The following is a 56,387-nucleotide window of genomic DNA, read 5'->3' as shown; positions in this document are numbered from 1 at the left end:
GCGGCGGTGGGCGAGATGGGCGACCTCGGCGGCGTACGCCCGGGAAAGCCGGGCCGCTTCGGCGCGGGCGCCCTCCCCCTGGGAGCGCAGCTCGGCGATCTCCTCCTGCTGCCGGGCTCCCCGGCGCCGGGCGCGCAGCAGTCCGCCCCCGAGCACGAACGCGGACAGGGTCCCGGCCGCCAGGCCTCCGGCGGCCAGGTCCGGTATCTCTATCATCTGATGGACCTTCAGGGGAGATCGGGAGAAGGGCATGTGGACGGCCGCCCCGGAAGGCGAACGTGGCCAGTACACACTGTCATTGACCGGTCCCGCACTGTTTTACACGAAGATCCTTTCGAACCTGAACGCGGGAGTCCGAATCTGCCCGAAAGGTCAGTTAAGAAGTTACGGACCCAGGAGCGCCCCGCACGGAACCACGGAGGAAGCAGAGACCTTGGACATCCGCACCGCACAGCAGCAGGCGTGGCAGAACAAGCTCGACAAGGGGTTCAACGTCACCGATGTGCCGCTGGAGTTCGGGCTGCTCAACGCCGAGGTGGGCGAGGCGTTCACGGCCTGGCGCAAGCGGCTGCCCGACTTCGGCGAGGAGCTCGCTGACGTCCTCCTGTACCTGGTGGCCCTCGCCGAGATGAACGGCATCGACCTCGACGACGAGGTGGCTCGCAAGCTGGAGAAGAACCGCCGCCGCGTCTACACCCGCGACGAGCGGGGCGTGCTGCACCGGGTCTCGGAGGGCTGAGGCCTTACGGGTGGGCCGCCGCCCAGGCCGCGAGTTCGGCGCGGGCGGCGCTCAGCAGCTCGGCGGACGGGTCGGTGGCCCCGTCGGTGACCAGCGCGAAGTGGACGCCGCCCGGCTCGGGCGCGGTGAGCAGCACCCGGCGGCTTCCGGTCCCGCCGGGTTCGGGCGCGACGGCCACCGGAGTGTGCGCCGTGTAGCCGGGCGGGCCGGCCACGGCGCCGAGGTCGGAGACGACGGTGGTGGTGGCGAACGAGGCGGGCAGATGGAGTTCGGTGGGCGCGGCCCCGCCGTTCGAGCGCCACAGCAGCACCCCGTAGCGACCGGCGCCGACGAGCCGGGCCACGTGCGGGAGCGCGGCCGGAACGGGGTTCCAGGTCAGCGTGGTGGAGCCGTCGCGGGAGCGGTCCTCGTAGCTGAAGGCGAGGACGCGGCCCGCCGTGGCCGAGGGGTAGAGCCGGTCGAGCAGCCGGGCATCCTGGCGCAGCGCCGGTGTGCCCGAGTCGTCCTGGCGTACGGCCGAGAGGTCCTCGTCGTTCCAGGCGTCGCCTGAGGTCAGGACCTTGCCGGGGTTGCCGTTCATGAGCTCGTGGTGGCGGCCGCTGTACAGGTCCCACTGCCACTGGGTGCCCGACAGGACCGGCCCGGACGCCGACGGGTCCGACCACCAAGTGGCCCCCGGCAGCCGGGAGTCCAGGCCCTGGTACATCGCCTTGAGGACGCTCGGCGCCTTGTCGGAGACGGTGCCTCTGAGCGGATGGCCGAACTCGCTGACGACGGCGGCCGTGCTCGCGGCGGCGGCCCGGTCGCGCACGGCGCCGAGGTCGCGCGCGTACTGGCCGTCGCCCGACTTGCCCCACATGAAGACGCCGGAGATCGCCTTCTGGTCGTAGAAGTGGGTGTTGAGGACATAGCGCGGCCCGAGGGCGCCGGCGTCGAGGAGCCCGCCCTCCTGCCGCTGGAAGTCGAGGTTGGCGTTCCAGAAGAGGTTGGGCTCCACGTACGCGGGCTTGGCCTGCCAGCCCGCCGCGTCCATGCGGGCCCGGAAGCGGGTGTAGAACGGCCAGAGCACCTCCCGCTCCCAGGTGCGGCTGGTCTGCCCGGTGTCGTAGCTGCCCGCGTACGGTTCGTTGTAAGGGTCGAATCCGGCGACGGCCGCGAACTCCTCGGCCGTGAGGTGCTCGGCGAGGTAGGCCAGGGTGGTCCGGGCGGTGGCGAGGAAGGCGTCCTGGACGCCGCGCACGTTGTGCCAGAAGTCGTAGGACGCGCGCTTGACGGCCTCGTTCTGGGTGATGTTCTGGCCCCAGAACAGGCAGATCCCGCAGGACTCGCGCGGATAGCCGCCGGCTGCGACGGCCCAGGCGGGGGCGCCGTCGCCGGAGTACCAGCTGCCGCTGTCGAAGAGGTACCGGGAGAACAGGTCCTGGTGGAAGTCGGGCAGCACCCGGATCCCGGCGTCCAGGAAGGCCCGCATCTGCTCGGTGACGGCCGCGAGATACCCCTGGTCCACCTGGCCGCGTACGGGTTCGGCGGACGCCCAGGAGAGCAGGAACCGTACGGTGTTGGCGCCACCCAGGGCGCGTACAGCGGTCGCGGAGGCGCGCGCGTCGGCGACCGAGGCGAACGGCAGTCCCCCGTGCTCGGCCAGCTTGGTCTCGCCCGAGACGTTGTACCCCCGCAGCACGACCTCGCGCCCGAGCCCGTCGACGAGACGCCCCTCCTCGACGGTGAGCGCGGCCGCGCCCGCCCCGTCGAACCACTGGGCGCCGGGGAGCCCGTCGGCCGAGGGCGGGGTGCCTCCCGCCGCGAGGAGCGCGGCGAGGAGGGTGGGAACACCGAGCAGACGCGTCCAGCGATTCGGCATGCCCACAACAATCAGGGCGGCCCGGAGCACAGTCAATGCTCCGGGCCGCCCGCAGTCGCCTTGCCGACTCCCCGTACCCCTCAGCGGCGGCTGAACACCGCGACCGTCCGGGCCGGGACGGTGAACGTGCCCGAACCAGCCTCGTACGAGGCCGACTTGACACTGGCGTCAGCGCCGGACGCCTGCACCGGGTGCAGCGCGTACCCGTGGCCCACCGCGTCCGGCACCCGCTGGACCTGCCGGTCCGGGGTCGCGTTGAAGACGACGACCAGAGAGCCGAGCCGCATCGTGATCACACCCGGCGTCTCGTCCTTGCCGGAGAGCGGGAAGGAGAGCGCGGATTGCACCTCGGCCGCGGTGGCCAGCCGGAACGCCGGATCCGTCGTACGGATCTTCAGCAGATCCCGGTAGGCGGCCGAGACCGCGGTGATCTCCGGACAGCCGACCTTGAGGGTAGCGGCCGTCAACAGGGGCTTGGCATAGGGCCACTTGGACTCGTTGTCGGCCGCCGGAGGAAGTCCGCGCCCGAACCCGTTGCCGTCCCGGCAGTCCCAGTGGATCGCGTTGAACCAGTCGCCGCTGTCGAACGAGTTGCGGTCCAGCGACTTGGAGCGCAGCAGATCCGTACCGGCCTGGGAGAGCGCCGGGCCCTGCGAGAGCGTGGCGGTCGCCAGCGCGAGCACCTGCATCCTGGCCCGGTCGGCCGCCGGGGTGGAGCGCGGCAGCTTGAACGCGAGCGCGTCGTACAGCGACTCGTTGTCGTGCGCGTCGGTGTACGCGAGCGCGTCACCCGGGGCGTCGGCGTACCCGGCGGGGGCGCCGTTGTAGTCGACGTCCGCGCCCTTGACCGTACGGCCGGAGGTGTCGGTGAAGGTGTACCCGGCCAGGCTGCCGGAGAGGCCGACCTTGATCAGGTCCTGGTAGTGCAGCAGACGGGCGCGCTGCTCGGCCGGAGTTCCGTTGGCGGACGACGCGTTGGGGTCGGTGTAGAGGCCGGAGGCGAAGCCCTGGATGCCGGGGTCCTGGTCGAAGGGGCCGCCGCCGCGCACCGCGTCGCGCGCCCGGTCCGAGAAGGTCGCGATCCCGGTGCCCGCCATGTTCTTCTGGGTCGCCTGGACGAACCGGGCGTCGTCGGCGGCCTCGCCGAAGTTCCAGCCCTCCCCATACAGGACGATCTTCTTGCCGTCGACGCCGTCCCTTTCGGGCGTCAGCGCGTCGAGCGCCTTGCGGACCGCGAGGATGTTCGCCCTGGGGTGGTGGCCCATCAGGTCGAAGCGGAAGCCGTCGACCTTGTACTGCTTGGCCCAGGTGACCACCGAGTCCACCACCAGCTTGCCCATCATGGCGTTCTCGGGCGCGGTGTTGGCGCAGCAGGTGGAGGTGGCCACCGTGCCGTCGGCGAGGAGCCGCTGGTAGTAGCCGGGCACGATCTTGTCGAGGACCGACTTGTCCGCCTGTCCGCTCGCCACGGTGTGGTTGTAGACGACGTCCATCACCGTGCGCAGCCCGGCGCCGTTCAGCCCCTGGACCATCTGCCGGAACTCGACCGTGCGCCGGGTCCCCTCGGGGTCGCTGGCGTAGGAGCCCTCGGGCACGGTGTAGTGCAGCGGATCGTAACCCCAGTTGTAGGCGTCCTTGGCGGCGGCCTTCGCCACGCACGCCTGCTGCTCGGAGGAGTCCGGCGCGTACACCTTGAGGTCACAGGCGGGGACGGCCTGGTCGGACTTCTTCTCCGGGATGGTGCCGATGTCGAACGCCGGGAGGAGGTGGACGTACGAAGCCCCGGAGGCGGCGAGCTTCTTGAGGTGCTTCATGCCGTCCGAGCCGGTGTCCGTGAACGCCAGGTACTGGCCGGGGTGGCGGGAGGTCGGGTCCGCGATCGAGAAGTCGCGGATGTGCAGCTCCTGGATCTGCGCGGCGCGCAGCGGCACGGCCGCGGGCTTGCGCAGGGTGGCCCAGCCCTTGGGGGCGAGCTTCGGGTCGGCGAGGTCGACGACGAGGCTGCGGGCCGAGTCGGTGGTCAGGGCGGTGGCGTACGGGTCGGTGACCAGGTTGGTGACCATCTTCTGGACGCTGGGGGCCCACACCGTCACGACGTACCGGTACGGCTTGCCGGTCCAGCTCCTGGGGCCCGTCACCGACCAGACGCCGGACGCGTCGTCGCGGCGCATCGCGACCGTACGGCCGTCGAGTTGGAGGGCGACGCGCTGGGCGGTCGGGGCCCAGAGCGAGAGCGTGGGACGCCCGCCGGTGAAGACCGGGCCGAGCGCGGCCCTGGTGGCCCGCGCGCTGTAGAGGTCGTCGAGGACGCCCTGGGTCTGGACGCCGGTGGCGGCGAGCAGGGCGCCGTTGGCGAGGCGCTGGGTGGCGACGATCTGCCCGGTGAGTGCCTGGCCGGCCCGGGCGCGGTCGCGCGGGTCGACGGTGAACGCCGCGTACTTCTTCAGGTGCGGGAACCTGCCCTTCTGCGCGTCGGTGAGGCCGCCCGGCACGGGGGTGAGCCGCAGCCAGTGGCCCTCGCCGGTGAGGACGCCGTCCTTGACGGCGAGGCCGCCGCCGGGCGCGTACACCAGCTGGTAGCTCGCGGCCGTGGAGCCCGTGTCCCAGGCCACGGTGTCGCGGTCGATCCACTGCGCCCGCGACTTCGACAGGTCGAGGTCGGCGGCGGAACCGGACGTCATGGGCAGAAGGTACTTCTCGACCCCGCCCAGAAGCCACACCTCGTGCGAGTACGTCGAGAACTCCAGCGAGCGGTCCGAGCCGAACTCCTTGGTGTCGCCCTTGTGGAGGATGTAACTCAGGCTCGACGCACCCTCCTTGAGGGGTACCTCGAAGACCGCGCCGAAGGCGTCCGTGCGCACCGGCGGAAGCGGGTTCGACCAGTCGGTGGGCGTGGCGGCCCCCGTCCAGGTGTGGATGCCCCAGCCGCTGTAGTCGCCGTCGGCGCGCTGGTAGTGGATGACGGCCTTGGTGGTGTCCTGCGGCGGGTAGGCGCCGGCGGGCGGGGCGGTCAGGACCGCGTCCTTGCCCTGTTCGACCCAGATCTCGCCGGTCCGGCCGACGTCGATGGTGCGGTCGGCCGCGACGTCCTTGTTGCCGTCCTTGTCGATGACGAGGAACCCGACACTCGACGCGCCCGGCTTGAGCTTGACGTACGCGAAGCCGCCGTAGGCGTCGCGGCCCGCGAAGGCGTGGCCCGCGGGCCAGGTGGTGGACTCGCCGTCGGCGAGGTCGCCCCAGGCGTAGAGCCGCCAGTCGGTGTAGTCGCCCGCCGGGCGCTTGTAGTGGACCACCGCGTAGTCGCGTCGGGTGGCGGTGGGCACGGGGTCGGGGACGGGCGCGCCGCTGGTGGTGCCGGCGGTGGCGCTCGCGGTGTGCCCGGCCGAGTCGACGACAACGGCCTTGTAGCGCAGGGGCGTTCCGGCCGCGAGGGTCGCGGGCAGGTGCTGGACGACCTTGTACGGGGCGTGGTCGGCGGAGCCGAGGACCTGCCACGTGCCGGTACCGGTCTGGGCGGCGAACACCACGCGGTTCAGCTGACCGCCGTCGGTGTCCGCCGCGATCTCGACGTCACCGGTCGCGCCCGCCGCCGGGGCCTTCAGGGTGAGTGTGGGCCGCGCCGCGGGGGCGCCCAGCGGCTTGGCCGCCTTGTAGACGACGGCGGAGAGGGCGGGCACCCGCACCGAGACGCGGCGGTCGGCGCCGCTGGTGATCGTGCCGGTCGCGCCGTGGATGCCCGTGAAGGCGGTGTTCGCGGAGCCGGTGGCGAACTCGGCGGTCTTCTCCTCGGTCGCGTTGTTGACGGCGACGACGTACTCGGTCCCGGTCTTCGCGTCGGTGCGGGAGAAGGCGTAGACGCCCTTGCCCTGCGCCGCGTACCTCTCGGTCTGCACACCGTCCGCGAGCGCCGGGTTCTGCCTGCGGAGCTTGGAGAGAGCAGCGATCTCCTTGTAGAGAGGGTGCTCCGGATCGAAAGCACTGCTCGCGTGCGTACGGGCCGTCCCGATCTGGGGGTCGTCCAGATAGTCGGCGACCTTGGACGGGAACATCGTCTGCCGGGCGTCCTTGTCGCCGCCCGCGCCGGTGAAGCCCTGCTCGTCGCCGTAGTAGATGACGGGGTTGCCCCGGCTGAGGAACATCAGCGCGTGGGCGAGCTCGTCGCGCCGCAGCAGCTCGGCGGCGTCGGCCCGGGGGTTGTCCTGGACCAGGAAGCTGCCGATGCGGCCCATGTCGTGGTTGCCGAGGAAGGTCACCTGCTCGTAGGCGTTGGCCTTGTCGGTGGTGTAGCGGTAGTCCTGGCCGAGGGCCGCGGCGAGATCGCCCGCCGAGCCGCCCTGCGAGACATAGCCGCGCATCGCCTGCTGATACGGGAAGTCCAGGGTCGCGTCGAGCCTGCCCCGGGTGACGTACGGGGAGGTCACCGCCGGGTCCGCGGAATACACCTCGCCGTAGATGAAGAAGTCCTTGCGTCCGTGCTTGGCCGCGTAGGCGTCAAGGGCGGTCGCCCACTGCGTCCAGAAGTCCATGTCGACGTGTTTGACGGTGTCGACGCGGAAGCCGTCCACGTCGAAGTCCTTCACCCACCTCTCGTAGATCTTCTCCATGCCCCGCACGACCTCGGGCCGCTCGGTCCACAGGTCGTCGAGCCCCGAGAAGTCCCCGTACTCCGCGCTCTCACCGGCGAAGGTCGAGTCGCCCCGGTTGTGGTACAGCGTGGGGTCGTTGAGCCACGCCGGGACCTTGGCGTCCTTCTCGGCGGCGGGCACGGTCGGCGTGTACGGGAAGGAGCCGGGGCCGACGGCCGGGAAGCCCTTGCCGCCCGCCGCGTAGGCGCTGTCGTCGAACGGCACGCCGTCCTTCGTCAGATACGGGAACGCGCCCTTGGAGAGGTACGCCGAGCTCTGCTCCCGGTGGCCGATGACGTCGGCGGTGTGGTTGGTGATGACGTCGAAGAAGACCTTCATGCCCTTGGCGTGGGCCTTGTCGATCAGCCGCGCCAGGTCCGCGTTGGTGCCGAAGTGCGGGTCGACCTTGGTGAAGTCGGTGATCCAGTAGCCGTGGTATCCGGCGCTCTGGTCGGCGCCGGTGCCCTGGACCGGCTTGTTCTTGAAGATCGGCGCCAGCCAGATCGCGGTGCTGCCGAGCCCCTTGATGTAGTCCAGCTTCTGGGTGAGGCCCTTGAGGTCGCCGCCCTGGTAGAAGCCCTTGTCGGTCGGGTCGTAGCCGGTCACCGAGCGGCTGCCGGTCAGGCCGCCCCTGTTGTTGGCGCCGTCGCCGTCGGCGAACCGGTCCGGCAGGACGAAGTAGGGCTGCTCCCGGGTGAGTTCGTGGCGGGCGGGCTCGGCGGCGAGCCGGGCGTCGGACGGCGGGGCCGGGGGCGCGGCGGGCGCCGGATGCGCCGCGGGCGCGGCCGACGCGAGCAGCGCGAGGGCCACGGCGGCGGTCACGGCGGTTCGGCGCGGAGAGCCGATCACGGGACGTACTCCTTCTACAGGGGGACTACGGGGTACGGGCGCGGGGCACGAGGTGAGCGTCGGGCCCGCCGGTCAGTCGCGCCAGGGGGCGTTCGCGTCAGATGCCGCCGGATGTCACGTGCCGCACGTCCTGGCGTCGACGTGCAGGGCGAGGGCGGTGTCCGGGGCGAGGGTGGCGGTGAACCGCCCGCTGCCGTCGACGGTGACGTTCCTGCCGCTCTGCACGTCGCAGTAGCCGCCTGCGGGAAGCGACGTCTGGAAGGTGCGGGTGAGCGGGGAGCCCTCGTGGTTGAGGGCCATGTACGCCTTGGCGCCACGGCCGAACGCGATGGCGTTGCCGCCGTTGTCCCACCAGTCGGCGACCGGCGCGGTGCCCGCCGTGTTGCGGAACTTGACCATGGAGCGGATCTCGGGCCAGGCATGCTGGCACTTCCACCCGTCGCTGTAACAGGCGTTCACGCGCCCGGCGTTGGGCGGTCCGGCGTCCTTGTTGCTGAACACATAGCCGGAGTGGACGTCCGGGGAGCCGTAGGGCCAGGCCAGCATGAAGACGTGGGCCAGGGTGTACCGGGCGCCGTCGTTGTAGGTGAGCGTCTGGCCGCCGCGCTCGGTGTCGTGGTTGTCCACGAAGACCGAGGCCTTGCCCGAGCTCATGTACCCCCAGCCCTCGCCGAAGTTCTTCAGGTACGCGAGCTTCTCGTTGTTGAACACCCGCTTGAGGTCCCAGGCGTAGCGGAACTCCTGGGCGTCGCCCGTGTTGACATACTCGGTGGGCTGGACGGCCTCGCCCGCGCCGTAGATCGTCTCCTGCTTCCAGTAGACGCCCGGGTTGGTCAGCCGGGACTTGATGGCGGCGAGGTCGTCCTCGGGGATGTGCTTGGCCGCGTCGACGCGGAAGCCGTCGACACCGAGCGAGAGCAGGTCGTTGAGGTACCCGGCGACGGTGTTGCGGACGTACTCCTCGCCGGTGTCGAGGTCGGCAAGCCCGACGAGCTCGCAGTGCTGGACGTTCCAGCGGTCCTGGTAGTTGCTGATCTCGGCCTTGCAGTCGTCGAGGTCGGCGGCGGAGTAGGTGCCGGGGTAGTCGTACTTGGTGTAGGACGTGCCCGCGGAGCCGGTGCCGGAGCCGCTCGTCATGTGGTTGACCACCGCGTCGGCGACGACCTTGACGCCCGCCGCGTGACAGGTGTCCACCATGGAGCGGAAGGCGGCGCGGTCGCCGAGCCGGCTGCCGATCTTGTAGCTGACGGGCTGGTACGCGGTCCACCAGGCGTCGCCCTGTATACGCTCCTGGGGCGGAGACACCTGGACGTATCCGTAGCCGTCGGGGCCGAGCTCCTCGGTGCAGGCCTTGGCGACCGACGCGAAGTTCCATTCGAAGAGGACGGCGGTCACGTCCTTGGGTCCGGGCGCGGCGGCGCCCGCCTGCGGGGCGCCCAGGACGGCGGCGCCCGCGGCGAGGGCGACGGCGGCGGCCAGTGATCTGCGCGTACGGCGGGGGCTGGGCGTGCTGGCGGTACGACCGTCCATGGGGGGGACCTCCGTGCGGGGATGCGGGGAACGGAGCTTCCTCCCGGGCGGCGCGGCCCGGCCGCTTCAGGAGGACTCTGAATGTTCTTGCTGAAACAACCGGAAAGCTGTTGCGGTCGAGACCGTAGGCGGCCCGGACGGCCTGGTCAACCCTTTGGACACACCCTCGCCATGCCGTGGAAATCTCACCGCTTCCTCCGCGCTTTCTCTCCGCAAAGCCTTTCGCAAGAGATTGCAGTGGTGTTACGTTCAACCATGTCTCGGCGCCGGGCAGTCGGCTCCGAATTGTGGTGGCGGACCGCACGCGCGCGCCTCCCGTTCGAGCCCGGCCGACTCGGGCAACTGCGGCGCCCGGGCCATCGCATAGGCTCGGCCACGACATGAAGAGCAACCTCTCCCCGCTGGCGCCCAAGGCCGACCAGGACACCGTCCGGCGGCACAACCTCAGCCTGGTGCTCCGGGCCGTCCACGACGAGGGCGAGTCCACCCGGGCGGGCGTCGCGGCGCGCGTCGGGCTGACCCGGGCGGCCGTGTCCTCGCTGGTGGAGCAGCTCCTGGAGGGCGGCTTCCTGACGGAGTCGGGCAAGACGTTCAGCGGGCAGGCGGGGCGGCCAGGCACCGTCCTCAAGCCGTCCAGGACCGGCGCCGCCGGAGTCGGCGTCGAGATCAACGTCGACTACGTGACCGTATGCGTGGTGGACCTGACCGGAACCGACCGGGTCCGGCTCACCGAGCGCCTGGACAACCGGGGCGCGGCGCCCGCCGAGGTGCTGGCCCGGGCGGCCCGGATCGCCTCGCACGCGCTGGACTCCGCCCGGCAGCAGGAGCTGCGGCCCGCCGGGGTGACGCTCGCGCTGCCCGGCCTGGTCGCGGGTGGCACGGTCCGCCAGGCGCCGAATCTGGGCTGGAACGGCGTCGCGGCCGACACCCTGTTCGCGCAGGCGCTGGCGGAGTACCCCAACACCCCTTCGCTGCCGGTGAGTTCGGAGAACGAGGCCAACCTCGCGGCGCTCGCCGAGCTCTGGTTCGGCGGCCCGGGCGAGGCCCGGACGTTCCTCTACCTCTCCGGCGAGATCGGCGTGGGCGGCGCCCTGGTCCTCAACGGCGAACTCCTGCGCGGCGCGCACGGCTTCGCCGGGGAGATCGGCCACGTCCCGCTGGACCCGGCCGGCCCCGCCTGCCGCTGCGGGGCGCGGGGCTGTCTGGAGCAGTACGCGGGCCAGTTGGCGCTGCTGCGCGGCGCGGGCATCGACGAGGACGCCGGCGCGGCGGGCGTGGCCGAGCTGGAGCGCCGGGCGGGGGCGGGCGACGAACGGGCCCTGGCGGCGCTCGGTACGGCCGGGGTAATGCTGGGCCGGGTGCTCGCGGGCGCGGTGAACCTCCTCGACCCGGAGGCCGTGGTCCTCGGCGGCGTCTACCGCGCACTGGCGCCGTGGCTGTCACCCCCGGCCGAGGCCGAACTCGCCGCCCGGGTGGTGTCGGGCCTGTGGCCGCACGACAGCGGCCGCCTGCGCGCCTCGTCCCTGGCGGGGGACGCGGCGCGGGGGGCGGCGGCGCTGGTGGTCGAGGCGGTACTCGACGATCCGGCGAGGTGGGCGACGCAGGGGGCGGGAGCCGAGTGAGGGGCGCCCCCCTCAGCCCCCTCCCATAAGCGCACCCCCCTCAGCGCGCCCTTCTCAGCGTCCCCCCTCACCGCATCCCCCTCAGCGCACCCCCATCAAATGCTCCATCGCGAGCTGGTCCAGCTGCTCGAACGCCATGCCGCGCGCCCCCGCCGCCTCCACGTCGAAGTCCTCGAAGGACGAGCGGTCACCCAGCAGCCCGTCCAGGCCGTCCGCCGCCGTCGGGCGGGCGAGGTCGTCCAGGCGTGAGGCCCGCAGCGCCTCCTGTACCGCCGGGTCGGCGCGGAACGCCGCCGAACGCTCCCGCAGGATCAGGTAGTTGCGCATGTTGCCGGCCGCCGAGACCCACACCCCGTCGGCGTCCTCCGTGCGCGGCGGCTTGAAGTCGAAGTGGCGCGGGCCCTGGTAGCCCGCCGTCTCCAGGAGGTCGACCAGCCAGAACGCGTCGCGCAGGTTCCCCGCGCCGAACCGCAGGTCCTGGTCGTACTTGATGCCGGACTGGCCGTTGAGGTCGATGTGGAAGAGCTTTCCGGCCCAGAGCGCCTGAGCGATGCCGTGGGTGAAGTTGAGTCCGGCCATCTGCTCGTGCCCGGTCTCCGGGTTGACCCCGACCAGCTCGGGCCGCTCCAGGCGCTCGATGAAGGCGAGCGCGTGCCCGACCGTGGGCAGCAGGATGTCCCCGCGCGGCTCGTTCGGCTTGGGCTCCACCGCGAACCGCAGGTCGTAGCCCTGCCCCACGACGTACTCCCCCAGCAGGTCGAAGGCCTCCTTCATCCGGTCGAGCGCCACCCGTACGTCCTTGGCGGCCCCGGACTCCGCACCCTCACGACCGCCCCACGCCACGTACACCTTGGCGCCGAGCTCCACCGCCAGGTCGATGTTGCGGATCGTCTTGCGCAGCGCGTACCGGCGTACGTCCCGGTCGTTGGCGGTGAAGGCGCCGTCCTTGAAGACGGGGTGGTTGAAGAGGTTGGTGGTGGCCATCGGCACCGCGAGGCCGGTGGCGTCCAGGGCGGCACGGAACCGCTTGATGTGGGCGTCGCGGTCGGCGTCGGACGAACCGAAGGGGATCAGGTCGTCGTCGTGGAAGGTCACCCCGTACGCCCCGAGCTCCGCGAGCCGGTGGACGGTCGCGACCGGGTCGAGGGGCGGGCGGGTCGCGTCGCCGAACGGGTCGCGCCCCTGCCAGCCCACGGTCCACAGACCGAAGGTGAACTTGTCCTCGGGGGTGGGAGTGAAGCGTTCCGTCATCGTCGTGTCCACCTCGGTGCGGGGCACCCCGACGGGCCCCTGCTGCTATTTGTTTACTGACATGATTAATATGCCACGACCACTCCGGCTTCCGTAACCCCGGAGCTTCACCTAATTTGTTTCGCGCACGCTCAAATACTCGCTCGCAGCAGAAGGGATGCCCTCGTGCCGCAGGCCCCGGTCGTCATCGGCGTCGACAGCTCCACCCAGTCCACCAAGGCGCTGGTCGCCGACGCGGAGACCGGGCGGCCGCTCGCCCTCGGCCGCGCCCCGCACCGGGTCGACGGCTCCGCCGGGGCCCGCGAGAGCGACCCCGAGCAGTGGTGGCAAGCGCTGTGCGAGGCGGTCGCGGCCGGGCTGAAGGAGGCGGGGGTCGACACGTCCGCCGTCACCGGCATCGCGGTCGCCGGACAGCAGCACGGCCTGGTCGTCCTGGACCGCGCCGGACGGCCCGTGCGCCCCGCCCTGCTCTGGAACGACACCCGCTCGGCCCCGCAGGCCGCCGCCCTCACCGAGGCGCTCGGCGGCCCGGACGCGTGGACCGCGCGCACCGGCTCGGTGCCCGTCGCCGCCGTGACCGCCGCCAAGTGGCGCTGGCTGTACGAGCACGAGCCCGTCCACGCCGAGGCCGCCGCCGGGATCCGCCTCCCCCACGACTTCCTCACCGAACGCCTTTCGGGCGCCGCCGCGACCGACCCCGGGGACGCCTCGGGCACCGGCTGGTACTCGACGGCGACCGGCTCCTACGACCCCGAGCTCCTCGAACTCCTCGGCCTGGACGCCCGCTTGCTGCCCGAGGTCGCCCCCACCGGCGCCACCCGGGTGGGATCGCTGACCGCCCGGGCCGCCGAGGCGCTCGGACTGCCCGCCGGGATCGCGGTCGCCGCCGGGACGGGCGACAACATGGCCGCCGCCGTGGGGCTCGGGCTCGGCGGCGCGGGCCTGCTCGACCACCCCGTCCTCAGCCTCGGCACCTCCGGGACGGTCTTCGCCGCCACCCGCACCCGGCCCGCCTCGCCCGCGCTCTCCGGGTTCGCCGCCACCGACGGCACCTTCCTCCCGCTCGCCTGCACCCTCAACTGCACGCTCGCCGTGGACAAGGTGGCGGCCCTGCTCGGGCTCGGCCGCGACGACGCCGAGCCCGGCGGCGAGGCGGTGCTCCTGCCGTACCTCGACGGCGAGCGCACCCCGGACCTGCCGACCGCCGCCGGACTGCTCACGGGCGTGCGCCACGCCACCACCGGACCCCAGCTCCTGGGCGCGGCCTACGAAGGCGCGGCGTTCACCGCCCTGCGCGCCCTCGACGACCTGTTGCGCACCTGTGGCCTCGACCCCGCCGGCCCGGAGGCCGCGGCCCGTCCGCTGCGGTTGATCGGTGGCGGCGCCCGGGGCCGTACCTGGGTCGAGACCGTACGACGGCTCTCCGGGCGGCCGCTGATCGTCCCCCGGGCGACCGAGCTGGTCGCGCTCGGCGCCGCCGCGCTCGCCGCGGCGGCCGTCAGCGGCGCGGACCCGGTGGCGACGGCTGCCGCGTGGGGCACGGGCGAGGGCGCCGCGCTGGAGCCGGCAGCCCGGGACAGCGCGACGTGGGAGCGCATCGCCTCCGTCCTCGACCGGGCGGCGCCGGTCCTGAGGTGAACCGATCGCTCACGTGACCCCGCACATCGAGGCCTCCGCGGCGATCGGATCACTGGCCGACTCCGGCCGCCACTTCACCTTCCTGGGCGCGCCGGGGCGGGTGCCGGACCCGAGCGCGGGCTGACGGGCCGGGTACTCACGCTCACCGGCTCTCGCGCAGCAGCTCGGCCAGGGCGCTGTCCATGTCGAGGTCCTGGTTCTCGGCCTCGGCGGAGACGGCCGCGTAGGTGCGGACGAGGAAGCGGCGCAGTGCCGCCGTGCCGAATTCGAGGAGCGCCAGACCGTCCGGGGAGCGCAGCTCCACCATGGTCTGGGTCCGTCCGAGCGGCCACACGTGCACATCGCCGGTGCCGGCCGGGGCGCGCAGTCCCCGGTCGATGAGGTTGCGGGCGAAGACCCAGGTCACGCCGTCGTCGTGGAGCGAGACCTCGGGCGGGAACACCATGCGGACGGCCAGCGGGTCGGAGCCGTCGTAGCTGAGGGTGACGGGGACGGGGACGCCTTGGGGTGCGTCGGTGACGAGGCGGGCCAGGACGGACTGTTCGACGGTGGTGGACATCGACTCGCTCCTTGCTGCCACTCCCGATCTGTGACCTGCATCACATCATCTCAATAGTCGCATATTCAACACCTTGCTTGAGATTTCGTGCGAAAGACCCGATTGCGGTTCGGCCGGCCGGACCGCGAAGAGGGGGCCTGGCACCACCCCGCTCCGGGGTCCAGACCTCCTGACCGGGACCCCCGCCGGGGCCGACGATCGTGGACGACAGGTCGGACGAACGTGGAAGCAGGGGGCCCTGACATGAACGGTCACACACGGCGGAACGTGCTGCGCGGCGCGGCGGGCGCGGCGGCGGGGGGACTGCTCGCCGCACGTGGCGGAACGGTCGCGATCGCCGCCGGACGAAGCACAGCGCGCACACCGGCACAGTCCACCACCGGCCGGCCCTTCCTGCACGGGGCCTTCGCCCCCGTCACCGAAGAGCTCACCGCCTTCGACCTCCCCGTCACCGGCCGCATCCCCCGCTCGCTGAACGGGCGTTATCTGCGCACCGGCCCCAATGTGCTCGGCCTGGAGGACCCCCGGGCGCACCACTGGATGCTGGGGGACGGCATGGTCCACGGGGTGCGGCTGCGGGACGGGCGGGCCGAGTGGTACCGCAACCGGTGGGTCCGCTCGGCCGCCGTCAGCCGCAAGCTCGGCGAACCGCACCCCGGCCCCGTCCCCGAGGACGACTTCGCCTGCAACACGCACGTCATCCCGTACAAGGGCCGCATCCTCGCCCTCCAGGAGAGCGGGCCGCTGCCGTACGAGCTCGACGGGGAGCTCAACACCCTGCGCCCGTACGACTTCCGCTCCACGCTGAGCGGCGCTTTCACCGCGCACACCAAGTACGACGCCCACGCCGACGAGCTGCACGCCGTCACCTACTACCCGACCTGGGACCACGTGCGGCACCTCGTGGTCGACCGGACCGGGCGGGTCGCCCGGACGACGCGGATCCCCGTCGCCGACAGCCCGATGATGCACGACTTCGCGCTCACCGAGCGGCACATGGTCCTCTTCGACCTGCCCGTCACCTTCGACGCGGCGGCGGCCGGGGCGGGCGCGCCCGTTCCGTACGTGTGGAACGACCGGCACCCGGCGCGGGTGGGCGTCATGCCCCGCGCCGGAGGAGAGGTCCGCTGGTTCGAGGTCGACCCCGTCTTCTACTCGCACACCCTCAACGCCTACGACCACGGGTCCTCGGTGGTCGTCGAACTCACCACGTTCCCGGCGCCCTTCCACGTCGCGGGCAAGGGATCCGACGGCCCCACCGCACTCGGGACCGCCTCGCTCGACCGCTGGACCGTGGACCTGGCGCACGGCCGCGTCCACACGCGGCGGCTCGACGACCGGCCGCAGGAGTTCCCCCGGGTCAACGAGGCGCTGGTGTCCCGGCGCCACCGGTACGGATACACCGCGGCCGCCGCCGAGATGTCTACCGCGTATCTGACGGCCGACGGTGTGCCGCCGGACCGCTCCTTCGGCAACGCCCTGATCAAGCACGACTTCCTGCGCGGCACCTCGCAGCTCCACCGGCTCCCCCGTGGCGCCGCCGTCGGCGAGGCGGTCTTCGTGCCCGCGCACGGGCCGGATCCGGCCCCGGGGGCCGCGGAGGACGACGGCTACACCCTGGCGTACGTCCACAATCCGGAGCGCGGCGCCGCCGATCTGCTGATCCTCGCGGCGCAGGACTTCACCGGCCGTCCGGTGGCCCGGATCCATCTGCCGGGGCGGGTGCCGCTCGGCTTCCACGGCAGCTGGGTCGCGGACGCCTGAGCGGGCAGCCGAGCGGGCACATGAGCGGGCGCGGTGCCGTGGTCGGCATGCTCAGCCGAGCTGGCTGAGCATGCCGACCACCGAGTTGACCGCGCTGTGCAGCGAGGGGGCGGCCGCCGTATCGGCGAAGTAGAAGCCGAAACCGGCGCAGATCAGCGCGTGGGACAGCTTGGTGCCGCCCTTGCGCCAGAGGAAGAACGCGCCCGCGGCGAGCGCGAGCATCAGAGGAAAGTGCACGGAGGGCAAGGCTCTCACCTCGTGACCCCGAGAGTGTCGAATACCGATCCGCCGCGTCGTCGCGGCAGACGGGTGAAAACCACCTCCGTCACGTTACGACCGCCGCTCACCACGCGCCACACGAGCGTCACCAGGGGTCATCACCCCAGGTGGCGACCTGTCCTCAGCGGGCCGTCGCGACCACGAGGCGGCACCGGGGGCTGCCGTCCGGACGCCGCCCGAGCTCCTCCAGCGCGTACGTCTCCACGCGGAAGCCGGCGCGGACGAGCTCCGTGCGGACGTCGGCGAGCCTGAAGTCCCGGTAGTACATGACGAATCGGGGCCGCCACAGCGCGTTGCGCACCCGCATCGCGGTGTCGAAGCCGAGCAGGGTCCAGTAGCCGAGGGAGCCGGGGCGGGCGGGCGCCGCCACCGGGAACGCGAACCGGCCGCCCGGTCGCAGCACCGAGCGGACCTGGGCGAACAGCCCGGGCCGCTCGCCGGGCAGGAAGTGCCCGAACGCGCCGAAGCTCACCACCAGGTCGAAGGCGTCCCGGAACGGCAGGGCGCGGGCGTCGGCGCGGATCCAGTCGACGTCCTCGGCCGCTCGCTCCCGGCCCACCGTCAGCATCCCGGCGCTGAAGTCGACCCCGGTGACCCGCTCGCGGCACACCGCGCGCAGCACGTCCAGGCCCGCGCCGGTGCCGCAGCACAGGTCGAGGCCGCGGCCGAAGGGACCGAGCCCGGCGAGGGTGTGCGTGACGGCGTCGAGGACCGGCCGCGGTGTGCGGTACGGAGTGAGGTCGAACTTCGGGGCGAGCAGGTCGTAGCCGTGCTCGACCGACGACAGTGCCTGGACGGCGAGTTCACGCAGAGTAGGGCCCTGAGAAGCGGACATCGGCCTGACCATATAGCCTCGTAAAGCCTCAGAAAAGGTACCAATCGGCTGGATGGGGAGCCGCCGAGACGGGAGAAAGCAATCGTGAAGTCCACTCTGACACACCGCTGTGCCCGGATGGCCGCGGCAGGCGCCCTGTCCCTCGCCCTGCTCGCCGGCGGATCCGCCGCGCTCGCCACGGCCGCCACGCCGAGCCCCAAACCGTCGCCCAGCGGCAGCAAGTACGCGTCGGCGGCGCCGGGTTCGCTGACCATCAAGGCGAGCGTCACCGAGGCGAAGGTGGGTGACAAGGTCACCTTCACCGGCCGGTCCAAGGGGCTGTCCGTCGGCAGCAAGGTCGTGCTCCAGCACAAGAACAACGGCAAGTGGACGACCTTGCACGCCGACACCACCATCAAGCAGGGCAGCAGCTACTCCCTGGAGTACAAGGTGAACAAAAAGGGCAAGGAGGAGCTGCGGGTGATGGACGGCAAGACCGTCTCCCCGACGGTGACCGTCACCGTGAAGTGACGTCAACGCCGTCGCGAGCCCTGAAGGGCTAGTCGACCTTCAGCTCGCCCATGGCGCTCCACCCCGTCGCACCCTCGATCGTCGTGCTCACGATGTCGGGGGTGCGGCGTAGGAGCGGGCGCATCGTCTCCATGGCCGCCCGGAAGTGGTCGGAGTTGACGTGCGCCTCGCCCGCGCCGTCCTGGAAGGCCTCGACCAGGACATAGGTGGTGGGGTCCTCCAGGCTGCGGGACCACTCGTACCAGAGGTTGCCCGGCTCGGCGCGGGTGGCGCTGGTGAAGTCCGCGAGGTGGCGGGGCCACTCGTCGGCGTACTCGGGCTTCACGGGGAACTTGACGACGATAAAGATCATTCAGTCATTCTATGCACGCTATGCACGGATTAATCACGTCGGCGGTGGGACACGCCCGGGGGTAGGGTGACCGCGCCCCGCAGGTTTCCGGACCCAGACCCCCAGGTGAGACCCATTACCGCGCTTTCCCGCTCCACCGTCGTGACCCGGCTCCGCGCCGCCGGCTGTGTCTTCGCCGAGGACGAGGCGGAGTTGCTGATCTCGACGGCCCGCACCCCGGCCGAGCTCGACGCCATGGTGGCGCGGCGCGCCGAGGGACTGCCGCTCGAACACGTCCTGGGATGGGCCGAGTTCAGCGGTGTACGGGTCGCGCTGGAGCCGGGTGTCTTCGTGCCCCGGCGCCGTACCGAGTTCCTGGTGGAGCAGGCCGTTCCGCTCGCTTCGGCGGGGGCGGTCGTGGTGGATCTGTGCTGCGGCTCGGGCGCGTTGGGCGCGGCGCTGGTCGCCGGGCTCGGCCGGGCGGAGCTGCACGCGGCCGACATCGACCCGGCCGCCGTGGAGTGCGCCCGGCGCAACGTCGCCGCCGCCGGGGGCCGGACGTATCAGGGCGACCTGTTCGCCGCGCTCCCCGCCGGTCTGCGGGGCCGCGTGGACGTCCTGCTCGCCAATGTGCCGTACGTGCCGAGCGAGGAGATCGAACTGCTCCCCTCGGAGGCGCGCGTCCACGAGGCGCGGGTGGCGCTCGACGGCGGCGCCGACGGCCTCGACGTGCTGCGCCGGGTGACCGCCGAGGCGGCGCACTGGCTGGCACCCGGCGGGCATCTGCTCTTCGAGACGAGCGAGCGCCAGGTGCCGCTCGCCGTCGCCGCGGTCACCGGGGGCGGCCTGGTCGCGCGCGTGGCGACCTGTGAGGAGCGGTACGCCACGGTCGTCGTCGCCACCCGGGCCGCCCCCGCCGGATAGTCAGGCCATCCAGAAGAAGACGGCCGTCATCCGGCTGTCCTCGATGGTGCTGCCCCAGTAGCCGGTGGCGGTGTGGATCATGTTGGCGTTGTAGAGGAGCAGCCGGTTGTAGCGGTGCGGGACGCGGACGTCCTCGATGAAGGAGTCCGGCGGCACGAACCGGGTGCCGAGCGCCTCGACCAGGTTGGTGTGCGGCGCCGCGACCAGATTGCCGCCCAGGACGCCGCCGGGCAGGCTCTGCCGGTAGAAGCTGGTGCCGCAGTCCTTGGGCACGTCCGGGTTGAGGTAGAGCACGGCCGCGTACCGGCACAGCGCGCGCGAGTCGGTGTGCGGGCGCGGCTCGCTCTCGTCCCTGCCGACGACCTGGACGCAGTTGTGGTTGAGCGTGGCGCCGCCGGGCGCCTTCTGCAGCCACAGCTCGCGCGCGCCGGTCGCCTTCTTGACCAGCCGCTCCACCCGGGCGAGTTCGGCGGGCTCCAGGCCCGGCATGGTGCGCAGCCCCGGCCAGGTCTCGGGCTTGCGGGGGTACCCCTCGATCCAGTCGTCCTTGGCCAGGCAGCGCGCGCGGACCTCGTCGACGTTGGGCAGGACGTCGTCGAGGACCCAGTAGTCCCGGCCGCGCGTGGGTTTGCGGTACGGCAGGACCGGGAGGGAGGGGTTGGGGGACATGCGGCCGAACCTACGTCCGTAACCCTCTGCATCTGTCCGTGAGTTGGTCAACCTTCTTTCAAGGGGCGGTGAAGCCTCCGCGGTGACGAAGGGCGCATTGCGGGGACATCCCGGCGGGAGGTCCCCGCGATGGCAAAGGCGGACCCATTTTCGTCCCAGGAGACGACTTCGGCGCAGGTCAGGCCTTGCGGCCGACGCCGCCGAACATGGCCACCTCGGCCGGCTCGCCGCCCGGCGCCTCCTCGGGCCGCCAGCGCGAGCACGACACCACGCCGGGCTCCAGGACCTCCAGGCCGTCGAAGAAGCGGGCGGTCTGCTCGGGGGTGCGCTGAGTGAGCTTGGGGGTGCCGTGCTCGTTCCAGAACGCCACCGCCTGGTCGACGTCCGGCATCTCGGGGTGGGTCACCGTGTGCGAGAGGACCAGGTAGCTGCCGGGGGCCAGCCTCTCCATCAGCTGGTGCACCAGGCCGTACGCCTGGGCGTCGTCCTCGATGAAGATGACCACGCCGAGCAGCATCAGCGCGACCGGCTGCGACAAGTCCAGCGTCTTCGAGGCGTGTTCCAGGATGCTGTCCACGTCGCGCAGGTCCGCGTCGAGGTAGTCGGTCCGCCCCTCGGGCGTGCTGGTCAGCAGCGCGCGGGCGTGGGCGAGCACCAGCGGGTCGTTGTCGACGTAGACGATCCGGGACTCGGGCGCGATGCGCTGCGCCACCTCGTGGGTGTTGTCGGCGGTGGGCAGGCCGGTGCCGATGTCGAGGAACTGCCGGATGCCCCGGTCGGCCACCAGGTGGCGCACGGCCCGGCCGAGGAAGAGCCGGTCGGCGCGCGCGTAGTCGCCGATGCCGGGGTGGAGCTGCCGGATCTGGTCGCCGACCTCGCGGTCGACCTCGTAGTTGTCCTTGCCGCCGAGCCAGTAGTTCCAGATCCGGGCCGTGTGCGGCTGGGAGGTGTTGATCCTGCTCCGAACGTGCTCGGGAGCATCGAGGTGGGCCGGGTTCTCGGTCACGGGCGTCGTCTCCTGGGGCCTGGTGGAACTGTCAATGATCAGCCTAGATGGCCAAGTTGACCCGCGTCCCGGAACCCGGTCGGCCGGTTCCCCGGGCAGGCGGGTGTCCGGATGACGTCATCGGCGCGCCTGCCGGGTTCCCGGGCGAAGTCACCCCCAGTCTCATACGATCATGGCTGAACGGTTCCGCTCCTCAGCCACCCTCGTATCGATGGAGGTCAACCGTGACCAGGACGGCTCACCGTATCCGCAATCTGACCACCGCCGCGGCCGCCGCCGCAGGGCTGCTGCTCGCGACCACCGGGTGCTCGTCGGGCGACGGCGGCTCCGGGGAGGCCGCGGGCGGGGTGCCCGTGGTCAAGAAGGGCAAGCTGACCACCTGCACCCATCTGCCGTATCCGCCGTTCCAGTCGGAGCAGAACGGCAAGGTCGTGGGCTTCGACGTGTCGCTGATCGACCTCGTCGCCAAGAACCTCAAGGTCGAACAGAAGATCCTCGACACTCCGTTCGAGAACTTCAAGACCGGTGCCTTCCTCAACTCCGGCGAGTGCGACCTCGCCGCCGCCGGTATGACCATCACCGAGGAGCGCAAGAAGAACGTCGACTTCTCCGTCCCCTACTTCGACGCCACCCAGGCGCTCCTCGCCACCAAGAAGAGCGGTGTCACCTCGCTCGCCGACCTCAAGGCCAAGGGCAAGAAGCTCGGCGCGCAGGCGGAGACCACCGGCGAGAGCTATGCCACCGGAAAGGGCTTCAACCCGGTCGCCTTCGAGAGCTCCGACGCGGTGCTCAACGGTCTGCGCACCGGCCAGGTCGACGCCGTGGTGATCGACTACCCGGTGGTCCAGGGCTGGCTCAAGGACAAGGCCAACGCCGATCGGTTCGCCCTGGTGGAGAACATCTCGACCGGCGAGCAGTACGGCTTCTCGGTCAAGAAGGGCAACACCAAGCTCCTCGACGCCATCAACAAGGCGGTCACGGACGCCAAGGCGGACGGCACGTACAAGCGGCTCTACGAACAGTGGATCGGGCCGCTGCCCAAGGCCCAGTCGTGACCTCCCGCCTGACGAGGCGTCAACGAAGGCGCGTCTCGCAGGGCATCCAGTACGCGGTCTTCGTGGCGGTGCTGATCACCATCGGCGTGCTCGCCGACTGGGACCGGCTGCGGAACCAGTTCGCGCAGACCGACCTCATCGGGAAGCTCTTCCCGGAGATCATCACCATCGCCCTGCGCAACACCGTCGTGTACACGCTCTCCGGCTTCGCCTTCGGCCTGGTGCTCGGTCTGGTGGTCGCGCTGATGCGGCTCTCGTCCGTGGCGCCCTACCGATGGGTGGCGGGCATCTACATCGAGCTGTTCCGGGGACTGCCCGCCCTGCTGATCTTCATCTTCGTGGGCGTGGCGGTGCCGCTGGCGTTCCCGGGCACGGAGATCCCCGGCGGTACGTACGGAAAGGTCGCCCTCGGGCTCGGTCTGGTGGCCGCGGCCTATATGGCGGAGACCATCCGTGCGGGCATCCAGGCCGTGCCCAAGGGGCAGATGGAGGCGGCCCGCTCGCTGGGGTTCTCGCACGCCCGGGCCATGGTGTCGGTGATCATTCCGCAGGCGTTCCGGATCGTCATCCCGCCGCTGACCAACGAACTGGTGCTGCTCTTCAAGGACTCCTCGCTCGTGCTGTTCCTCGGGGTCACCCTGGAGGAGCGGGAGCTGACCAAGTACGGCAGGGACCTGGCCAGCCAGAGCGCCAACTCCACCCCGATCCTGGTCGCCGGGCTCTGCTACCTGATGGTGACCGTGCCCCTGAGTTTCGTGGTGCGCCGCCTAGAGGCCCGCGCCGACCGGGCGAGGTGAGGAAGCGATGCCACAGAACGAGATCGAGATCCGCGGGCTGCGCAAGTCGTTCGGGGACAACGAGGTGCTGCGCGGCATCGACCTGGAGGTCGCCCGGGGCGAGGTGGTGTGCGTCATCGGCCCCTCCGGGTCGGGCAAGTCGACGCTGCTGCGCTGTGTGAACCTGCTGGAGGAGCCGAGCGCGGGGCAGGTCTTCGTCGGCGGCACCGAGGTCACCGACCTGGATGTCGACATCGACGCGGTGCGCCGCCGTATCGGCATGGTCTTCCAGCAGTTCAACCTCTTCCCGCACATCACGGTCACCGAGAACCTGGTCCTGCCGCAGCGCCGGGTGCTGCGCCGGGACAAGGCCAAGGCAGCCGCCGTGGCCCGCGAGAACCTGGACCGGGTCGGGCTCGCCGAGAAGGCCGACGCGTATCCGGCGCAGCTCTCCGGCGGACAGCAGCAGCGCGTCGCCATCGCCCGGGCGCTCGCCATGGGCCCCGAGGTGATGCTCTTCGACGAGCCGACCTCGGCGCTCGACCCGGAGCTGGTGGGGGACGTCCTCGCGGTGATGCGGGTGCTCGCGGGCGAGGGCATGACGATGATGGTGGTCACCCATGAGATGAGCTTCGCCCGGGAGGTCGCGGACCGGGTGGTGTTCATGGACGGCGGCGTCATCGTCGAGCAGGGTCCGGCCGAGCAGGTCGTGGGCGCCCCTCGGGAGGAGCGGACCCGGAACTTCCTCAACCGCATCCTGGACCCGGCGGCGGAGGCCCGCCCGACCTCACACCTGCCGCCCGGGGACGAGCCCGGCTGATGCGCGGTGTCCGCCTCCGGGCCCGCCGGGGGCGGACACCCGAGACCGACGCGAAGAGCCGGGTTCTGATGTGGCGTCAGGCCCCGGTCACGTGTCACCCGCGCGGTGATGCCGAGCAGCTGCCCCGGCGGCTCGATGGGCGCTGAGGCCTTACCGGTGGTATAGCGCCGGTAAGGCCTCACTCATCGCAGGGCACACAAGCGGACCAATAGGTAGAATTTCCCCCATGGGAGAGCGGTCTGCCGCGCCGACAGCGCCCGAGCTCGTCCTGGAGACCGACACCGGCTCCACGGTGATGAGCCCGAGCCGGGACTACCACGTCGGGCGCGATCCCCTCAGCGAGATCGTCATCGACGACGCCCGCGTCTCGTGGCACCACGCGGTGCTGCGCGTGGCAGGCGGTCACTGGACGGTCGAGGACGAGGGCAGCACCAACGGAACGTACGCCGACGGCCGCCGCGTCCACGAGTGGGGCGTGGGCCCCGGCAGCGTCATCCGGTTCGGCAGCCCCGCCGACGGCCCACGCGCCGTCCTGGTGGGCCGCGCGCCTCCGCCGGTCCGCGCCCCGGAGCGGCCGTCCGCCGTGTCCGTGCCGTCCGCGACCGGCGCCTTCCGGCAGCCCACCTCGGTGCGGCCGCTGCCGACCCGTACCGTACGGATCGGCCGTGCCCCCGAGAACGACCTGGTCGTCGACGATCTGGTCGTCTCGCGCCGGCACGCCGAACTGCGCGCCCTGCCGGACGGCGGCTACGAGATCCTCGACCTCGACAGCCACAACGGCACCTTCCTCAACGGCCAGCCCGTCACCCGCGCCCGGGTCGCCTCCGGCGACATCGTCGGCGTCGGCCACTCGGCGTTCTGCCTGGTCGGGGACGAGCTCCAGGAGTACGTCGACACCGGCGAGGTCTCGCTCGACGTCCAGGACCTCACGGTCGCCGTCGACCGGGGCCGCAAGACCCTGCTCGACCAGGTCTCCTTCCCGGTCGGTGAGAAGTGCCTGCTCGCCGTGGTGGGCCCCAGCGGCGCCGGGAAGTCCACCCTGCTGAACGCCCTGACCGGGCTGCGCCCCGCCGACCGGGGCACGGTCCTGTACGACGGCCGCGACCTCTACCGGGACTACGCGGAGCTGCGCCAGCGCATCGGGCTGGTCCCGCAGGACGACATCCTGCACGCCCAGCTGACCGTGCGCCGGGCCCTCGGATACGCCGCCGAGCTGCGCTTCCCGCAGGACACCGCCAAGGAGGAGCGCCGCGCCCGGGTCGACGAGGTGATCGGCGAACTCGGTCTGGAGCAGCGCGCGGCCCAGCCCATCCACAGCCTCTCCGGCGGCCAGCGCAAGCGCGTGAGCGTCGCCCTCGAACTGCTGACCAAGCCGTCGCTGCTCTTCCTCGACGAGCCCACCTCCGGGCTCGACCCGGGCATGGACCGCTCGGTGATGCACATGCTGCGCGGCCTCGCGGACGACGGCCGCACCGTCATCGTGGTCACCCACAGCGTCCTGAGCCTCGACGTCTGCGACCGGATCCTCGTCCTCGCCCCCGGCGGGCACATCGCGTACTACGGGCCGCCTCGCGACACCCTGGGCTTCTTCGGCTTCGGGGAGTGGCCGGAGGCGTTCGAGGCGTTCGAGCGGGACCAGCAGCGGGACTGGGCGGGCGAGTACGCCCGCTCGCGCTTCCACCAGCGGTACGTGGTCGGCTCCAGTGCGCAGCCGCACCTCGAAGGGGCCGCCGCCGCCCGGGTCGTGGGACCGCCGCCGAAGGCGCAGAGCTGGGGCGCCCAGCTGGGCACCCTGGTGCGCCGGTACGCGGCCGCGCTCGGCGCCGACCGGACCTTCCTCGCCATCATGATCGCGCTGCCCTTCGTCATGGGCGCCATGGCGCGTGCCCTGGCGGGCAGCAAGCTGACCCAGGAGACGGCGATGAACGCGCTGCTCATCCTGTGTGTCGGCGGAGTCCTCACCGGCGCGGCCAACGCCGTACGGGAGCTGGTCAAGGAACGCGTGATCTATCAGCGCGAACGGGCCGTCGGCCTGTCCAGATCCGCGTATCTGATGTCCAAGGTGGTGGTCCTGGGGACGATCACCGTGCTCCAGGCCGTCGTCCTGACGCTGGTGGCGCTGTTGGGCGTCAACCTGGGCGCGCCGGGCGGCAAGGGCGTCGTGCTGCCACCACTGGTGGAGATCACGGTGGCGGTGGCCCTGCTCGCGTTCACGGCGATGATGCTCGGCCTGCTGGTCTCGGCGCTGGTGCGCAAGGAGGAGGTGACGATGCCGCTGCTGGTGCTGCTCGCCATCGTCCAAGTGGTGTTCTGCGGCGCGCTGCTGAAGCTGCACGGCGTCCCGGGCATCGAGCAGCTGGCCTGGCTGATCCCCTCCCGGTGGGCGCTCGGCGGGATGGCGGGCACGATCGGGCTCTCCAGGATCGTGCCGGGCGAGCTGACGGGCGACCCGCTGTTCAAGCACGAGACGGCTGTGTGGCTGCTCAACATGGGCATGCTGGTGGCCCTGTCCGTGCTCTTCGGCTACTTGGTGGCCCGGCTGCTGCGGCGGCACGAGCCCGCCGTGATGCGGAAGTAGGCGGCCGCGATGAGCGCTCCCGTGGACTTCCTTCCCACCCATGTCGTCCCGCCCGGTGGCCTCGCCGCCTGGGAGAGCCCGGACCCCGGGCGCCCGACCGTGCCGCTGGACGCGCTGCTGCCGGTGCGGGTGATCGACCGGCGGGGCGACTGGGCCCGGATCCTGTGCGCCAACTCCTGGTCGGCGTGGGTCGACGGCCGCCTCCTGGTCACCGTCCCGCAGGGGCCGCCGGTGCCGGGTGCGCCCCTGGCCCGTACGGCCGACCCGCGTCCGCTCCTCGCCCGCGTCCAGGACATGCTGAGCCGCTACCGCAGCGCGTCGGAGGACCTGGCAGCGGGCCGCCTCGACGGCGAGACGTTTCACCGGCGCACCCAGGGGCTGCGGGCCGGCATGGTCGTCGACGGCGAGGCGATGTGGCTGTACGACGCGGAACACGAGCGGTGGGTGTACTGCGACGGGACCCGGCTGAGCACGTTCGCGGCGTCCGGGCAGCCGTCCGGGACGCCTGCGGTGCCCGACGCGTCCGGGCAGCCGTCCGGGACGCCTGCGGTGCCCGACGACCGGCCCCCGCCCGACGGGAGCCCGAGCGCGGCCCCGTACGACGCGACCCGGGTGGTCGGCCCGAACGGCGACGGGCCCGAGCCCGAGGGCATGGACGGCGCCCACTCCTGGCCCGGTGACGCCTGATGACACCCGAGAGCGACCTGTACGCCGGCCGGCCGGCCGACCTCGTCGGGCGGCGGATCGCCGGGTACCGGATCGAGCGGGAGATCGGGCGCGGCGGAATGGCCGTGGTGTACCAGGCCCAGGACCTGCGTCTGGAACGCAAGGTCGCGCTGAAGCTGCTCGCCCCCGAACTCGCCCGCAACGACACCTTCCGGAAGCGTTTCACCCACGAGTCGCGGGTGGCCGCCGCGATCGACCACCCGCACATCGTGCCGGTCTTCGAGGCCGGGGAAACCGACGGGGTCCTGTACATCGCCATGCGGTACGTCGCCGGTCGCGACCTGCGGGCGCTGCTCGACCAGGAGGGCCCGCTGCCGGTCGCGACGGCGGCCCGGATCGCGGCCCAGGTGGCCTCCGCGCTGGACGCCGCCCATGAGCACGACCTCGTACACCGGGACGTGAAGCCGGGCAACATCCTGGTGGCGCAGGGCACGGACAGCGACCACCCCGAGCACGTGTACCTCACCGACTTCGGTCTGACGAAGAAGTCGCTGTCGCTGACCGGGTTCACCACGGTCGGCCAGTTCGTCGGCACGCTCGACTACGTGGCGCCGGAACAGATCTCCGGCCGCCCGGTGGACGGCCGCTGTGATGTGTACAGCCTCGCGTGCGTGGTCTACGAGACGATGGCGGGCTCTCCGCCGTTCCAGCGCGACGACGACATGGCGCTGCTGTGGGCGCACCAGTACGACCTGCCACCCGCGCTGACCGGGAAGCGGCCCGACATCGCCGCCGGGGTCGACGGGGTGATGGCGAAGGCGCTGGCCAAGAGCCCGGACGACCGGTACGGCTCGTGTCTGGAGTTCGTGGCCGCGCTGCGGTCGGCGGCGAAGGGCACGGGGCCCGGGGGCCATCCGCCGACCCAGGTGGATCTGCGGGCGCCCGGCGCGCCGGAGCCGCCGGGACCGGCGCCCGAGCCGCCGGAGTGGGCGCGGCCGGTCTTTCCGGGGCTGGGGTGAGGGGTTGGGGTCAGGGAGTGAGGTGAGGGGTCGAGGTCAGGGGTCGAGGCGAGCGGTAGAGGTGAGGTGAGGGGGCGCGCCCGGTCTACCGGGACGGTCCCTCGGGGCGGTCGGCGGGCGCCCGTTCTCCCTCCGGCTCCACCTCTCCGCGCCGCCGCACCCGCCGGGCGAGGAGGCTGCCGAGGAAGCCCGCGACCAGGCCCCAGAGCACGGCGAAGCCCAGCCCCGTCCACAGGCGCGGCTTGAGGGAGACCTGGCCCGAGAGGCCGCCGCCGATGTCTCCGATGCCGAGCAGCGAGAGTCCGTAGTGCGCGGAGATCCGGGCGAGCAGAGAGACGGCCAGCACGGTCAGGGCGAGCGCGAGGGCCAGGTGCAGGGCGTGCTGCCACGCCCGTACGCGAGCGGGCGACCGGGCGGCCATCAGGAAACCCGCGGCCAGGACCAGCACGGCGGCGACCACCAGCAGCCACCACACCCGTCCGTCGTAGTCCGCGACGGTGCTCAGATTGAGGGTGGAGAGGTCGGGTGTACGCAGCACCTGGTCCAGTACGTGCGGCATGGGCAGCCCGAACGGCCCGTCCACCCGGCCCTCCCAGGAGGCGCCGAGCCCGAGCGTGAACGCCAGCCAGACGAGGTTCGGCAGGCCGAGCAGGATCACCGCGAAGGTCTCGGCCGTATGCCCCTTGACCACCGCGACCACGAGCCCCACGACGACGCCCAGCGCCACGTACGCCAGCAGCAGCACGACCATCGCGAAGGCAGCCGGGCGTACCGACTCCTGGAAGCGCAGCAGCCGGGCGGGCAGCGGGGCCTTGCGGGAGACCACCAGGGCGAGGAAGAGCAGCCCCGCGAGCCAGAGCAGCCCGTAGAGCAGGGTGAGCGGCACATCGGTCTCGAACCCGACCTGGGGCGTGGCGCCCAGCAGATCCCCGATGTCGCCGATGGTCCCGTTCCCGAGCCCAATGGTGAACCGCTTGCGGGCGAGGAACGAGAGGCCGAGGAGCGCGAGCAGCCACAGGACGGCCACCCGGGCGGCCCAGGCGGCCAGTTCACGGGCGCTCGCCACGGCTCGGTGCCGCAGCGGCCGCAGGAACCCGGCGGCGACGAGCAGCGCGCCGACGAGCGTGACGGAGAGCGGCAGCACGCTCAGACCGGCGTTGGTCTCGCCGATCAGCCCGGCGTCGCCCTTGACGTCGACGGAGCCGCCGACCGCCATGACGACGACGGCCGCGACGACGCTTGGGAAGGCGTTGTCGGGCAGGTCCGCCGCGCCGGCCGCGAGCAGCCCGAGAGCGGCGACGACGGCCATGGCGATCAGACCGGTCAGCACCGCCACGAGGGCCTCGACCCAGCCGTGGCGCGCGCGTCGCGTTCCCTCGTCCTCTGACGAATCGGGCGGTTTGTCCTGGCTCACGAGTGTCACGCTAAGCAGCGTCGGAGCGGTACGCCCGTCATGGGGGGCCGACCGCGTCAGCTTGCGGCCGGGCCGGGGCCCGGGCACACAATGGGCAGGTCGAGGACGCGCCGGACCCGTCGCGCACGAAGGACGAGCCGGACCGCCCGGGCGCGCTGCCGCTCCGGCCCCTGGGCCGGCGCAGGCCGCGGTCACGCAGGGTTGCCTCGGCCGAGTGCCCCGCACCCCCGCGGGACCCCAACGCCGGGAAGAAGAGCTCGTGAGCGTCGAACCTCCCCCCTCCGGCCGTCCCACCGGCCCCCCGTCCGGCCCCCTCTCGGGCCCCTCCCAGCCCGGCCGGCCCACGGGCCCGCCGAGCGGCGGCGGTGAGGGCGGTACGAGCGGCGGCGGCCACGACGAGACGATCGCGGTCGGTACGGGCGAGGGCGGCGGGGCGGGCGGGCCTTCGGGGCCGGGGCGTACGGGTGGCCCGGGTGGCTCGGGTGGCAAAGGCGACGGAAGCGGACCATCCGGCACCGGCCCCGGGGGCCCGGGAGGCCCCGGAGGCCCCGGAGGTCCCGGCGACCGCGGCTCCGGCAAGGGTCCGGGCGACGGCGCCACCCCCGGCAAGGAGGGCCGCCCCGACCGCCCCTGGTGGCGCTCGGCCCCCCGTATCGCTCTCACCACCGGCGCGATCGTCGCCGCCGTGGCCCTCGTCCTCGTCTTCACCCGCCCCGACGGCTCGTCCGGCAAGAAGGGCGCGAGCAGCGAGGTCTTCCTCCAGGCGGCGGGCAAGGACGGCCCGGAGCCGTTCACTCCGTCGAGCGCGCGGTACAGCTCCCCGCCCCCGTCCCCGCCCTCCCTGCCCAGCGCGTCCGCACCGGCCTCGGCCAATGTGACGCGCGGCGTGGACGGTTCGGCCCCCGGCCTCTACGGCGGTACGCGCAACAAGGCGAGCTGCGACGTGGAGAAGCAGATCGCCGCGCTGGCGGCGGAACCGGCGAAGAACAAGGCGTTCGCGTCCGTCCTGAGCATCGCCCAGGACGCCGTGCCCACGTACCTGCGCTCCCTCACCCCCGTACAGCTCCGCGTTGACACCAGGGTGACCAACCACGGCTACCGAAACGGTTCTCCGACCTCCTACCAGGCCGTTCTGCAGGCCGGTACGGCCGTGCTCGTGGACGACCGGGGCGTGCCGAGGGTGCGCTGCGCCTGCGGGAACCCGCTGATGCCGGCGGTCGCCCAGCAGGGCACGCCCAAGCCGACGGGTGACGCGTGGCCCGCGTACCAGCCGTCGAACGTGGCCGTCGTCGCCCCCGCCACCCATACGGTCGACCGGTTCGTCATGTTCGACCCGGACCACGACGAGTGGTTCTCGCGCCCCAAGGGCGACACGGGCGCGGGCGACAAGAAGACGACGCCGCCGGGGACGGCGCAGACGCCGTACGGCTCGTCGCCCACCTCCGGTGAGACCGCGCGGTCCGCGTCCCCTTCCCCGCAGCCCCCGACGACGTCGGCGCCGCGGCCGGAGACCTCGACCCCGTACGCCCCGGGGACGAGCAACACGCCGTCGGCGCCGGGCGGTTACTGACCCGAGGCCACCTTCTCGGTCCCCCACAAGCCGTCCCTCATAGGGCAGGTCCCGGGCGTCCGGCAATCCCCGTATCGGGTGCCGGTCCACTCCCGGGTGATTCGAACTGCGGATCACGGGCGCCTCACCCAGTCGCCCCAACGTTGCGAAACGTTCCGCTCCCCGCAATCGAACTTTTTCTCGACGACTCGGCCGTGACCCCTCGCTGATCAGCAGCGTTGTGTATACGTCAGGTTCCGCAACCGCCATCCGAGGAGTCGCCGTGGATGCCCGCACTCAGGTCACAGACGTTCATCTGGTGTTCGATCAGTCGGCCACGGGGAGGCGGGCGTGAGCAGCGACGCGACGCCGTCGGCGCCCGCGGTGCCGCCGCCCCCGCCCGCCGAGATCACCTTCGCGGGGCACTACGGCAAGAACCCGCTCGGCGGGGCCTCGTTCCGGCAGATGTGCGGACGGCTGCCGTCCGTGCTGGGCCAGACCTGCCGGATGGCCTGGCGGATCGACCGGGGCTCCGTCCTCCTGCTGCTGGTCTGCCAGATCGTGACCGGGCTCGCGGCGGCGATGCTCCTCGGCGCCACCTCCCGGGCCATGGCGCCGATCCTGGGCGAGGGCCGTGCGTCCGACCGGATCGACGCGGCGTTACCGGCGCTGCTGGTCATCGCCGTCGCGGTCGGCGTCGCGCGCGTGACGTCCGCACTCGCGTCGTACGCGGAGGGCAGGATCACCCCGCTGCTGATGACGGCGGCCGACGCCGACATGGTCGAGGCGGTGTGCCGCGTGGAGGCGGCCGCGTACGGCGAGGAGGGGTTCGCGGACCGCCAGGAGGCGGCCGAAATGGGCGTGATGCGGACCAACTTGATGGTGCGCGACGCCCAGCAGTTCATGGCGTCGCTGATCCGCATGGCGGCCGCGGCGGGTGTCCTCACGGTGCTGCACCCGCTGATGCTCGCCCTGCTCGTGCTCGCCGTCCTGCCCGCCGGGGCGGGCGCCGTGATGTCGGCGCGCGTCGACTACGAGACGCACTACGCCAATGTGGGCGACCGCAACGTACGCGGGATGATGCGCTGGTGGGCGACCACGCCCAAGCTCGCGGACGAGGTGCGGGCCAACGGCATGACCGGCTACCTGATGTTCTGGTACCGCTCGCTGTCCGAGCGCATCGACCGCCGCACCCTCGCGATGGCACCCCGGCTGCTGCGGATCGCCCTGGCCACCTCGGCGCTCGGCGGCGCCTTCCTCCTCGCGGCCTGGGCCACCCTGGCCTGGCTCGCCGTCACCGGCCGGGTCGAGCTGGGCGTCGCGGCGACGGCGGTGGTCGCGGTGCAGAGCTCGCTGAGCGCCCTGTCGCAGCTCGTCGCCTACGGGGCGGCGATGTTCCACACCAGCCTGTACCTGGCCGACATGCGCACGTTCCTCGACTTCGCCGCCGAACGCGCCCCGAAACGGGGCGCGTTGACCGCACCCGAGCAACCGGAGGAGATCCGCCTCGACGAGGTCGTCTACCAGTACCCCAACAAGGAGGCACCCGCCGTGAACCGGGTCTCGCTCACCCTGCGCCGGGGAGAGGTCGTCGCGGTGGTCGGCGAGAACGGCTCGGGAAAGTCCACCCTCACCCGCCTCATCACCGGCCTCTATCTGCCCGACAAGGGCCGGGTGGTCTGGGACGGCGTCGACGTGGCGGCCGCCGACCCGGAGACGGTGTGGCGCCGCACCGGTCTGGTCCCGCAGTTCTTCGGCCAATGGCCGCTGGCCGTACGGGAGAACGTCACCCTGGGCCAGCCGCGCACCCACCACGACGCTCCGGTCTGGGAGGCCGTGGACGCGGTCGGGATGCGCACGGCGGTGGAGGAGCTGCCCCACGGCCTCGACACCTTGCTCGCCCGCGAGCTGTGGGGCGGCAGCGAGCTCTCCGGCGGCCAGTGGCAGCGCCTCGCCTGCTCCCGCGCGCTCTACCGCCGCCCGCCGGTGCTGATCCTGGACGAGCCGACGTCGGAGATGGACGCGCGCGGCGAGCACCGGATGTTCACGGTCCTCAAGGACACGGCCCGCGACCGCATCACGATCGTGGTCACCCACCGTATCGAGAACACCCGCATGGCGGACCGGATCGTGGTGATGGAACGCGGCCGCATCACGGAACAGGGCACGTACGAGGACCTGCTCCACTCGGGGGGGCTGTTCAGCGAGCTGCACGCGCTGTCGCAGGACCGGTAGGGCTCAGGCCGGGGCCGCCCCCGGGCGACGGGCCAGGATGCCCACCGCGGCGCGGTTGAGGGTGCGGCCGCGGACGTCGAGGGTCACGTCGGCGAAGCCCGCCTCGACGAGCTCGTCGTGGAGTTGTTCGGGGCTGGTATTCATGGTGTGGCGGTGATGGACGATCACCAGGACACCGCCGGGTCGCAGTACGCGCTGAAGTTCCTTGTAGGCGGCCTGGCGGTCCCAGAGGGTGACGTTGTTGACGGAGATCGCCGAGTCCACCGACGCATCGGGCAGGCCGGTGTCGTCCGCGGTTCCCTCGCGCAGGGTGGCGTGGCCGGTGGCGAGGTGCAGAGCGCAGCGCTGGCGGGCCAGGGCGCGCATGGTGGCGGAAGGGTCGACGCCGATCGCCCGGCCGCCGGGGGCGACGGCCTCGGCGGCCAGCGCGAGCCCGACGCCGGGCCCGGGACCGATCTCCAGCACCTGCTTGCCGGGGGCGAGATCGGCGTGCTCGACCGCCCACGCCTCCTGTTCCGCGTTGCCGCGCGACATGATCGCGCCTCCGATCACGCCGGGGATGCCCCGCGGGCGGCCGAAGATGGGGTCGAGGATCTGCAGGAGCAGAGGGTTCATCTGGTCGGCGTCCAATCCATGGAGAACACGACGGGAGAAGAGCTGCGTCGGATGGTCTTCGCGCCTCCTAGAGGATCGCTGGAGAGCGGCGCCGCGTCTCTCCAGGAGCCCGTTGGCCACCGCGCCCGGCCCGCCCCGCGCCTCAGCCGTACGTCCAGCAGAGCTCGACCGGGGGTCGAGGCCGCGCGCTGACGGTGACGGGCACATCGACGGAAGGTGCGTTATGAGCGGGTTCACTCTCACCGAATTCCGGAAGATCGTGGAGCTCTGCTTCGACGGGGCGGACGCCGCCGCGCTGGACGAGTCGGTCCTGGAGACGGAGTTCGGCGACCTCGGCTACGACTCCCTCGTCGTGTACGAGATCGCCATGCGGGTGCAGGACGACTACCACGTCACCATCCCCGACGAGGCGCTCGACGAGCTGCGGACCCCCGCTTCCCTCATCGCCTACGTAGCCACCCGGATCCCGGCGGACCGGTGATCCCCACGCCTTGCGAGGAGTTGCTCCAGTGAGCCGAAGTGTCGCCATCACCGGCATCGGGGTCGTGGCCCCCGGAGGTATCGGGCGGAAGGCGTTCTGGGATCTGCTGATCTCCGGGCGGTCGGCCAGCCGCGCCATCTCGTTCTTCGACCCTTCCCGCTTCCGCTCGCAGATGGCGGCCGAAGTGGACTTCGTCCCCGAGCGGTACGGTCTGTCGCCGCGCGAGATCCGGAGGCTCGACCGCGCCGCCCAGTTCGCCGTGGTGAGCACCCGTGAGTGCCTCGCCGACAGCGGTCTCGAGTTCGCCGCGCTCGACCCCGAGCGCATCGGTGTCAGCGTCGGCAGCGCCGTCGGCGGGACCACCAGCCTGGAGCGCGAGTACCTGGTGCTCAGCGACAGCGGGCGGCAGTGGGAGGTGGACGGCTCGTATCTCTCGCCCCACCTCTTCGACGCCTTCGTGCCCAGTTCGCTGGCGGCCGAGGTCGCCGCCGTGGTGGGAGCCGAGGGGCCTGCGGCGGTGGTCTCGACGGGCTGCACGTCGGGGCTCGACTCCGTGGGGTACGCGCGCGACCTCATCGCGGAGGGCCGCGCCGACGTGATGCTCGCCGGCGGTACGGACACGCCGATCTCGCCCATCGCCGCCGCCTGCTTCGACGCAATCAAGGCGACCTCTCCCCGGAACGCGGACCCGGAGCACGCCTCCCGTCCCTTCGACCGCACCCGGGACGGCTTCGTCCTGGCCGAGGGCGCCGCCATGCTCGTCCTGGAGGAGCTGGAGCACGCCCGGGCCCGGGACGCGCACATCTACGGGCTCGTGTCCGGCTATGCGTCGCGCTGCAACGCGTACCACATGACCGGTCTCAAGCCGGACGGGCGCGAGATGAGCGAGGCGATCTCGGCGGCGCTCACCGAGGCGCGGCTGCCGGGCGGCGCCGTGGACTACATCAACGCCCACGGCTCGGGCACCAGGCAGAACGACCGCCACGAGACGGCGGCGTTCAAGCGGGCCCTGGGCGAGCACGCCTACCGGACGCCGGTCAGCTCCATCAAGTCGATGGTCGGGCACTCGCTGGGCGCGATCGGCTCGATCGAGATCGCCGCCTGCGCACTGGCCATGGAGTTCGCGGTGGTGCCGCCCACCGCCAACCTGCACGAACCCGACCCCGAGTGCGACCTCGACTACGTACCGAACGAGGCACGGGAGCGAGCGCTCGACACCGTCCTGAGCGTCGGAAGCGGATTCGGCGGTTTCCAGAGCGCGATGGTCCTCTCCCGCGACGCGCGGGGCCGGTCGAGGAGCGCGGCATGACGGCGCCCGCACCGGTGACCGCCCCGCCGCAGTCCGCCCGGGGCGAGGCCGTCGTGACCGGTATCGGCATCGTCGCCCCCAACGGCCTGGGCGCCGAGGCGTGGTGGAGCGCGACGCTCCGCGGCGAGAGCGGGATCGAGCCGGTCCGCGACTACGACGCCTCCCGCTACCCCTCGCCCCTGGCCGGACTCATCACCGGCTTCGACGCGGCCGAGTACCTCCCGGGGCGGCTGCTGCCCCAGACGGACCGGGTCACCCGGCTCGCCCTCGCCGCCGCGGACTGGGCCCTGGAGGACTCCGGCGCGGACCCGGCGGCCCTGCCGGAGTACGCCACGGGTGTGGTGACCTCGAACGCCACCGGCGGATTCGCCTTCACCCACCGCGAGATCCGCAAGCTGTGGACCCGGGGCCCGCAGCACGTCAGCGTCTATGAGTCGTTCGCCTGGTTCTACGCCGCCAACACCGGCCAGATCTCGATACGTCACGGGCTGCGCGGCGCCAGCAGCGTCCTCGTCGCCGAACAGGCCGGGGGCCTCGACGCCCTCGGCCATGCCCGGCGCACGCTGGGCAAGGGCTCGTCGCTGGTGGTCTCCGGAGGCGTCGAGTCCGCTCTCGACCCCTGGGGATTCGTGGCGCACCACTCCAGCGGACGTCTGTCGCGCTCCAGCGATCCGCGCCGCGCCTATCTGCCGTTCGACGCCGAGGCCACCGGGCACGTACCCGGCGAGGGCGGCGCGATCCTCGTCGTGGAGGACGCCGCACAGGCGCGCGCCAGGGGCGCCCATCAGGTGTACGGGCGCCTCGCGGGCCACGCCTCCACCTTCGATCCGCGCCCGGGCTCGGGCCGGCCGCCGGGGCTCGCCCGGGCGGCCCGCCTCGCGCTCGACGACGCCGGACTCGGGCCCGGCGACATCGACGTGGTGTTCGCCGACGCGGCCGGCGTCCCCGCGCTCGACGACGCGGAGGCCGCGGCCATCGCGTCCGTCTTCGGCCCCTACGGCGTCCCCGTCACCGCCCCCAAGACCCTCACGGGACGGCTCGCCGGCGGCGGCCCCCCGCTGGACGTGGCGGCGGCGCTGCTCGCCGTACGGGACGGGGTGATCCCGCCGACCGCCCACGTCGAACGGCCCGTTGCCGACCACCGCCTGGACCTGGTGCGGGGCGCGCCGCGGGAGGCCCGCGTCCGCGCGGCGCTCGTCCTGGCCCGGGGACACGGCGGATTCAACTCGGCCCTGGTGGTCACCGCACCGCAGGACCGGCCCGAGCACCCCCGCACCGACCGGCCATCACGAGAGGCGTCCCCCGCATGAGCGAGCTGACATTCCCCGAACTCAAGCGCATCCTCATCGAATGCGCCGGCGAGGAGGAGCACTCCGACCTCACCGAGCAGGCGCTCGACGCCCTGTTCACCGACCTCGGATACGACTCGCTCGCCGTCCTGGAGACGGCGGCCGAGGTCGGCCGCCGCTACGGGGCCGACCTCAGCGACGAGGACGTGGCCGGCGCGGACACCCCGCGCGCCTTCCTCCGGCTGGTCAACCAGACCCTGTCCGCCGCGGCCTGAAGGGACCACCACGATGACCGCGAACACCGCAACTCCCCCGCCCGGCCCGGCGCTCGTCACCGGCGCCACCCGGGGCATCGGCCGATCCGTGGCCCGCACCCTCGCGGAAAGAGGGCACCCGGTCTTCCTCTGCGCCCGTGACGAGTCGGCCGTCGCCGCCGAGGTCGACGACCTCACGGAGCGTGGGTTCACGGCGGCGGGCGCGGCCTGCGACGTGACCTCGCCCGCCCAGGTGCGGGCGTGGGTGAAGGGCGCCGTGGAGCGGTTCGGCCCCGTCCAGGTGCTCGTGAACAACGCGGGCCGCAGCGGCGGCGGAACCACCGCGGAGCTCTCCGACGAGCTGTGGCACGACGTGATCAACACCAATCTCAACAGCGTCTTCCTGGTGACCCGGGAGGCCCTGACGACCGGCGGGCTCAGCGGCCGCGCGGGCGGGCGGGTCATCAACATCGCCTCCACCGGCGGCAAGCAGGGGGTCGTGCTGGGTGCCCCGTACTCCGCCTCGAAGCACGGCGTGGTGGGCTTCACCAAGGCGCTCGGCCTCGAACTGGCCAGGACGGGCGTCACCGTCAACGCCGTGTGCCCGGGTTACGTGGAGACCGAGATGGCGGGTGATGTGCGCCGCCACTACGCCGACCTGTGGAACGTCACCGAGGACGACGTACTGGCACGTTTCGAGGCGAAGATCCCGCTCGGCCGTTACACCGAACCCGACGAGGTGGCCGCCTTCGTCGGATTCCTCGTCAGCGAGCAGGCGGCGGCCATCACCGCACAGGCCCTCAACGTCTGTGGCGGCCTTGGCAATTACTGAGGCTCAGGAGGAGTCGCGCATGTCGATCGAGTCAGCCGTCGAGCCGGCCGGACAGCACCGCACGGCCACGCCCCTGCGCAGCGCGGAGCACCACGCGGAGCTCGCCGCGCCCGCGCGCCGCGCCTACCGGCTCGTCGCCGACGTCACCCGCTGGCCGGTGCTGTTCCCGCCCTGTCTGGCGGCCCGGGTCCTGGAGAGCGACCGGGACTCCGAACGCATCCGGCTGTGGGCCATCGTCGGGACGGAGGTACGGAGTTGGACGTCGCTACGGCTCTTCGACGAGGAGCGGCTGCGCGTCGACTTCCGCCAGGAGGCGCCCGGCCCGCCCGTCGAGTGGATGAGCGGCCACTGGCACTTCGAGGAGACGTCCGCCGACCGGACCCGCATGGCGCTGGGCCACGAGTGGTCGGTGTCGGGAACGCCGGGGCAGGAGCGGCAGATCGCCGAGGCGCTGGACCGCAACAGCCGGGCGGAGGTCGCGGCGGTCGCGCGGTGGGCCGACCTCGCGCACCCCGTGGAGGAGTTGGTGTTCTCCGTGAGTGAGGAAACGGTCATCCACAGCTCGCCCCAGCAGGTGTACGACTTCCTGTACCGGGCCGACCTGTGGCCCGAGCGGGTGGCCCACGTCGCGGGGCTCGACCTGGAGGAGAGCGCGGAGGCGGACGCCGACGGGGCGCTCGTGCAGACCCTCGACATGAGGACCAGGACCGACGACGGCTCGGTGCACGCCACCCAGTCGGTGCGGCTGTGCTTCCCCCACGAGCGCATCGCGTACAAGCAGACGACCGTGCCGCGCGGGCTGCGCGGGCACAGCGGGGAGTGGGTGGTCACCCCCGTCGCGGGCGGCACCCGGGTCACCGCCCGCCACCAGGTGGCGCTCGATCCGGCGGCGGTGGAGGAGGTGTTCGGGCCCGGCACCTCGTTGGCCGAGGCACGGCAGCGGGCCGGGGCGCTCCTGAGCGGCAACAGCATGCGGACGTTGGAGAGCTGCCGCCTCCATGCGGGCAGCGGGCCGGGCGTGGCGGGAGGCGGCGGGCGATGACCCAGACCCTGCTGCCGCCCGCCCAGATGCTGGAGGTCGCGGACGGTGTCCACGCCTACCTCCAGAAGCCGGGCGGCTGGTGCCTGAACAACGCCGGGGTGCTGCTCGACGGGGACCGCGGACCGGTGGTCGTCGACACGGCCGCCACCGAAGCCCGCGCGCTCGCCCTGCGGGCCGCCATCGCGAGGCTCACCCCGCGCTCGCCGCGACTGCTGGTCAACACCCACTTCCACGGCGACCACTGCTTCGGCAACGCGCTGGTCGCGGGCCCGGAGACGACGATCCTCGCGCACGAGCTCGCCCGTACGGAGATGGCCGGTGCCGGGCTCGGGCTCATGGGCCTGTGGCCGGACGTCGAGTGGGGCGGCATCGAACTGCGGCTGCCGGACCAGACGTACGACGGCCGGATGGTCCTCCACCTCGGCCAGCGCACGGTGGAGCTGCTGTATGTGGGCCCCGCGCACACCACCAACGACACCGTGGTGTGGCTGCCCGAGGAGCGGGTGCTGTTCGCGGGCGATGTGCTGATGCCCGACTGCACCCCGTTCCTCCTCATGGGGTCGCTGCACGGGTATCTGCGGACCATCGAGCGGCTGCGCGCCCTCGGGCCCCGGGTCGTGGTCGGCGGCCACGGGCCGGTCTGCGGGCCGGAGGTGCTGGACCGGACGGCGGAATACCTGCGGTGGCTGCGCCGAACCGCCGAGGAGACGCTCGCCGCCGGCCTCGACCCGATCGAGGCGGCGCGAGCGATCGGAGCCCACCCCTATGCGGAGTGGCGGGACCCCGAGCGTCTGGTGGGGAATCTGCACCGGGCCTATGTGGAGCTGCGCGGCGGGGCCGAGGGCGTGACCCTCGACGCGGTCGCGATCTTCGGTGAGATGGTGGAGTTCAACGGCGGCCACCTGCCCGCCTGTTACGCGTGATCGAGCAGCTGGTTCCCGGGTGGGCGCGGGGCGCGGAGGCGTTCCGCGACCCGCCCGGCGCCGCGCCCCACCCGGCCGAGCTGCGGTTCCTCCCGCCCGGCGCGGTGGACCGACGGCGCCGGGAGTTCGCCACCGGGCGGGCCTGCGCCGGCAGCGCCCTGGCGGCACTCGGCGCCCCCGCGAGCGGCCCCCTGCCACGCGACGCGCGGGGTGCGCCCGTCTGGCCGGCCGGCACCCTGGGCAGCATCACGCACTGCGCCGGGTACCGCGCGGCCGTGGCGGCCCGTGCGGCGGACGGGGTGGCGCTCGGCATCGACGCGGAAAGGTCCCGTCCGCTCTCGGAACGGGCGGCCGCCTCCATCGCCACGGAGTGGGAGCTGAGCCAACTGCGCTTTCTGCAGGCGGCGTCGGGATGCACCCTGCCGTGGGCGACGCTGCTGTTCAGCGCCAAGGAGGCTGTCTACAAGGCATGGCATCCCCACGCCCGCCGCCCGTTGTCCTTCCGGGACGCCGAGGTGCGGATGGATCCCCGTGACGAGGCGGGGGGCGTGCTCACCGTCCGCCCCACCCGCCTCGCGCTGCCGGAGCTCAGCGGAAGCTATCGCTTCGCCGCCGGGCTGCTGGTGACGGTCGTCCACCGCGGGCTCACCCGCCCAGTACCGTCAGCGCCTCCTCGAACGCCGTCAGGTCCGCGGGCCCTCCGGTCTCCCGCGCCGGAGCGAGCAGCGGCACGATGAGGCTGGCGCCCCCGCGTACGGCGGGGTGGTGGCGCGCGGGGGCGCTCAGGGTGCGGTCGGTGCCGGCGTCCAGGAGCAGCAGCCCGGGCTCGGTCCCCTCGGCGTCCAGGATGGCCTTGAGAGCGGGCCAGTACCGTACGGGCAGGGCGAGCTGGTCGGCCCAGAACGACGCGTCGCGGGCCTGCGCCGGGGTGACGGGCTCGGCGGTACGGGACGAGATCACCGTGGTGTGCGGTACGCCGGGGCGCAGCCGGGCGAGCTCCCGGCCGAACCGCCGGGCCGCCTCCGTCATCGACGGGCTGTGGAACGCGTGCCCGGAGCGCAGCGCCCGTACCGTGCGGCCCGAGGCGCGCAGCCGCGCGTGCGCCGTCTCCAGTGGGGCGAGCGGGCCGGAGAGGACCGTCTGGCGCGGCCCGTTGACGGCCGCGACGCTCACGGGCCCGAGATCGCCGGGGAGGTCGTGCGGTGCCGCGGCGACGGCGAGCATCCCGCCCAGGCCGCTGCCGTGAAGCGCGCGCGAGCGTGCCGCGGCCACCGCCGCCAGATCCGCGGCCCTGTAGACGCCGGCGAGGCACGCCGCGGCGAGCTCCCCCACACTGTGCCCGAGGAGGAGGTGCGGGGGCCGGCCCGCAGCGCCCACCGCCCGGCCGAGCGCGTGGCCCACGGCGAGCAGCAGCGGCTGGGCCACCTCCGCCGTGTCCATCTCCGGATTCGGTGCCGGGCGCAACCACTGCTCGGCGAGGCGGGTCCCGGTACCGCCGGCGGCCGCGAGGAACTCGTCCATGCGGGCGGTGAACTCGGGCTGCCTTCCGTACAGTCCGGCGGCCATGCGCTCGCGCTGGGACCCCTGGCCGGGCAACAACAGCACGGCCCTTCGGCTTTTCACGGCGCCTCCTCCCGGCCGGGCCGGATCGCCCGCCCGCTGGTCTGTGGCTCAGAAGGTGTCGGCGCGGTCTCGATACGAGGTGGACCGATGCTCAAGCGGAACTCGTCGCCACCACCCGACAGTCGGCGCACTCCCGACCCCCAGGACCACCACCCAGGACCACACAGGACCACGCAGGAGGACCGGATGACGCATGACCGGACACTTTTCCAGGAGGACTTCCGGCACGGGTTCGACACGGCCGGACGCTGGCAGGTGCCGCCGCTGGAGAAGGCGGTTGCGACCTGTTCGCACGAGGGTCTGACCGTCGCACCGGCGGGCATCGACCCGGAGACGGGACAGCCGGCGTTCACCTGCGCCGCCGACCGGGACGCGGTCGCGTCCGGGCCCGGCGACCACATCAAGTGGGTGGCGCTCGTGGGCGGTTCGGACCCCGGGCGCAGAGCGTTCGAGGTGCCCGTCACGGGTCGGCTCGACTGCTCGATGACCCTGTCGGCGCTGAGCCTGGGCGGGGAGCGGCACCCCTTCGGGACGGCGGTCCCCGACCCCGACAGCGATGTGCGCCTCGCGACCGCAGCCATGATCACCATGGACCCGGTCAGCCACGTCGTGTGCGACTTCGTGCTGACCAACACGCGGATCTACGCGCTGTACGAGCGGGTCCCCTCCCCCGGTTCGTCGTACGCCGCGTTCTCGTACGCCGTACCGGTGGCCGTCCGCGGCCCCGAGCAGTGGCACCGCCTGACCGTCAGCGTCGAGGACGGCGGCAGGCGGGTGGTATGGCGGGTGGACGGCGGCGAGGTGCTGCGCGTCGGGCGGCTCGGACACCGGCTGCCGGACCGGCGGCACATGCTGCTCGACCACGGCGGCGAGGAGGGGGAGCCGGTGCGGCTGAGCCGTCTGGTCTGCGGGATCGGGATGCTCACGATGCTCGACGGCGCGGGCCCCGACGGCCGGGGTCTGGTGCGCCTGAACCCCACCCCCGGTCACTACTTCTCCGCGCGTGAAGGCGCCCCGCACGCCCAGGAGTTCGTGGACGCCGAGAGCCTGCCGCGGAGCAGGTCGTGGGGTGCGGGCGCGGTACTCCACGTGCGTGAGGTGGCGGTCCGGACGGCGGTTGACAGCGCGGTCGGGGCTGCATAGATTTAAGTTGCTTTGCTTTAAAAGCAAATAGACTGGTGACGGAGGCCCCCATGAGTGAACAGCAAGCGGACAGCGGCCTGAGCTGGAACGAGCGGGTCATCAAGGAATTCCGGGCGAACAACGGCCGGGTGGGCGGCATGTTCGAGGGCGCGCCGATGGTGCTGCTGACGACCATGGGCAGGAAGACCGGCAAACCCCACACCAACCCGGCCATCTACTACAAGGACGGCGACCGCTATCTGGTCTTCGCCTCCAACGCCGGCCGGGACAAGAACCCGGACTGGTACCACAACCTTCTGGAAAGCCCCCAGGTCACGCTGGAGATAGGCACCGAGGAAGGCGCCGCCAAGCCCTTCGCCACGCGCGCCGAGGAGCTCAAGGGCGAGGAGCGCGACCGCTACTGGGAGCTCCAGTGCACCATCGACCCCGCCTTCCGCGACTACGAGGCGAAGACCGACCGCAAGATCCCGGTGGTCGCCCTGCGGCCGCTGGACCTCGGTGGGGACAACGAGCGCAGCCGCATGATCGGCCAGCAGCTGGTCAAGCACCACAGCGACCTGCGCGCCGAGCTGGCGCGCCTGCGCGGCGCGCTGGAGAAGGCACTCGGCGGTGACGACGCGGCCGGTCCCGGCGCCGCGGAGCTCACCGAGCAGCTGCGCGCCCGCTGCCTGACGTACTGCTACGGCCTCCAGATGCACCACATCCGCGAAGACGGCTCGTTCTCCGCGTTCGAGGCGAGGTTCCCCCATCTCGTCCCGGCCATCACCAAGCTCCGCGAGCAACACCACGTGGTGGAGACGGCCCTGGCCGAGTTCGAGGAGGTGCTGGAGAAGGGCCTGTCGGGCGGCGAAGGCGACCTGGAGCGGCTGCGCGGCGAGCTGGACCGCGTCGTGTCGGGCCTGGAGGCGCACTTCGCGTACGAGGAAGAGACCCTGCTGCCCGCCCTGGAGGGCTGATCCGTGCCGCACATGCGTTACACAGTCCTCGGCAGGACGGGCGTGCGCGTCTCGGAACTCGCCCTGGGCACCATGACGTTCGGGAGCGACTGGGATCTGCCGAAGGGGCTCCCCGGCAGACTCCTGGAGCAGTTCGCCGAGGCGGGCGGCAATGTGATCGACACGTCCAACGAGTACGGGCACGGCTCGGCGGAGTCCGTCCTCGGCGAGCTGCTGCGCGGCCGTCGGGACTCCTTCCTGCTCACCACGAAGTACACGCTCCAGATCCGCCCCGGCGATGTGAACGCGGCCGGCAACCACCGCAAGAACCTGGTCGTCTCCCTGGAGGACAGTCTGCGCCGCCTCGGCACCGACCACCTCGACATCCTGTGGGTGCACGCCCGCGACACCCTCACCCCGGTGCCCGAGGTGATGCGGGCCCTGGACGACCAGGTGCGCGCCGGGAAGGTGCTCTACGTGGGGGTGTCCAACTGGCCGGCGTGGGAGATCGCCCAGGCCAACACCCTTGCCGAACTGCGGGGCTGGACGCCCTTCGCGGCGATGCAGGTCCACTACAACCTGCTGGACCGGACGGTCGAGCGGGAGTTCCTTCCGATGGCGCACGCCTTCGACCTGCCCGCCTTCGCCTGGGGCCCCCTCGCGGACGGCCGGCTCACCGGGAAGTACCTCAGGGGCGAGGGGGGCCGCCTCGACAAGGTGTCGTGGGGCAGGCCGCGCGGCGAGGGCGACGACATCGTGCGCGAGGTCGTCAGGATCGCCGAGGAGGCTGGGCGCACCCCCGCCCAGATCGCCCTCGCCTGGCTCCGCTCGCGCCCCGGCACGGTGATCCCCGTGGTCGGCGCCACCTCCGAGACCCAGCTCGGCCAGAACCTGGAGAGCGTCGACGTCACCCTGGACCAGGAGCAGTTGGCGGCGCTGGACGAGGTGAGCGCGGTGCCGGCCGGATACCCGACGACCATGCTCCAGTTCCCGGCCATGACGCGGATGGTCTACGGCGAGCACTGGCAGCGCGTCGACGACCGGCGCACCACCACCGGCCGCGCGGTCGCGGACGACCTGTTCTCCGTACGGCGCTGAGCTCCCCCGGTACAGCCGTGCGGGCCCCGTCCTCCTCGGACGGGGCCCGCACGGCGGCCGGGTCGGAACGGCTCAGCCGGTGGTGCTGATCTTGAAGTCGCGCACCTTCAGGGTGACGCCCTGGCCCCAGAGCCGGTTGGACTCCAGGCTCTTGTCGTCGTGGAACTTCTGCGGGGAAGGCGCCCCCTTGGCGGGGTCGACGTAGAAGCCCGGGGTGTCCTCCAGGCGTACCAGGCCGGCCTTGTCCCGGTCGCGCGCGCCGCCACCGCCGTCCAGCAGGTTGCCGGTGCCCAGGGCGCACTGCACCGACGACATCCTGACCTGCTCCGGCTTGCCGCCGTGGTCGATCCGCAGGTACTTGCGGTCGAACGCCAGCGTGCCGATGCGGTCGGTGGACAGCACCTTCTTCCCGTTGACCAGCCAGGTCACCCGCTTGCCGCCCTCGTCGTAGCGGACCTGGAGGCGGACCGGCTGGCCGGGGGTGCGCTTGGCGACCGGCACCGAGTAGTGGAAGGACGCGTAGGTGCTGTTCTCCACGGGCAGCCGCTCGTAGATCGCGTGGACCTCGGTGTTGGTGACGGAGAAGTTCGCCACGGTGTGCGACGCGTGATCCACCGTGATCACGGTGGCGCTGGCGAGGCGCGGGTCGGACTGCGGGTCGGTCACCGCCTTGCCGAAGGGGTGGTTCTCGGTGCCCTCCGTCTTCACGGAGAGGTCGGTGGTGCAGCTCCAGGACCCGGCCGCGGGGATCTCGAAGCCGTTCTTCGAGGACTCGCGCGGCTGTGCCACCCACTTGAGGTGGTCGCCGGTGCCGCCCCCGAAGCCGGTGGCGTCCTGCCCGGTCGTCGCGGCGAACGCGGGCCGGCCCGTTCGGGGATTGCGACCGGTGGGCACGACGGTGATCCCGTCGGCGTTGGACGTCACGATGCCGTCGCCCTGGGCGAGTTCACCGGCCGGGGTGTGGGCCTTGCCGAGCAGCCATGTCTGCTGGGCGTCGAAACCGGCGCCGAAGTCGTCCTGGAACAGCACCTTCTCGGCCCCGGGGGCGGCGCCCCGGTCGGCGGCCTGGGCACCACCGGTCAGAGTGAGGGCCGTGCACGCGGTGGCGGCCGCCACCACGCCGACCGCGATCCGCCGCGACCGGGCGAAGGGCCGTCGGCCCGCTCCAGTCTCTACGGGCATGAGATCTCCTCCATACGTCGAGTGCGCAGGCCTGATCGCTCCGCGCCGGCTCACCGTCGCGGCGGGACCTCGATTCCCGCTCGAACCGCCGGGTGCCCGCGTCGACAGCGGGTCCAGCGCTCTTCGAGGTGTGCTGCGAAGCATCCCGCGAGTACGGATCAGTTCTCCCGGACGTCCACGGAAAGGGCGGGACACGCATGGACGGCATGGACCCATACCTGGAGATCTCCGACGAGGTGGCCACGGCGCTTGAGGAGAAACGGCCCGTGGTCGCCCTGGAGTCCTCCCTGATCACCGCCAGCCCCACGCTCGAACTGGCCCTGGACATCGAGAAGTCGGTGCGCGACGCGGGTGCCGTACCCGCGACGATCGGCATCGCCGACGGGCGCGTGCTGGTGGGCATGGACTCGGCCCGGATCGAGCAGGTCAGGAGCGCCGAGCGGGTGCAGAAGGTCAGCGCCCGCGACCTCGGACTCGCCCTCGCCGGCGGCGGCCTCGGCGCCACCACGGTCGCGGGCACCATCGTGATCGCCGAGCGGGCGGGCATCGAGGTGTTCGCGACCGCGGGCATCGGCGGCGTCCACCGACGGGCGCAGCAGACCTTCGACATCTCACCCGATCTGCTCCAGTTCACCCGCACCCGGATGACCGTCGTCTCGGCGGGCGCCAAGAGCATCCTGGACGCTCGGCTCACCGCCGAGTATCTGGAGACGGCGGGCGTGCCGGTGTTCGGCTACGGCACGGACCGGCTGCCGCTCTTCTATGTGCGCGGCGGTGACATCCCGGTCCAGCGCGTCGACGACCTGCGTCTGGCCGCACGGGCCGTGCGCACCCACTGGGCGGTCAACGGCGGCGGCACGGTGCTGCTGACCGTTCCGGTGGACGAGGCCGACGCGGTCGACGGGGCGCTCGTCGAGGAAGCCATCGCGCAGGCGCTGGCGGAGGCGGACCGCACCGGGGTCACCGGCAACCGGGTCAGCCCGTTCCTGATGCGCGCGGTCTCCAAGGCGACCAGGGGCCGCACGGCGGCGGCGGGCCGCTCGGTCCTGCTGGGGACCGCCAAGGTAGCGGGTGAGTTCGCGGTCGGCCTGAGCGCCGAGCGCGCGGCGGCGAGGGCGCGGCGGTGACGGCGGCACCGATGCCGGGCGTGCGGGGTCTCGTCCTCGACCTCGACGGCACCCTGGCCGACACCCCGCAGGCCATCGCGACGATCACGCTGAAGGTGCTGGCCGCCCGGGGCGTCGACGCGGACGAGAGCGCCGTGCGCCCGCTCATCGGCAGGCCGTTGGACCAGAACTTCGCGCGGCTGCTCGGGTGCGCGCCCGAGGATGCCGAGGTGGCGGCGGCGGTCGCCGAGTACCAGAGCCAGTTCCGCGCGCATCTGCAGGGGATCGCCCCCGAGGAACTGGCGTATCCGGATGTGCCGGAGGCCCTGCAGCATCTGCGTACCCGAGGCGTGCTGCTCGGCCTCGCCACCTCCAAGCCGCGCGGTGCGGCCGAGCGGATGCTGCGCCTGATGGGCGTGGACGAGCTGTTCCACGTGGTGGCCGGGCACGACAGCGTACGGCGCGGCAAGCCCGACCCCGAGATGGCCCTGCTCGTCGCCGACGGCCTCGGTCTCACCCCGGGCCAGTGCGTGGTCGTGGGCGACGGCGTCGCCGACGCCGGCATGGGCCGGGCCGCGGGGATGCGGGTGGTCGGCGTGTCGTACGGGGTGGCCGACGCCGCCGAGCTGACGGCGGCGGGCGCGGAGCGCGTCGTGGACTCCTTCGGTGAACTCGCCGCCCTCGTCACCCCCCGCGCCTGACCCCGACGACCCCGACGACCCCGTACAGATGAGGAGTTGAGATGACCCAGCCGACCACGACGGACCGCACGGTCCTGTGGCGCGACGACTTCGCGGACGGCCTGCGGGCGTCCGGCCCGGCCGCCCCCTGGCGGTTCGTGCAGGCCAATGCCGAACATGTCGCCGACGACGCCGTGATCACCACGGACGGCGACGGCCTGCGCCTGGTGTCCCCAGGGCGCAACAGCCGTACCGGAGAGCCCGCCTTCACCCGGACCGTCCCGCGCGAGAGCGGCGAGCCGGGCTCGATCCCCGGCTTCGCCGACCACGCCAAGTGGATCGCCTACGTCAACCGGCAGTCCTCCGCCGGCTTCCAGGGCTTCGACGCCGAGCCCGGCCGCGTCCTCTCCGTCGGGGCCACCGTGTCGGGGCGGACCTACGGCACCTCGGGGCACCCCTTCGGGGACGCCGTCGACGACCCGGACGACGATCTGCGGCTCGCCGGGTCGATGCTCAACAGCATCGACCCGGAGACCTCGGTCGCCTTCGACTTCATCCTGACCAACAAGGCGGTGCACGCCTTCTACGGGCGCACCAACTTCGCCAGGCGCCACCTCGGCGGCTACGGCTCGTTCGCCAACACCGTCCCGCTCGCCCGCCGTTCGCCCGGCGACCGGCACCACGTCGAGATCTCCTACGACCGCGCGGCCGGCACCGTGCGCTGGCTCCTGGAAGGCGAGGTGGTCCTCACCGTCGACCGCATCGGGCACCCCCTGGGCCGGGACACGCTCACCCTCGACGAGGGCGGCACCCCGGCCCTGGTCGAGCCCCGCCAGCTCAGCTTCGGCATGGGGATGCTGAGCCTGCTCGACGGCTCCTGGCCGACCGGCAAGGGCCTGGTCCGGCTCTCCCGCGCCACCACGTACTACCGGCCCGACCGGGGCGAGCCCGTCGAGCAGTCCTTCGTCGACGAGGACAGCCGGGACGAGAACAGGCTCTTCGGCCAGGGCGCCGAGCTCACCATCAGCGGCTTCACGGTGAGCAGCACGCCGAGCCCGTAACGGTGCCCGGATCGGTACGAGTCGTACGCGAGCGGGGCCGCCGGTGTCGTACCGGCGGCCCCGCTCAGCTGTGTGCCCTCACGCGTCCGCGGCGGCGGTCCGCGCCAGAGAGGCTGCCCCGAACCGGCGTGCGGCGGGCTCCCACTGGAGGACCGCGTGCCCCGCGCCGGCGTTGGCGTCGCGCCAGAACCGCTGCAGCTCGCCGTGGACGGACTGCGCACCGGTACCGCCGGTGCGCTGGAGCCGGTTCACGGCGTCGAGCAGCAGGTCCACCGCGGCGACGTGGTCACGCTGGGCGCGCGCGCCCGCCCACGCCTCGGCGAGCAGCCCGCGGTCGGCGTCCGACGCCGCACGGGTGAGCAGCAGCTCGGCCGCGTCGGTGAGGGCGGTGCTGCGGGCGAGGTCGAGCTCGGCCGTGCTGCCCTGGTCCGCCCCGGGCCGGGCGGCCCGCTTGCGCGCGAGGGCCCGCGACCACGCCTCGGCCGCGCCCCGCGCCGCGCCCAGGATGGGCGCCGCGAAGGTCAGACCGCTGACGTTCTGGAGCGGGACGCACAGGCTGTCCGGTGCCGTGCCCGGCGTGCGCCCGGAGGCCAGTTCGCCGCGCAGGAAGGAGTGGGCCCGCGGGACGAACACCTCGTCGAGGACGACGGTGTCGCTGCCCGTGCCCCGCATCCCGACCGTCTCCCAGGTCCGCTCGATGTCGTACGCGGACCGGGGCACGAGCAGGAAGCGCGCCTCCGGGTCGCCTCCCGGTACCGGTACCTGGGCGGCGAGCAGGGCGAAGTCGGAGGCGTGCACCCCGCTGACGTAGGGCCAGCGGCCGCTGAGGAGCCAGCCGCCGGGTGCGGCCTCGGCGCTGCCGCCGGGCACGAGCGCCCCCACGACCAGCGCGTCGGGCCCGTCCGCCCAGACGGTCCGCTGCCCCTCCTCGGGCAGGAAGCCCGCCATCCGCGAGAGTGTCGCCGTGACGGACGCGCACCATCCGGCGGACGGATCCTCCCGCGCGACCTGGGCGACCGCTTCGAAGCACGGCAGGAAGCCGCCTTCGTCACCGCCCCAGCGGGCGGCCACGAAGTGGCGGGCGAAACCCGCGCCGCGCAGCGCCTCGTACACCTTGGGGTGCAGCCGCCGCTCCCGGTCGCCCTCGCGGGCGTGCTCGGCGGCCAGCGGTGCCGCCTCGTGCGGACGGAGCGAACCGGGCTCTGCAGAACCGGGCTCTGTGGTCATCGGATTGGAGATCGTTTCGGACAACGGGGCTCCCCTCGGGAGTGTCGCGGCACGGCCCGCGACGGACGAAGGGCCCGAGCGTGGGCCGCGCGGGTCGAAAGTGCCTTGACGAGCGCTCGACAGCCCCCGGTCCGGGCCGGGCGGTCGTCCCTTCGCGTACACGGCCCGTACGCACAACGGTCTCCCCGGTCGACGGAGGGCGACCGGGGAGACCGGACGGACCGCGTCGGGGGACGCCGCGGACCGCGTATGGGGGTGTGCGTCAGTCCGACGCGGGGGGCGAGGTCACGCGCTCCGACCCGGCGGACGCCGACTCGTCCTGCGCGTCGGCCTGCTTCGGGGGCGCGGGGGCGGACGCGGGCCCGAACACCAGGCGCCCGGGCGGCAGGATGAGCGCGGCCGGCGCGGCCAGCACCCACAGGATCACCACGGTCACAAGACCCGCCACGGCCGCGTCCACGGAGGTGCCCTGGTCGTCGAGGCGCCCGAAGAACACCGTGCCGACGACGGCGATGCCGGTCGCGACGCCGATCTGGATCGCCGTGTTCACGAGTGCGGCGGCGGCACCGGCGTGCCGGCCCGGGGTCTTGGCCAGGACCGTGGTGACGAGCACGCCCGAGGTCATCGAGACCCCGAGGCCGGCGACCAGCAGTCCGGGCAGGATCTGCCAGGAGTGCAGCCCCGTCTCGTACCGCTTGAACGCCGCGAGGACCAGGCCCATGCCGCCCGCCGAGATCAGCGAGCCGACCACCGCGACCGGCCTGCCGAACTGCCGGATCTTGGGCGCGAAGGGCGTGAACAGGCCCACGCCGACCGCGAACGGCACCATGCTCAGGGCGGTGTGCAGCGGTGAGAAGCCCAGCCCGGTCTGGAGGTGAACGGTGATCACCAGGGTGTAGCCGGTACCGGCGAAGAACAGCACGGCCACCAGCAGACCGCCCAACGGGGCGCGTTCGCGCAGGAGTTGGGGATCGATCAGCGGGGCGTGGCCGCGCCTGGTGACACCGCGTTCGTACCACGCGAACACCCACAGCAGCGCCGGGCAGGCCGCCATCAGCGCGAAGCTCCACCAGGGCCAGCCCAGGGTGCGGCCCTCGACGAGCGGATAGAGCAGCGCCAGTACGGCGGCGGTGGCGATGGCCAGCCCGGGGATGTCGGTGGTGGCGGCGTGCTCGGCCCGCGAGTCGCGGCACAGGTAGTGCGTGGCGATCAACGCCGCGATGCCGATGGGGACGTTGACGAAGAAGATCGGCCGCCAGCCGAGGTCGAAGAGGTCGGCGTTGAGCAGCAGACCGCCGATGAGCGGGCCGCCGACACCGCCGATGGAGAAGTTGAGGCCGAAGATCGCCGCCGCCTTGGACTGCTCGGCGGGCGGGAACTCGACGCGCAGCATGGCGAGCACCTGGGGCACCATCAGGGCGGCGGAGGCGCCCTGGGCGATCCGCGCGGCCACCAGCATCTCGGGGTTGACCGCGAGGCCGGTGAGCGCGGAGGTGACGGTGAAGGCCACCAGGCCGAGCTGGAAGACGCGCAGTCGGCCGTACCGGTCACCGAGGCGGGAGGCGGTGATCATCCCGGAGGCGAAGGCGAGCACATACCCGGCGATGGACCATTCGAGCTGGGTGCTCGACGCGTGCAGTTCCCCCCTCAGCGAGGGCAGCGCCACATTGATCACGGTGGTGTCCACCAGATCCATGAAGACCGCCGACAGCGTGACGATGAACGCCGCCCACCGCCGGGGGTTGAACTCGGGTGCGGCGGTGGTGGGAGGTGAGGCTAAGGACATGGGCCATCCCTTTCCTGAGCAGGCCCGGAGCGCACGTGTCCGGTAGGGTGGACGAGCAAAGAGAGAGTTTGCTTTGAAAGCAAAGCTATAAGGGGGTCGGCGGGATGTCAACGGAGCGCGAGGCGGAGCGAAAGCGGCAGGCCGCCCGGGAGACCGGGATGAGCAGGGACGACGCGATCCGGGCCATGCTCGTGCTGATGCCGCGTGTCGCGCAGCGGCTGAAGCGCACCACCGTCCCCGAGCAGCTCCGCTCGATGAACCTGGCCCCGCGCCACCTCTCCCTCCTCTCCCACCTCGTCTTCGACGGCCCGGCCCTCGTCAACGAACTCGCGGCGCGCCTGGAGGTCGCCCCCACCACGGTGAGCCTCATGGTCGCGGACCTGAACCGGCAGGGCGTCGTCGAGCGCAAGGCCGACCCCTCCGACCGGCGGCGCACCATCGTCTCCCTCACCGAGGACCCGGAGACCCGCGAAGCCATCAACGGCTGGCTCGCACGCGGCGCCGACGCATGGGAGAAGGCCCTGGACCCGCTCACCCCGCAGGAGCGGGCCATGTTCGTGCGCACCATGGAGGCGTACGAGAGCGGAGCCTCCGGCGCGACGGAGTAAGCGGCCCCGCGGCGCGTCCGGCTGAGCCGGGCTCCGGTGCGACCGGGGTGGCGACCGAGCCGTGCTGGAGCGGGATTCGAGCCCCGGCCTCTGAGCTGTGCGCGGGACCGGGCACCCTGCCCGGTCCCCGGACCGCCTGGAGGGCACATGGGGCACGGAGTACTGGTCACCGGGGCCACCGGGACGGTGGGCCGCCATCTCGTCGGGCGGCTGCTCGCACACGGCGTCAGGGTCCGCGCCCTGTGCCGCAGTCCCGAAAGCGCGGCGGCGCTGCTGCCCCAAGGCGTGGAGATCGCACGCGGCGACCTGACCGACAGCGCCACGCTGGAGTCGGCGCTGCGGGGAGTGGACGCCGCCTTCGTCCTGCTGGCCGAGGACGCGGGCGAGGCTTTCGCCCGGGCCGCGCACCGCGCGGTGGGACTGCGGCAGCTCGTGGTCGTCTCCGCCGACGCCCCCCAGGGCCCGGGGTTCGACAACCCCCTCTTCGTCAAGCACGTACGAGGAGAGGCCCGGCTGCGGGCCACCGCTCTGCCGCTCACCGTTCTGCGACCCGGGCCCTTCGCCTCACTCGCCCTCCAGTGGGCTCCCGCCCTCGCGGCCGGCGACGTGGTGGGCGTGGTCCACCCCGACCTCGCCGTGCCGGTGATCGACCCGCGCGACATCGCCGAGGTCGCGGCCGCCGTGCTCCTGGGACCCGAGCCGCCGGGCGTACGGATACTGCCGCTCTCGGGACCCCAGGCGCTCGACGTCCACGCGCGCGTCCGCGTGCTCGGCGAGGTGCTCGGCCGCGAGCTGAAGGTGGCACGGATCGCGGAGGAGCAGTGGGTACGCCTGGCCGCCGGACGGATCCCGGAGGCCTATGCACGTCAACTCATCGAAGTGGAGCGCTACTTGATCCGGCGCCGACTGCCCGTCGTGGCGAGCGTGCGGGAGATCACCGGATCGGCGCCCCGGTCCTTCCGCACCTGGGCCCAGGACCACCTGGCAGCATTCAGCGCCCCGCACCGGGCGCCGTCATTCGAGGAGGCATCGTGAACACAGCAGTACGCAGCACCGACACCGCGGCGGCGGCATCGGCCGCCGACCCGGCCCGCTCCGGGCTCTACGCCGAGGTCCAGCTCTTCTACGCCCGCCAGGCACACCTCCTCGACGCCGTGCGGGCGGAGCCGTTCGCCCGCACCTTCACCCAGGACGGCGTGTTCGCACACTCCCCCGGCGTCCCCCCGGCCCGCGGGCACGCGGGCATCGCACGGGAGGTGCGCGAATACAACGAGCAGCGCTTCAAGTCGGCTCCGGTCCAGCGCCGGCACTGGTTCAACATGCTGGACGTGCGGGAGCAGCCGGACGGCAGTGTGCACACCGAGTTCTACGCGCTCGTCGTGACCACCCGCCCGGGTCAGCCCCAGCCGGTCATCTCGCCCAGCTGCGTGGTACGGGACGTCCTGGTCCGCGAGGACGGCGAACTGCGCACGCGCAGCCGCAAGGTGACGCAGGATCAGGAACTCTTCGACTAGGGCCTGTCCGGACACGCGCGCGGGGGTGGCCGGGGACGAGATGTCCCCGGCCACCCCCGAGCCGTCCGGCCCCGGCTCCGCCGGTCAGCCGTCCTGCCGTGGCGGGCCCGCCGCCTCCACCGCGGCGATCACCGCGCTCTGCGCCCGGTCACGCCACGCCGCCAGCGGCTCGTACGCGTACGAACCGAACGCCTCGTCCGCCTGGCTCAGCATCGTCTCCACGGTGAACTCGTCCACCGGCGGATTCCCCAGCCCGGCCCAACCGCGCTCCAGGCCCTGGCCCAGATGCTCCATCAGATGGCGCAGACCGCCGGGGCCGCCCCCCAGGTGGAAGGCGCGGAAGGGGCCCGCGACCGCCCAGCGGGAGCCGATAGAGGCGGTGACGATCTCGTCCAGCTCGCCGACCGTCACGACGCCCTCGCGCACCAGGTGGATGCTCTCGCGCAGCAGCGCCGACTGCAGCCGGTTCGCGACGAACCCGGGAACCGCGCGGCGCAGCACCACCGGTTTCTTGCCCAGGAACCGGTAGAAGTCCACGGCCGCCTCGATGTCGGCCGGCTTGGCGTCCTCGGCGGCGACGACCTCCACCAGCGGCACGATGTGCGGCGGGTTGAACGGATGCCCGACGATCACTCTGCCCGGCTCGTCGAGCGCGGCGCCGAGATCGGCGGGCAGCAGGGTGGACGTGGAGGAGAGCAGCAGCGCCTCGGGGGCCGCCCCGGCCGCCCGTCGGAAGATGTCCTGCTTGAGCGCCAGATCCTCTTGTACGTTCTCCTGCACGACCTGTGCCCCGGCCGCCGCCTCTTCCACCTCCCGGCAGAACGTGAGCCGCTCGGCCAGGAGCTCGGGCCCGACCGCACCGCCGGGCAGGGAGCGCGCGTACAGGTCGAGCGCGGCCGTCACATGCTCGCGCGCGTCCGCTCTGGTGCTGCTGATGCGGACGTCGAGGCCCTTGGCGGCGAACAGCGCGATCCAACCGAGGGCGATCGTTCCGGTGCCGAGGACCGCCACGGTGTCGGGCGCGGCCGCCGGGCGTGGTGTCGACCCGCTCATCACGCGGCCTGCCGTCGCGGCGTCGGGCCCGAGCCGAGCACCTGTTGGTGCAGCCGCTGCACCCGTGGCGACGGCTCCACACCCAACTCGCTGACCAGCGTGGTGCGCAGCCGCTGGAAGGCCTCCAGGGCCCGCCAGGTGTGGCCCGCCCGGTGCAGCGCCGTGATCAGATGGCCGCAGATGATCTCGTTGAGCGGATACTGCGCGGTCAACATCAGGAGCTCGCCCAGGATCTCGCCGTGCCGGCCCAGTCGCAGGTCGGCCTCGATGCGCAGTTCGTGCGCGCGCGTCCGGGCCTCGTTCATACCGATGATCTCGGTCTCCAGGATGCTGCCCGCGGGAACGTCGGCCAGCGCCGGGCCCTGCCACAGGTCGAGCGCCTCGCCCAGGAGCATCGACGCCTTCGCGTCGTCCCCGGCCGCCAGGGCTCTGCTCCCCGCTGCCGACCGTTCCTGGAACGTGCCGAAGTCGAAGTCCACGACCGGCCCGTTCAGCTGGTAGCTGCCGAAGCGGGTCGCGAGCACGTCCTTCGCGGAGAGTTCCGCCCGGTGGGGAATGGCTTTGGTGACCAGGCGGCGCAGCTGGAGCACGTAAGTCTGCAAGGTGGTCTGGGCGCTGCGCGGAATGTGCTCGCCCCAAATCTCCTCCATCAAGGTGGGTACCGGGACGATCCGCCCCGTGCGCAGGGCGAGAAGCGCGAGCAGCTGCCGGGGTTTGCCGGCGCTCGGCACGATCGAAACACCATCGATTTGGACCTTCAGCGGACCCAATACTTCGATTTCCACGCGAGGACCTCCATATGGGAATTGCTGACGCCCTCGAGTGTGGCACGAGGGTTCATGGAGATCCCAGTGAGATGTTCATGGACTCACAGGAGTTATTCATGGTTTGGATGGTGGACCATTTGCATCACCTGGGGAATCGCAGGGCGTCCGGAGAATCACAAGAGCCCGAACTCCCGGGCCGTCCTGATGGCGTCGATGCGATTGCGTGCGTTGAGCTTGCTCACGATCGTGGTGAGGTAATTGCGCACGGTCCCCACCGACAGATGCAACTGCCGGGCGATGTGGCCCGCGTCGTGGCCGTCGGCGGTCAGCCGCAGCACCTCGGTCTCGCGCGGAGTGAGCAGTCGCGCCCCGGAGTCCAGGGCGCTCAGCGCGAGCCCCGAGTCGAACACCCGCTGACCTGCCACGACTTTACGCACCGCGTCGGCGAGCTCGTCCGGGGGCGAGTCCTTCAGGAGCAGCCCGTCCACCCGGCCGTCCAGGGCCCGGCGCAGCATCGCGGGCCTGCCGATCCCGGTCAGGAGGAGAATCCGGCATTCTGGAAGGCTCTTGCGTAATTGCTCCGCGGCGGTCAGGCCGTCAATACCCGGCAGATCGACGTCGAGAATGGCCACGGTCGGGCGGCTGCGCAGCGCGGTGTGCAGGATCTCATCGCCTCTGCCCACCTCGGCGACGACGGTGAAGTCCGCCTCCAGCTCCAGCAGAGCGACCAGCGCTCCCCGGACCATGTGCACGTC

Annotated in this window: 50 protein-coding genes and 1 pseudogene (2 of these 51 cut by a window edge); 31 read left to right on the top strand and 20 right to left on the bottom strand. The window is 72.3% G+C overall.

Going from position 1 to position 56,387, the window contains the following annotated elements; all coding sequences use genetic code 11:
* A protein-coding gene (locus AB0G17_RS16910; protein ID WP_361382323.1) for an ATP-binding protein crosses the window boundary here: on the bottom strand, positions 1 to 216 show its beginning. It extends 1,182 nt beyond the left edge of the window; the window shows 216 of its 1,398 coding nt (coding positions 1–216); its start codon is at positions 214 to 216; its stop codon lies beyond the left edge, outside the window.
* Between the two features lie 217 nt (positions 217 to 433).
* Here AB0G17_RS16910 and AB0G17_RS16905 point away from each other — a divergent pair, with 217 nt between their 5' ends.
* Entirely contained in the window at positions 434 to 739 is a 306-nt protein-coding gene (locus AB0G17_RS16905) for a MazG-like family protein (RefSeq protein ID WP_266990553.1), read from the top strand.
* A 4-nt stretch (positions 740 to 743) separates the two neighbouring features.
* Here the strand turns inward: AB0G17_RS16905 and AB0G17_RS16900 are convergent, their stop codons facing one another.
* From AB0G17_RS16900 to AB0G17_RS16890, 3 genes and pseudogenes are all read right to left on the bottom strand, one after another.
* Positions 744 to 2,600 carry an endoglycosylceramidase gene (locus tag AB0G17_RS16900; protein ID WP_361382320.1) on the bottom strand — a complete coding sequence of 619 codons (1,857 nt, stop codon included), beginning with the start codon at positions 2,598 to 2,600 and terminating at the stop codon, positions 744 to 746.
* An 80-nt stretch (positions 2,601 to 2,680) separates the two neighbouring features.
* Positions 2,681 to 8,035, bottom strand: a complete 5,355-nt coding sequence (gene pulA, locus AB0G17_RS16895; RefSeq protein ID WP_361382394.1) for a pullulanase-type alpha-1,6-glucosidase — start codon at positions 8,033 to 8,035, stop codon at positions 2,681 to 2,683.
* A gap of 159 nt (positions 8,036 to 8,194) precedes the next feature.
* A pseudogene (locus AB0G17_RS16890) lies at positions 8,195 to 9,604 on the bottom strand (alpha-amylase family protein); the annotation flags it as partial.
* Between the two features lie 380 nt (positions 9,605 to 9,984).
* On the opposite strand from AB0G17_RS16890, the gene AB0G17_RS16885 reads away from it, so the two are divergent.
* Positions 9,985 to 11,226, top strand: a complete 1,242-nt coding sequence (locus AB0G17_RS16885) for an ROK family transcriptional regulator (RefSeq protein ID WP_361382317.1) — start codon at positions 9,985 to 9,987, stop codon at positions 11,224 to 11,226.
* A gap of 81 nt (positions 11,227 to 11,307) precedes the next feature.
* Here AB0G17_RS16885 and xylA read toward each other — a convergent pair whose 3' ends face one another.
* On the bottom strand, positions 11,308 to 12,477 hold the full coding sequence (gene xylA / locus AB0G17_RS16880) for a xylose isomerase (protein ID WP_361382391.1): 1,170 nt from the start codon (positions 12,475 to 12,477) through the stop codon (positions 11,308 to 11,310).
* 165 nt (positions 12,478 to 12,642) lie between these two features.
* On the opposite strand from xylA, the gene xylB reads away from it, so the two are divergent.
* Complete coding sequence (gene xylB / locus AB0G17_RS16875) at positions 12,643 to 14,115, top strand: xylulokinase (RefSeq protein ID WP_361382314.1); 1,473 nt, start codon at positions 12,643 to 12,645, stop codon at positions 14,113 to 14,115.
* A gap of 142 nt (positions 14,116 to 14,257) precedes the next feature.
* On the opposite strand, the gene AB0G17_RS16870 is transcribed toward xylB, so the two are convergent.
* On the bottom strand, positions 14,258 to 14,674 hold the full coding sequence (locus tag AB0G17_RS16870) for an SsgA family sporulation/cell division regulator (protein ID WP_361382311.1): 417 nt from the start codon (positions 14,672 to 14,674) through the stop codon (positions 14,258 to 14,260).
* Positions 14,675 to 14,917: 243 nt separating this feature from the next.
* Here AB0G17_RS16870 and AB0G17_RS16865 point away from each other — a divergent pair, with 243 nt between their 5' ends.
* Positions 14,918 to 16,438, top strand: coding sequence for a carotenoid oxygenase family protein (locus tag AB0G17_RS16865; RefSeq protein WP_361382308.1), 1,521 nt, complete (start codon positions 14,918 to 14,920; stop codon positions 16,436 to 16,438).
* A gap of 51 nt (positions 16,439 to 16,489) precedes the next feature.
* Here the strand turns inward: AB0G17_RS16865 and AB0G17_RS16860 are convergent, their stop codons facing one another.
* On the bottom strand, positions 16,490 to 16,675 hold the full coding sequence (locus AB0G17_RS16860; RefSeq protein WP_361382305.1) for a hypothetical protein: 186 nt from the start codon (positions 16,673 to 16,675) through the stop codon (positions 16,490 to 16,492).
* 163 nt (positions 16,676 to 16,838) lie between these two features.
* Positions 16,839 to 17,552, bottom strand: coding sequence for a class I SAM-dependent methyltransferase (locus tag AB0G17_RS16855; RefSeq protein WP_361382302.1), 714 nt, complete (start codon positions 17,550 to 17,552; stop codon positions 16,839 to 16,841).
* A gap of 84 nt (positions 17,553 to 17,636) precedes the next feature.
* Here AB0G17_RS16855 and AB0G17_RS16850 point away from each other — a divergent pair, with 84 nt between their 5' ends.
* Complete coding sequence (locus AB0G17_RS16850) at positions 17,637 to 18,062, top strand: hypothetical protein (protein WP_361382299.1); 426 nt, start codon at positions 17,637 to 17,639, stop codon at positions 18,060 to 18,062.
* 28 nt (positions 18,063 to 18,090) lie between these two features.
* Here AB0G17_RS16850 and AB0G17_RS16845 read toward each other — a convergent pair whose 3' ends face one another.
* The gene (locus tag AB0G17_RS16845; RefSeq protein WP_361382296.1) at positions 18,091 to 18,414 is read right to left on the bottom strand and encodes a putative quinol monooxygenase; all 324 of its coding nucleotides are present in this window, start codon (positions 18,412 to 18,414) and stop codon (positions 18,091 to 18,093) included.
* Between the two features lie 114 nt (positions 18,415 to 18,528).
* Between AB0G17_RS16845 and AB0G17_RS16840 the strand changes: the two genes are divergently transcribed.
* On the top strand, positions 18,529 to 19,317 hold the full coding sequence (locus AB0G17_RS16840) for a putative protein N(5)-glutamine methyltransferase (protein WP_361382388.1): 789 nt from the start codon (positions 18,529 to 18,531) through the stop codon (positions 19,315 to 19,317).
* Here AB0G17_RS16840 and AB0G17_RS16835 read toward each other — a convergent pair whose 3' ends face one another.
* Positions 19,318 to 19,986, bottom strand: coding sequence for a DUF6445 family protein (locus AB0G17_RS16835; RefSeq protein WP_361382293.1), 669 nt, complete (start codon positions 19,984 to 19,986; stop codon positions 19,318 to 19,320).
* A gap of 178 nt (positions 19,987 to 20,164) precedes the next feature.
* Entirely contained in the window at positions 20,165 to 20,992 is an 828-nt protein-coding gene (locus AB0G17_RS16830) for an SAM-dependent methyltransferase (RefSeq protein ID WP_361382290.1), read from the bottom strand.
* Between the two features lie 224 nt (positions 20,993 to 21,216).
* Here AB0G17_RS16830 and AB0G17_RS16825 point away from each other — a divergent pair, with 224 nt between their 5' ends.
* The 6 genes from AB0G17_RS16825 (at position 21,217) to AB0G17_RS16800 (ending at position 27,906) form a co-directional block, all read left to right on the top strand.
* The gene (locus AB0G17_RS16825; RefSeq protein WP_361382287.1) at positions 21,217 to 22,047 is read left to right on the top strand and encodes a transporter substrate-binding domain-containing protein; all 831 of its coding nucleotides are present in this window, start codon (positions 21,217 to 21,219) and stop codon (positions 22,045 to 22,047) included.
* Entirely contained in the window at positions 22,044 to 22,844 is an 801-nt protein-coding gene (locus AB0G17_RS16820) for an amino acid ABC transporter permease (RefSeq protein WP_361382284.1), read from the top strand. Before AB0G17_RS16825 ends, AB0G17_RS16820 begins: the two co-directional genes overlap by 4 nt.
* Before the next feature lie 7 nt (positions 22,845 to 22,851).
* Complete coding sequence (locus AB0G17_RS16815) at positions 22,852 to 23,643, top strand: amino acid ABC transporter ATP-binding protein (RefSeq protein ID WP_361382281.1); 792 nt, start codon at positions 22,852 to 22,854, stop codon at positions 23,641 to 23,643.
* A 226-nt stretch (positions 23,644 to 23,869) separates the two neighbouring features.
* Positions 23,870 to 26,221 carry an FHA domain-containing protein gene (locus AB0G17_RS16810; RefSeq protein WP_361382278.1) on the top strand — a complete coding sequence of 784 codons (2,352 nt, stop codon included), beginning with the start codon at positions 23,870 to 23,872 and terminating at the stop codon, positions 26,219 to 26,221.
* 9 nt (positions 26,222 to 26,230) lie between these two features.
* Complete coding sequence (locus AB0G17_RS16805) at positions 26,231 to 26,908, top strand: hypothetical protein (protein ID WP_361382275.1); 678 nt, start codon at positions 26,231 to 26,233, stop codon at positions 26,906 to 26,908.
* Complete coding sequence (locus AB0G17_RS16800; protein WP_361382272.1) at positions 26,908 to 27,906, top strand: serine/threonine-protein kinase; 999 nt, start codon at positions 26,908 to 26,910, stop codon at positions 27,904 to 27,906. Before AB0G17_RS16805 ends, AB0G17_RS16800 begins: the two co-directional genes overlap by 1 nt.
* Positions 27,907 to 27,991: 85 nt before the next feature.
* On the opposite strand, the gene AB0G17_RS16795 is transcribed toward AB0G17_RS16800, so the two are convergent.
* The gene (locus AB0G17_RS16795; protein ID WP_361382385.1) at positions 27,992 to 29,215 is read right to left on the bottom strand and encodes a streptophobe family protein; all 1,224 of its coding nucleotides are present in this window, start codon (positions 29,213 to 29,215) and stop codon (positions 27,992 to 27,994) included.
* 364 nt (positions 29,216 to 29,579) lie between these two features.
* On the opposite strand from AB0G17_RS16795, the gene AB0G17_RS16790 reads away from it, so the two are divergent.
* Both AB0G17_RS16790 and AB0G17_RS16785 read left to right on the top strand, forming a co-directional pair.
* Positions 29,580 to 30,890, top strand: coding sequence for a DUF6777 domain-containing protein (locus AB0G17_RS16790; protein WP_361382269.1), 1,311 nt, complete (start codon positions 29,580 to 29,582; stop codon positions 30,888 to 30,890).
* 330 nt (positions 30,891 to 31,220) lie between these two features.
* Positions 31,221 to 33,104, top strand: a complete 1,884-nt coding sequence (locus tag AB0G17_RS16785) for an ATP-binding cassette domain-containing protein (protein WP_361382266.1) — start codon at positions 31,221 to 31,223, stop codon at positions 33,102 to 33,104.
* Positions 33,105 to 33,107: 3 nt separating this feature from the next.
* On the opposite strand, the gene AB0G17_RS16780 is transcribed toward AB0G17_RS16785, so the two are convergent.
* Complete coding sequence (locus AB0G17_RS16780; protein ID WP_361382263.1) at positions 33,108 to 33,719, bottom strand: methyltransferase domain-containing protein; 612 nt, start codon at positions 33,717 to 33,719, stop codon at positions 33,108 to 33,110.
* A 223-nt stretch (positions 33,720 to 33,942) separates the two neighbouring features.
* Here AB0G17_RS16780 and AB0G17_RS16775 point away from each other — a divergent pair, with 223 nt between their 5' ends.
* The 8 genes from AB0G17_RS16775 to AB0G17_RS16740 are packed head-to-tail and all read left to right on the top strand — an operon-like array spanning position 33,943 to position 40,586.
* The gene (locus tag AB0G17_RS16775; protein ID WP_361382260.1) at positions 33,943 to 34,200 is read left to right on the top strand and encodes an acyl carrier protein; all 258 of its coding nucleotides are present in this window, start codon (positions 33,943 to 33,945) and stop codon (positions 34,198 to 34,200) included.
* 10 nt (positions 34,201 to 34,210) lie between these two features.
* Complete coding sequence (locus AB0G17_RS16770) at positions 34,211 to 35,509, top strand: beta-ketoacyl-[acyl-carrier-protein] synthase family protein (protein ID WP_361382257.1); 1,299 nt, start codon at positions 34,211 to 34,213, stop codon at positions 35,507 to 35,509.
* Complete coding sequence (locus tag AB0G17_RS16765; RefSeq protein WP_361382254.1) at positions 35,506 to 36,819, top strand: ketosynthase chain-length factor; 1,314 nt, start codon at positions 35,506 to 35,508, stop codon at positions 36,817 to 36,819. The genes AB0G17_RS16770 and AB0G17_RS16765 overlap by 4 nt, the downstream gene beginning before the upstream one ends.
* A complete protein-coding gene (locus AB0G17_RS16760) occupies positions 36,816 to 37,073 on the top strand; it encodes an acyl carrier protein (protein WP_361382251.1) in 258 nt (85 codons plus the stop codon). The genes AB0G17_RS16765 and AB0G17_RS16760 overlap by 4 nt, the downstream gene beginning before the upstream one ends.
* A 13-nt stretch (positions 37,074 to 37,086) precedes the next feature.
* Positions 37,087 to 37,884 (top strand): 3-oxoacyl-ACP reductase FabG, encoded by a 798-nt coding sequence (gene fabG / locus AB0G17_RS16755; RefSeq protein WP_361382248.1) that lies wholly within the window; start codon positions 37,087 to 37,089, stop codon positions 37,882 to 37,884.
* A gap of 19 nt (positions 37,885 to 37,903) precedes the next feature.
* Positions 37,904 to 38,926, top strand: coding sequence for an SRPBCC family protein (locus tag AB0G17_RS16750; protein WP_361382245.1), 1,023 nt, complete (start codon positions 37,904 to 37,906; stop codon positions 38,924 to 38,926).
* A complete protein-coding gene (locus AB0G17_RS16745; RefSeq protein ID WP_361382242.1) occupies positions 38,923 to 39,849 on the top strand; it encodes an MBL fold metallo-hydrolase in 927 nt (308 codons plus the stop codon). The genes AB0G17_RS16750 and AB0G17_RS16745 overlap by 4 nt, the downstream gene beginning before the upstream one ends.
* Positions 39,846 to 40,586, top strand: coding sequence for a 4'-phosphopantetheinyl transferase superfamily protein (locus AB0G17_RS16740; protein ID WP_361382239.1), 741 nt, complete (start codon positions 39,846 to 39,848; stop codon positions 40,584 to 40,586). The genes AB0G17_RS16745 and AB0G17_RS16740 overlap by 4 nt, the downstream gene beginning before the upstream one ends.
* On the opposite strand, the gene AB0G17_RS16735 is transcribed toward AB0G17_RS16740, so the two are convergent.
* On the bottom strand, positions 40,495 to 41,472 hold the full coding sequence (locus AB0G17_RS16735; protein ID WP_361382236.1) for an acyltransferase domain-containing protein: 978 nt from the start codon (positions 41,470 to 41,472) through the stop codon (positions 40,495 to 40,497). The two genes, AB0G17_RS16740 and AB0G17_RS16735, sit on opposite strands and share 92 nt — an antisense overlap.
* Before the next feature lie 186 nt (positions 41,473 to 41,658).
* Between AB0G17_RS16735 and AB0G17_RS16730 the strand changes: the two genes are divergently transcribed.
* From AB0G17_RS16730 to AB0G17_RS16720, 3 genes are read left to right on the top strand one after another with little or no spacing between them, the layout of a single operon-like run.
* The gene (locus AB0G17_RS16730) at positions 41,659 to 42,615 is read left to right on the top strand and encodes a DUF6081 family protein (protein WP_361382233.1); all 957 of its coding nucleotides are present in this window, start codon (positions 41,659 to 41,661) and stop codon (positions 42,613 to 42,615) included.
* Positions 42,616 to 42,665: 50 nt separating this feature from the next.
* Complete coding sequence (locus AB0G17_RS16725) at positions 42,666 to 43,571, top strand: nitroreductase/quinone reductase family protein (protein ID WP_361382230.1); 906 nt, start codon at positions 42,666 to 42,668, stop codon at positions 43,569 to 43,571.
* Positions 43,572 to 43,583: 12 nt separating this feature from the next.
* Entirely contained in the window at positions 43,584 to 44,648 is a 1,065-nt protein-coding gene (locus AB0G17_RS16720; protein ID WP_361382227.1) for an aldo/keto reductase, read from the top strand.
* A 72-nt stretch (positions 44,649 to 44,720) separates the two neighbouring features.
* Here the strand turns inward: AB0G17_RS16720 and AB0G17_RS16715 are convergent, their stop codons facing one another.
* Complete coding sequence (locus AB0G17_RS16715) at positions 44,721 to 45,830, bottom strand: DUF6081 family protein (RefSeq protein ID WP_361382224.1); 1,110 nt, start codon at positions 45,828 to 45,830, stop codon at positions 44,721 to 44,723.
* 197 nt (positions 45,831 to 46,027) lie between these two features.
* Between AB0G17_RS16715 and AB0G17_RS16710 the strand changes: the two genes are divergently transcribed.
* From AB0G17_RS16710 to AB0G17_RS16700, 3 genes are read left to right on the top strand one after another with little or no spacing between them, the layout of a single operon-like run.
* Entirely contained in the window at positions 46,028 to 46,957 is a 930-nt protein-coding gene (locus tag AB0G17_RS16710; protein WP_361382221.1) for a pseudouridine-5'-phosphate glycosidase, read from the top strand.
* Positions 46,954 to 47,637: an HAD family hydrolase gene (locus AB0G17_RS16705; RefSeq protein WP_361382218.1), complete on the top strand. Its 684-nt coding sequence runs from the start codon at positions 46,954 to 46,956 to the stop codon at positions 47,635 to 47,637. The genes AB0G17_RS16710 and AB0G17_RS16705 overlap by 4 nt, the downstream gene beginning before the upstream one ends.
* Positions 47,638 to 47,678: 41 nt before the next feature.
* Complete coding sequence (locus AB0G17_RS16700; RefSeq protein ID WP_361382215.1) at positions 47,679 to 48,677, top strand: DUF6081 family protein; 999 nt, start codon at positions 47,679 to 47,681, stop codon at positions 48,675 to 48,677.
* A 78-nt stretch (positions 48,678 to 48,755) separates the two neighbouring features.
* Here AB0G17_RS16700 and AB0G17_RS16695 read toward each other — a convergent pair whose 3' ends face one another.
* Both AB0G17_RS16695 and AB0G17_RS16690 read right to left on the bottom strand, forming a co-directional pair.
* On the bottom strand, positions 48,756 to 49,904 hold the full coding sequence (locus AB0G17_RS16695; protein WP_361382212.1) for a hydrolase: 1,149 nt from the start codon (positions 49,902 to 49,904) through the stop codon (positions 48,756 to 48,758).
* Between the two features lie 262 nt (positions 49,905 to 50,166).
* Entirely contained in the window at positions 50,167 to 51,690 is a 1,524-nt protein-coding gene (locus AB0G17_RS16690; protein ID WP_361382209.1) for an MFS transporter, read from the bottom strand.
* A gap of 158 nt (positions 51,691 to 51,848) precedes the next feature.
* On the opposite strand from AB0G17_RS16690, the gene AB0G17_RS16685 reads away from it, so the two are divergent.
* From AB0G17_RS16685 to AB0G17_RS16675, 3 genes are all read left to right on the top strand, one after another.
* A complete protein-coding gene (locus AB0G17_RS16685) occupies positions 51,849 to 52,298 on the top strand; it encodes a MarR family winged helix-turn-helix transcriptional regulator (RefSeq protein WP_361382206.1) in 450 nt (149 codons plus the stop codon).
* A 147-nt stretch (positions 52,299 to 52,445) separates the two neighbouring features.
* Positions 52,446 to 53,333 carry an NAD(P)H-binding protein gene (locus tag AB0G17_RS16680; protein WP_361382203.1) on the top strand — a complete coding sequence of 296 codons (888 nt, stop codon included), beginning with the start codon at positions 52,446 to 52,448 and terminating at the stop codon, positions 53,331 to 53,333.
* Positions 53,330 to 53,812 (top strand): nuclear transport factor 2 family protein, encoded by a 483-nt coding sequence (locus AB0G17_RS16675; protein ID WP_361382200.1) that lies wholly within the window; start codon positions 53,330 to 53,332, stop codon positions 53,810 to 53,812. Before AB0G17_RS16680 ends, AB0G17_RS16675 begins: the two co-directional genes overlap by 4 nt.
* A gap of 84 nt (positions 53,813 to 53,896) precedes the next feature.
* Here AB0G17_RS16675 and AB0G17_RS16670 read toward each other — a convergent pair whose 3' ends face one another.
* The 3 genes from AB0G17_RS16670 to AB0G17_RS16660 all read right to left on the bottom strand — a co-directional run.
* Positions 53,897 to 54,865, bottom strand: a complete 969-nt coding sequence (locus AB0G17_RS16670; RefSeq protein WP_361382197.1) for a 3-hydroxyacyl-CoA dehydrogenase NAD-binding domain-containing protein — start codon at positions 54,863 to 54,865, stop codon at positions 53,897 to 53,899.
* Positions 54,865 to 55,596 (bottom strand): AfsR/SARP family transcriptional regulator, encoded by a 732-nt coding sequence (locus tag AB0G17_RS16665; protein WP_361382194.1) that lies wholly within the window; start codon positions 55,594 to 55,596, stop codon positions 54,865 to 54,867. The genes AB0G17_RS16670 and AB0G17_RS16665 overlap by 1 nt, the downstream gene beginning before the upstream one ends.
* A 209-nt stretch (positions 55,597 to 55,805) precedes the next feature.
* Positions 55,806 to 56,387, bottom strand: partial view of a response regulator transcription factor gene (locus AB0G17_RS16660; protein ID WP_361382191.1) — the 3' portion only. The gene runs 24 nt beyond the window's last position; 582 of the gene's 606 nt are visible here — the last part of the coding sequence; its start codon lies off the right edge, out of view — the gene reads right to left on this strand; the stop codon is at positions 55,806 to 55,808.

Origin of the sequence: Streptomyces sp. NPDC023838, assembly GCF_040639555.1 — a bacterium.
Classification (GTDB): Bacteria; Actinomycetota; Actinomycetes; order Streptomycetales; family Streptomycetaceae; genus Streptomyces.
The sequence above is the reverse complement of the archived record's forward strand: the minus strand, read 5'-3'. Positions and strand labels throughout refer to the sequence as shown.

What these genes read in the sequence shown, in the direction of transcription:
- AB0G17_RS16900 (WP_361382320.1), bottom strand. Translation starts at nt 2,600, where the DNA reads ATGCCGAATCGCTGGACGCGTCTGCTCGGTGTTCCCACCCTCCTCGCC.
- AB0G17_RS16885 (WP_361382317.1), top strand. Translation starts at nt 9,985, where the DNA reads ATGAAGAGCAACCTCTCCCCGCTGGCGCCCAAGGCCGACCAGGACACC.
- xylA (WP_361382391.1), bottom strand. Translation starts at nt 12,477, where the DNA reads ATGACGGAACGCTTCACTCCCACCCCCGAGGACAAGTTCACCTTCGGT.
- AB0G17_RS16870 (WP_361382311.1), bottom strand. Translation starts at nt 14,674, where the DNA reads ATGTCCACCACCGTCGAACAGTCCGTCCTGGCCCGCCTCGTCACCGAC.
- AB0G17_RS16865 (WP_361382308.1), top strand. Translation starts at nt 14,918, where the DNA reads ATGAACGGTCACACACGGCGGAACGTGCTGCGCGGCGCGGCGGGCGCG.
- AB0G17_RS16855 (WP_361382302.1), bottom strand. Translation starts at nt 17,552, where the DNA reads ATGTCCGCTTCTCAGGGCCCTACTCTGCGTGAACTCGCCGTCCAGGCA.
- AB0G17_RS16845 (WP_361382296.1), bottom strand. Translation starts at nt 18,414, where the DNA reads ATGATCTTTATCGTCGTCAAGTTCCCCGTGAAGCCCGAGTACGCCGAC.
- AB0G17_RS16835 (WP_361382293.1), bottom strand. Translation starts at nt 19,986, where the DNA reads ATGTCCCCCAACCCCTCCCTCCCGGTCCTGCCGTACCGCAAACCCACG.
- AB0G17_RS16815 (WP_361382281.1), top strand. Translation starts at nt 22,852, where the DNA reads ATGCCACAGAACGAGATCGAGATCCGCGGGCTGCGCAAGTCGTTCGGG.
- AB0G17_RS16810 (WP_361382278.1), top strand. Translation starts at nt 23,870, where the DNA reads ATGGGAGAGCGGTCTGCCGCGCCGACAGCGCCCGAGCTCGTCCTGGAG.
- AB0G17_RS16805 (WP_361382275.1), top strand. Translation starts at nt 26,231, where the DNA reads ATGAGCGCTCCCGTGGACTTCCTTCCCACCCATGTCGTCCCGCCCGGT.
- AB0G17_RS16800 (WP_361382272.1), top strand. Translation starts at nt 26,908, where the DNA reads ATGACACCCGAGAGCGACCTGTACGCCGGCCGGCCGGCCGACCTCGTC.
- AB0G17_RS16795 (WP_361382385.1), bottom strand. Translation starts at nt 29,215, where the DNA reads ATGGCCGTCGTCGCCGCTCTCGGGCTGCTCGCGGCCGGCGCGGCGGAC.
- AB0G17_RS16780 (WP_361382263.1), bottom strand. Translation starts at nt 33,719, where the DNA reads ATGAACCCTCTGCTCCTGCAGATCCTCGACCCCATCTTCGGCCGCCCG.
- AB0G17_RS16775 (WP_361382260.1), top strand. Translation starts at nt 33,943, where the DNA reads ATGAGCGGGTTCACTCTCACCGAATTCCGGAAGATCGTGGAGCTCTGC.
- AB0G17_RS16765 (WP_361382254.1), top strand. Translation starts at nt 35,506, where the DNA reads ATGACGGCGCCCGCACCGGTGACCGCCCCGCCGCAGTCCGCCCGGGGC.
- AB0G17_RS16760 (WP_361382251.1), top strand. Translation starts at nt 36,816, where the DNA reads ATGAGCGAGCTGACATTCCCCGAACTCAAGCGCATCCTCATCGAATGC.
- fabG (WP_361382248.1), top strand. Translation starts at nt 37,087, where the DNA reads ATGACCGCGAACACCGCAACTCCCCCGCCCGGCCCGGCGCTCGTCACC.
- AB0G17_RS16750 (WP_361382245.1), top strand. Translation starts at nt 37,904, where the DNA reads ATGTCGATCGAGTCAGCCGTCGAGCCGGCCGGACAGCACCGCACGGCC.
- AB0G17_RS16745 (WP_361382242.1), top strand. Translation starts at nt 38,923, where the DNA reads ATGACCCAGACCCTGCTGCCGCCCGCCCAGATGCTGGAGGTCGCGGAC.
- AB0G17_RS16730 (WP_361382233.1), top strand. Translation starts at nt 41,659, where the DNA reads ATGACGCATGACCGGACACTTTTCCAGGAGGACTTCCGGCACGGGTTC.
- AB0G17_RS16725 (WP_361382230.1), top strand. Translation starts at nt 42,666, where the DNA reads ATGAGTGAACAGCAAGCGGACAGCGGCCTGAGCTGGAACGAGCGGGTC.
- AB0G17_RS16720 (WP_361382227.1), top strand. Translation starts at nt 43,584, where the DNA reads ATGCGTTACACAGTCCTCGGCAGGACGGGCGTGCGCGTCTCGGAACTC.
- AB0G17_RS16715 (WP_361382224.1), bottom strand. Translation starts at nt 45,830, where the DNA reads ATGCCCGTAGAGACTGGAGCGGGCCGACGGCCCTTCGCCCGGTCGCGG.
- AB0G17_RS16710 (WP_361382221.1), top strand. Translation starts at nt 46,028, where the DNA reads ATGGACGGCATGGACCCATACCTGGAGATCTCCGACGAGGTGGCCACG.
- AB0G17_RS16700 (WP_361382215.1), top strand. Translation starts at nt 47,679, where the DNA reads ATGACCCAGCCGACCACGACGGACCGCACGGTCCTGTGGCGCGACGAC.
- AB0G17_RS16695 (WP_361382212.1), bottom strand. Translation starts at nt 49,904, where the DNA reads ATGACCACAGAGCCCGGTTCTGCAGAGCCCGGTTCGCTCCGTCCGCAC.
- AB0G17_RS16690 (WP_361382209.1), bottom strand. Translation starts at nt 51,690, where the DNA reads ATGTCCTTAGCCTCACCTCCCACCACCGCCGCACCCGAGTTCAACCCC.
- AB0G17_RS16685 (WP_361382206.1), top strand. Translation starts at nt 51,849, where the DNA reads ATGAGCAGGGACGACGCGATCCGGGCCATGCTCGTGCTGATGCCGCGT.
- AB0G17_RS16680 (WP_361382203.1), top strand. Translation starts at nt 52,446, where the DNA reads ATGGGGCACGGAGTACTGGTCACCGGGGCCACCGGGACGGTGGGCCGC.
- AB0G17_RS16670 (WP_361382197.1), bottom strand. Translation starts at nt 54,865, where the DNA reads ATGAGCGGGTCGACACCACGCCCGGCGGCCGCGCCCGACACCGTGGCG.